This is a genomic window from Streptosporangium sp. NPDC000563 (assembly GCF_040299985.1).
GTDB lineage: Bacteria > Actinomycetota > Actinomycetes > Streptosporangiales > Streptosporangiaceae > Streptosporangium.
In genome coordinates this window covers 1-54,763 of sequence record NZ_JBEPDA010000022.1, presented here as the reverse complement: position 1 = coordinate 54,763, position 54,763 = coordinate 1, and the positions used below count along the sequence as shown (strand labels likewise).

Here is a 54,763-nt window from a genome sequence, read left to right as displayed (position 1 = left end):
CCGCTTTCACGCCTTCCTGCCAGAGAGTAAGCGTGGCAAATTTTGTGATCTTGACACGTGCTGGTCACCCGTGTTGCCACTGGACAGCCAGGAATAACAGCGCCTAACCTCGCCACACCCGCAACGGTTCCGGTGCCATGGCAAACCTGTTGCCCGGCACCTGGAGAACCCTGTGACAGCCCGAGAAACCGACCTGGAGAGCGACAAGACCCTCGTAGGGCGCAAACTCGTCGGCGCCCGGCTGAGAGAAATGCGCCTCGCCCAGAACCTCACCCAAGGCGAAGCCGCGAAAGCCATCCGCGCCACAGGGTCGAAGATCAGCCGCATGGAAGAAGGGCTCCGCGGCCTCCGCCCCAACGACCTGAGCGACCTCCTCACCCTCTACGGCGTCACCGACCGCCACCAGCAGGCGATGCTCATCTCGGTCGCGACCGGCGAACGCAACGCCGACTGGTGGGACCAGCGGTCACTACCCCTAGAAGAAGCGGTTCGCTGGCACCGCGAGGGCACCGCCACCCTGATCCGCAGCTACAACCCCACCGCCGTCCCGGACCTGCTACAGACCCCGGAATGCGCAGCGGCTCTCTTCCGCACCAGCCGACACCCGCAACCCTCACAAGATCTCGTCGACCACGCCGTCAAGTACCTCCAACAGCGTCAGCACGCGCTGGACACCGACGACGGCCCCCGGTTCTGGGCCGTGATCGAGGAACCCGCCCTGTGGCGACCAATCGGCGGCATCACCGCACACCTGAAGCAGCTCGACGCGCTGATCGAGCGGATCCAGAACCCGCGCATCCGTATCTGGGTGAACCCCATGGACACGACCTTCATGCCCCGCTGCGCCCCGTTCTCCATTTTCCGCTTCCCCATCGAATCGCAGAAAACCGTGATTCATGACCTCGGCGCGGAGCACGTCTCCGACTGGAGAGGCGACGAGGAGCGGGTGATGACGTTCGACCGGCTCGTGATCGCCGCACGCGCCCACACCGCGACGGCCGGAATCCTCACCAAGATCCGCAACCGTATCCACGCTGAATCCCTCCTGGAAGGCTCCTCATGACCGGTCTCGCTGTCGGAGACGTCGCGGTGCCCAACGGCGCCCGCATGTACGCGCAGATGATCCTCTTCGCGCTCCGCAAGAACGCCGCCCAAACAGGCCGGCCCATCCCCCCGTCCCTGAAAGACGCCGCTTTCACCGCCGACGTCGAGGCCGTAAAGCTCCTGATGGAGAGCCACTCCACCATCGCTGTCGCCTGCACCTCCAACCGCGGGTTCCTCGGCCGATCCGTCCGCTACATGTCGAGCGTGGCCGGCATCGACCAGTTCCTCGACATCGGCTGCGGCCTCCCCGTCGAACCAAACGTGCATGACATCGCCCGCGAGTACCACCCCGACGCGAGGGTCGTCTACGTCGACAGCGACCCCGGCGTGGTCGCGAACTGCTCAGGTCTCCTCGACGGGGAGGGCGTCACGACGATCATGGGGGACCTGAACCACCCCAAGACGATCCTCGACCACCCCCAGGTGCGCGACACCCTGGACTTCACCAAGCCGATCGGTCTCATCGTGGTGGGCGTCATGACGTTCATCCCCACCAACGTCCCGCAGATCATGACGGAACTTCGGGAAGCCCTGGCCCCCGGCTCGCACCTGGCGCTGTCGCACGCCTGCTCCGACAACATCCCAGACGACGAACTGGAAGCCGCCAGAGCCGTGTACAGGCAGACCAGCAACCCCGTCCATCCCCGCTCCATGGAGGAGATCCGGGACATGTTCGCCGGGTTCCGCCTGGTCGACTCCGGCGCGGACGACCCGATCCCCCTGGCCGCCGACTGGCGGCCCGACCCCGAAAACGACCCGTTCACCGGCTACCGCAGCTTCGAAGTCGTCGGCGGCGTCGGCGAACTGAACCGCTGAACCAGCCCAGCGGGTAGAGCGTGGCGAACCGCACCGCCCTACCCGCTACCACCACGATCCGAACCACCCGCCTTGCTCAGCCTCGGCCCTGCGGAACAGCGCGACCAGGCCACCCCGCCCGGAGACCACATGGACGACAGCGCAACCCCCCACTCCTCCGACTCCGGCCGGCTCGCCCTACTTGAGGTGTTCCTGGCCGGACACCTCCCTGACGGCCCTGACGACTGCATGCTGTTCCTCGGCCGCATCAACAAAGGGCTGAAGCAAACCACAGCCGAGGTCGAACTCCTCACCGCGCTCCGCGACCTCGAGATGCTCCGCCTCGCCGACAACAAAATCGCCGTCGTGGAACGCATCGGCGCCCGCTGCGGCATGTCGAAAGGCTGGGTGTCGCAGCGCAACACCGCCACCCGCACCGGCGCAGCCCGCGAGACCATCAGGAGCGTCCTCGCTGAGCAGGCAAAAGCCGTTCAGGCGTACGCCGACGACTCCCGGCTGCTCCTCATCAGCATGTTCCTCACCGGGCACTTCCCCGACCACCCCACCGACCCGATGGCGTTCCTCGGCCTCATCAACGAGACCCTGCGCCAAACCACCGCCGAGGTCGAACTCCTCACCGCGCTCCGCGACCTGGAGATGCTCCGCCTCGCGGACAACAAAATCGCCGTCGTGGAACGCATCGGCGCCCGCTGCGACATGTCGAAAGGGCGGGTGTCGCAGCGCAACGCGGTCTCCCGTACCGGCGTCCCCCGCGCTGTGATCGGACGCATCCTCACCGAGCAGGCCGCACGCGCCCGAAAGTACGCCGACAACCCCCGCACCCCCGAGGTGGCCCGCACGATCGCACTCACCCGTGCGGCCACCTTCAGCGCGGCCTCCGACCGCTGGATGGAACGTTACGGAGTCCGCTCCGGCGTCGCCGCCTTCATCCCGGTCATGTTCTTCCCCGGCATCCGGGAATGGGCCACAGCGAAGATCACCGCCATCACCGGAGCCGGGGCTGGGGGAGGGGCCGCCGCCGGAACCGGCGCCGTCGTCGCCGCCACCCCCGTAGCCGCCACCCACGGAGTCGGCGCCGTCGCCGCGCTCGTCAACGTCGTCGCCACCGCCACCGGCACCACCGCCACCGTCGCCAGCGCCACCGTCGCCGGGGTCGGCCTCGCCCTGACCGCCCCCACGATCGCCCCCGCGATCGCTGACGTCGTCACCCCCGACCCGCCCCCCGTGGTCGCCGAAACTCCCACCCCGGCCACATCGCCGGACCTGTCGCCTTCGCCGACCAACGACGGTCCGACGAAGGCCGGGGTGGGTCCCGCGTTCGCCGCCACCTCACCCACCCCCACCGCGGCAGGCACCACAACCGCGCCCCTCCCCAAACCGGCCCCGGCCACCTCGGCGTCGACCACCTCCACCTCGGCGCCGAGGTGGTCGCGAAGCCCACGAACTCGCCACACCAGCACGCCCACCCCCACCTCCAGCGAAGCCGCACCCCCCACTCCCACAGAAAGCACCACCCCGGCCACACCGCCCGCACCGCAACCCGCCCTCACAGCCCCACCGGCACCCGCAACGTCTCCCACCTGCACCCCACCGGCCGGCGGCATGCCGATCCCCGCCCCCGAACCCACCACCAACGACACCTCGCCGCCGCCGGAGCCAACCACCGCCCCGCCCGCCCCGGAACCTCAGGGAGAGGAGCAGAGGCAGACCGCACCAGAACCGACGACCTGCCCGCCCCCCGTAGAGGCGCCCGCTGAGGAGGCGCCGCTCCCCACCACCCCAGCAACACCGCCGCCCGCCGCCGAGGAAACCAGCGGCGCTGCCGTGGAAGGCGCCGCCGACGACATGTTCCGCATCACCACCTGGCAGCCGCCCCGCCGAGCCGCCAAGAAACACATCCGGCCGCGCCGCGAAGCGACCGTCCCCTACGCCTGGGGGTATCGGCCCGCTGACGTACGCAAACTCCTGTACGCGGCGAACTGACCTGGGATCAGGTGCGGCCCCGGGAAGACGATGGTGGCCCCTCCTTCGTAGGGGGAAGGAGGGGCCACCACCGGCAAGCACCGGTCAGGACGGCTCAACCTCTGCCGCCAGGCGGGCATCCCGCTCCTGCTGCATCGCGTCCCGGACCTGATGCCAGGTTCGGGCTCTCACCGCGGCTTCGACACCGGCCCGCGTCCGGAACGTGGCCGACAAGCTCCGCTTCTTGAGGCTGGCCTCGTCCCCGTCCGGGCCGCTCAGGGTCAGCGTCCACTCCCCGGCGCGCAACGCATAGATCCCAGGGAGGGCGTTGCCGAGCGCCGCGCCCCAGGAGAGCCCAGTTCCCCGCGCGACGAGCTGGCTGTGTCCGAGACGAACCTCAGCGATCCACGGGTAGTCGGCGTCACCGTGCACGAGGAGGTCTCCGCGGCTCCGGGCGACCTCGTGGTCCCGGGCGACCTTGGCGAGGGCGAGCAGGAGCGATTCACCGTACGTCGGCGCCCCCTGCGGCCCGTCGAGCTGGGTGAGGGAATCGACATGCTCGCGGCTGCTCGCGAGGACGGCTTCGGGGTCGATGCCGAGCGCGTCGGCGAGATACCGGGCCGCGCGGTCGAAGGACGGGTCTTTGTCGCTCATCAGGGGGTGTCCTCTCCGGATTCGTCAGTGATGGGGTGCGCCTGCTTCGTCTCCATCCACAGGCTGCTGAAGTAGGGGACTCCGTTCGAGTCGACGCCGACCCCCATGGAGATGTTCTCAGCCGTGCTCGCCAGATGCCGGTCCTCGGGCGAGAGCGACCGGAGGTAGGCGTCTCGCTCGTCGTTGCTCATCTCGGGAGTGCTCATCGCGTGGACCCCTATATATAGGTGTGGTTTTTGCGTCTCTGACTCTACCAAGAATAGCTAACGAGAATCTCAATTCTAGAAAGCTATCTACGGTATGCTGTCCCCAGCACCCCGGAAAGGAGCATCCCCCAGATGAGCAGCGACGAGACGATCAAGCTGAACGTCAGCTTGGGCATCGGCATCAGCAACGCTGAACAAACCGCCACCCTCAACACTGGCATTACCCGCACGGACTGGGAATCCATGTCCAGCGACGAGCAGGAGAAAACTGCCAGCGAAGCGATCAACGACTGGATATGGGAGCACATCGACACAGGCTGGCAAGTCGCCGACTCCTGACCCTCCCCGGTTCTCTCCTCCGGTGCTTCTGGCCGGACAGCCTCAGACGCAGGAGAGAGCACTCAGACCCCTCCCCTCCCCTCCCCGGAAAGGAGCACCCCCCAGATGAGCATGCGTACCCAAGTCAGGGCCAACCTGATCGAGCGGCTGAAGGCTACGCTGGCCGGTCAGGTCTGCGACGCCTTCGGCGGCCCAGCCGCGGAGTGCAGGCACTGCTGGAAAGCGCGCGACAACCGGCCGTTCGGGCGGGACGCCACACCGGGAGACCTGTACGGCAGCGGACCGGACATCCAGGAGTGGATGCTGCGGTGCCGCCGCTGTGGCCTGGACTGCACGGTGGAGGGCCACCCGAACGGTTGCCCGCGCACGCCCGGCGACTCTGTGGAACTCGCGACAGCCGCGATGCGGCCGTGCTACTGCGGGCAGGCCATCGTGCTCGCGCCGGACTGGCTCGGCACGTGCTGCCGTGACACGCCGCCGGTGCGCATGCCGGAGCCGTGCCTGCTGTGTGACGACCACCACTGCCGAGTGTGCGACCCGAACGACCAGCCCGAAAACTTCTTTACCTCGGAGAAGTTCGGATGGGCGCACGCCCGCTGCGTCGATCAGCGCCAGCCGGAGTATGCGGAGGTCCGCCGGGCCAAGCGCCACACGCCGCTCGGCGCGACCAGATAAGGAGCACCCCCCACCATGAAGGCCAAGGACATCAAGCCCGGCGAGGTCTACGCCTACCGGGACCGCTTCGGCCCGGTACGGCCGATCGTGTTCCTCGCCCCAGTAGACCGCGATCACCTCTACCTCAAGACCCGCACCCCCGGCCCGGCATTCAAACGGGCAGGAGACGGCTCCGCGCCGCGCGCCGGAACCGTCTACAACGGGGGCACCATCGGCTACCCCGCCGCCCTGGGCAACGAGCAGAGCAACCCCGAAGACCTCCGCGCGGTCACCCTGACCCGATTCGAGCGCGTGACCAGCACGCTGGGGCGCCGCTGCGAGTACACGCTCGTCACGGCACTGGCGCGCGTGATCGGCCCGTGGGAGAGCACCACCCCCACCTCCCCGGAAAGGACCACCACGTGATGACCGCCGACCAGTCCCTCCCCGAGGAAGCCGGATGCGGATGGGAATGGGACCACACCGCCCGACCAGGCGACCCCGAATGCCGCGAATGCGGCGCCGAACTCGACACCGGCGAAGACGAGGACTGACCGTGAACCCCGTGACCAAGCACATCAAGGACACCATCGCGGCCCTAGGAGTTCCGCGACGCTCGATCGTCGCCAGAACTGACCTCGGCATCACGTCCGCCGCGATCCACGACCCCGCGCACCGGCGGCTCGTTGCGGACCGCGCCGAGGAGCTTGTTCGGCCGGGGAGGTACGGCGTCTACATCACTCGGTACTCGTGCGGGTGCATCCCCACCGTGCGGGTGAACAACGACCCGCGTCACGCCGGGCAGGTGACCACGATCCCTGGGGAGCACTTCGGCCACGTCTGCCCGGCGACAGCAGACCCGCCTCGCCCGGCCACGGCCGACGCCGTCCAGGCCCCGGACTCCTAAAGCTACGCCCAGCCGCAAAGTAGTGACCAGGCAGACAAAACAGAGATGGAGGCGTAATGGGATGGTCCAACGAGGACGGCGAGCACGAGGGGTGGGACGCCGCCCAATTCCCGGACGGCGGGCTCTCGGTTGGCTCCGGAGGTGGCGGCGCGCTGGCGCGCCAGTTCGCCCCCGGCCCGCTGCACGGGCAGCACAGGGGCGAGCCGGAGACGGTCGATGGTCGCACCGCGATCGGGTGGCGGGGCCTGTGCGAGTGCGGCTGGCGCGGTCAACTGTGGGAGCGGGTGGCCACCCCGGGCGAGCACGACCCGGACCGGCGCCGCATCTACGACATCGACCCCAGCCCTTACGGCGACGCCCCCGGTGAGGTCGGGGACGCTATTCACGTCGAGTGGAAGGGCCACCTGGAGCCGGAGAGCCTGAGCGCCGACCAGCCGTCGATCGAGCGGCCCACGCCGAAACGCCCCCAGGGCACTGCCTGCCCGACATGGTGTGTCGCTGGCCACGAGCACGACGACTACTTCCGCATTCACCGGAGCGAGAGCGTGGCGATCGGGCAGTCGTCCCTTCGCCCCAGCGTTCTCATCAACGTGGGTCGCGTGGACGAGCCAGCGAGGATCGGCAAACCCGTCGTCCAAGTGGGGCTCCTCACGAGCGCCGAGAGCGCTCGCCTCTCGCCGCAGGAGGCGGTCATCATGGCTGACGTACTCGACGCCCTGGAGCCCGACTGCCCCAGTCCCACCGACGTCCTCTCCGTCAGGCTGCGCGAGGCCGCTGCCCTCGCCACCCCCGAAGACGAGGACTGACCGATGACACCCCACCGACTCGACGGCGGGAAGGGCGGCTCCGCCGACTACGTCCGCCGCTATTACCAGGTGCCCGCCTACCGGGGGGACCGAGTCATCGTAGACGGGAAGCCCGGCCGGATCGTCGGCTTCCGAGGTGCGGGCCTGCGGGTCCGGGTCGACGAGCCGCCGCACCTGGTGCTCTCCTACCACCCGACGTGGCGGGTGGAATACGTGGACGGCGTGACGCGAACGGCCCGCCCGGCCGGGGTCGAGTGGGCCGACACCGAACTCACCGACGCCAAGGCAGGTACCCCTCTCCTGCGAGGTGGACAACTGCTCGCCGGATACCGGGACGCCACGTTCCTCTCGTGTCCGGACGCCCGAACTATCAAGCAGCGGCACATCGTGGTCGTCTCCCACACCTACGCCGTCGCAGGTGGCTCAACCGAGGCCACCGCCGCGTGCGACCCCCGCCGAATCAAGATGGGCGGCATGGTCGAAGTCCCCGCGTACGAAGTCCCCTTGAGCAGCCGGTGCCGCCGCCCGGCATGCGCAGCACTGTTCGCCCAAGCCGACGCCGCCCACGAAACCAGGAAGGCCAGCGCTTCATGAATCCTGACGAGCACCGCCCCGTAGACCCGGAACTCGACACCCTGCGGGAAGCTGCGGACACGGCCTACCGGAAGTTCGCCGAGCACGCGACTGTCACTTCGGCAGAGAACGCCGTCGCGAACGCCCGAGCGACAATGCTCAGGGACGAAAGCACGAAGGCGTTCCGGCGTATCTCCTCGATGCGCGGCCAGGTGACCCGCGCCCAGAAGGACGGCGACGCCGTGAAGATCGCCGCGGCGCACGAGAAGCTGAAACAGGCCGAAGCGGATTTCGACCGGATCTCGAATGCGTGCCTCGAAGAGGGGTGGCAGATCGTCGAGGCCGAGACGGATCGCACCGCAACGACATTGGCCCTGATGAGAGAGTCATGGGATGCGGGCGACGCGGTGATCGAAGCGCTCCGCCGTCCGAACGAGAGGCCGATGTGATGATCGCGCTCGACCTCCCCGAGGGTCTCTACGTCATCCCGGGCCTGCGCGCCCCAGACACCATCAGGAAGGTCACCATCTCATGACCATGCCCCCGTACCAGCCGTCAGCCGACACCACCCTCCTCAACCCCATCGACCCCTACGGCAAACCCGAACTGGGCGCCCTCGTCACCGCGCTGTCCGCGCACCTCGACAACCCCACCTACAGGATCGAACTCGGCGGCCCGCTGGAAGTGCAGGGCACCGCGTGGGCCACTGACGACGAGTCCGCGCCCGCCACGGCCGCCGTACGACGCGACCTGTACGACGTCGCCGAGGACGCGATCGCCGCCGTCGAAGCCCAAGGATGGACCCACGCCGAACCACCCCGCATCACCATCACGGCCACGGAGCGGCGCACACCGCTTGGGGATCCGCCTCCGCGCGTCGGCGCGCACGTGCTCCTCACCCTCCACTGGCCCCGCCCCGCCGACACCGGAGAGGATCGCACCCGATGAACCTCGACGACTTCGAGGCAGGCTGCGCAGCGATCCGTGAAGCCGCTGGGCAGCGCGCCCAGGACGTCACCCAGGACGACGTGTACCGGGCGGGCTGGCTCCTCACGGACGCTGCTCGTAGCCTCATCCAGCTCGCCGGAGACCTCCGCACCAAGGTCGGCGCCTACCCCGGCCGGTACGTTCTCCGCGACGACGAAGGCACCGACCCCGCCGTCCGGATCACCCAGGCTGTCACCGAGTTGGACGCGCTCACCCGCGCTTTCGCCGCAGCCGAGCAGCACGCCGCCGCTTTCCACTCGGCGTTCAGCCACATCGCAGTCGACGTCGACCCCGACGCGGAACAGGCCACGCAGTGACCGCAGAGCACCGCCTCCCGGCCGTGGCCGATGACCCGGTACGGCTCCCCGCCGTACCGGCCCCCATCGACCCCGCCAAAGACCCCTACCGCGTGTACCTCGACTCCCTCGACGCCGAAACCTCAAAAGCGGACATGGGCGCATGCCTCGACCGGATCGCCCACATGCTCAACCCCGACGTCACCTCAGGCGCAGGCCAACCATGGCACCTACTCCGCTACGAGCACACCACCCACATCCGCAAACTGCTGATCGAGCGGAAGGTCGAACTCAAAGACGGCAAGACCAGACCCTGGTCACCGGCCTACGTCAACAAACACCTCGTCGCCCTCCGCCGCGTCCTGAGAGAAGCCTGGCGACTCGGCCTGATGAGCGCCGAAGACAGCAAACGCGCCTCCGACATCCCGAACCTGACCGCCACCCGACTCCCCAAGGGCAAGCACGTCGCCTCCGAAGCAGTCGGCGCCGTCTTCGCCGCATGCGACGACGACCCCACCCCCCTCGGAGCCCGCGACAGCGCCCTGTTCGCTGCCCTCTACTCCACCGGCTGCCGCCGCGCCGAACTCGCCAGCCTCACCCTGACCAACTACGACTCCGCCGAACGATCCCTCCGCGTCATCGGCAAGCGCAACAAGGAACGCCTCGTGTTCCTCACCAGCGACGCCGTATCCCGCCTCGAAGCATGGATCGCAGTCCGCGGCGAAACCCCCGGCGCCCTATTCCCCCGCTTCCGCCGAGGAGGCCACGCCGCCCTCAACCAGGACGGCACCCTAACCCACCTCACCCCCCAAGCCATCCGCTACATCCTCGCCAACCGCATCACCCAAGCCGGAGTCGCCTCCCGCACCCCCCACGACTTCCGCCGCACCTTCATCGGCGAACTCCTCGACGCCGGCGTCGACCTCGCCACCGCACAAGCCCTCGTCGGGCACGCCTCCCCGAACACCACCGCCCGCTACGACCGGCGGCCCGATCGCACCCGCCGCGCGGCCGTCGACAAGCTGGCCATGCCGCAGGCCCGGAGGATCCGGCCACCGGCGGCCGGATAAGGCCGTGAGACCCGCACACTAGCTCCCCTACCCTGGATCTCGTGACAACGCCGACCAAACCACCATGGCGACCGCTCTGGGAGCGAGTCGCCGGGAAGACCGGCGAGCGTGAGCTCGTCGAAGACGTGCCCGACTACCTTGAGCCGGTCTTATTCAAATGGGTCCTGACTGCACTGCGTGAGTACCAGGGCCTCGCGACGTCTGTGCAGCTCCGGCTCCGCCGGACCATCTGGGTCCACCCAACCGATCAGCCCCGAGGCACAGCCATACTCGACCTTCAGGGGAAGGACTTACTGGAGGCGATCGACGTCGTGCTGGCCACGAACGTCACCTTGCTGAGGCCTCCTGGCCGCTACATGGAATGGGAAGAGCAGCAGTTCCGCAAGAAGTGGGTCGTCACTGTCAAAGAGCTCCACTTCAGGCTCATCGAGGCTGGTTCCGCCTGGCAACCCAACGCTGAATTCGACGGGCTTGAACGTCGAGTCGACGAGACCGTCGCCGAGGCTGCCAAAGCCACGATCGCTGCCGCACCTACCGACGCCGCCACACACCTGAAAGCAGCCTGGGCGGCAGCGTATGCGTTCCACCCGGACCCGGAGAAGGCGTACAGCCAGGCGATCAAGGCCGCTGAGGCGGTCGTCATCCCGGCGACGATCCCCAACGCGGGTACCCCGACGCTGGGCACGGCGTTGAAGCACCTGGAGGACACCAAGGCGAAGTGGACGACGGTCCTCGACGACAAGAACGGGAACCCCGCCTCCGCCGAGCCCGTCATCGGCCTGATCAGAATGCTCTGGCAAGGCCAGCGCGACCGGCACGCCGGCGGGCCGACGTCGAAGCCGGCCACGCAGGAAGCCGCGGAGGCCGCTGTGCACGCGGCGGTCCTGATCGTGCAGTGGTTCAACAGCAAGGCTGTCGTCAAGAACCCGTGACGAGAAAGGACCGGCTGACCCGCGCTTCCTACGAGCGTTGATCAGCCGGTCCTTCGGGCCGTAGCAAGTCGGCCGTACGCCCCTCATAGACGCCTACAGGTGACGCGCGGTCGCCTTACTGGGTTCACATCACTTCGGGTACGAGCTCCCGCCTGATGGTGGCCTTCCAGCCTCCGCGGCGTAGATGGACCGTCCCGTCCGGGGTAACCCGCGCAGTGGCCCCGTAGATGGGCAGGCTGCCGTGCTGAAGCCAGTACGAGCGCACCTCCTCCAGCACGTCCCACAGGCGGCGCGGGCCGCCCTGGTGGACTGTCGTACGCCCGTCGCCGCAGTCGACGGCCCGAGCCCAAGAACCGTCCGCGTGGAGCATCCACGCCGTCCGAGTTCCGTCCTCTTCCTCGAAGTAGTGCTCGATGTCGGGGGCCGTGAGCTCCACCATGGTCCGTAGCTCCCAGGCGTCGATCACGTTGACGACCGGGTAGGCGCTGACCGTCACCTCGTCGCCGTCCTGGTCGCGGACCTGCTCGAACATGCCGTTCAGGTCGTCGGGGTAGTCCTCGCCGGTGCGGGTGGTCATGAACATCGCCCAGTCGCGGGCGACGTGGCCGACCGCGCCGCCGTCCGGTGTCTTGTCCGCCACGATGATCATTGAGCAGTTCGTGATGGTCGTCACCAGGCGGCCGCCCGGCCGCAGCGCGGCCAACCACCCGGCAGGGATCGGACGCACCGACACCGTGGCGACGATCCGGTCATAGGCTCCCGGGACAGCACCTGTCCCGTCCACCGTGGCGATGCGCGGACGCAACCCGACACCGTCGAGGCGCTCAGCCGCAACCTTCGTCAGGTACGGGTCCACGTCGATGCTGGTGATTCGGTGGTCGCCGAGACGGCGAGCCAGTAGTCCGGCGCCGTATCCGGAACCCGTGCCGACGTCGAGCACATCCGCGTCCAGGGGGATGGTGGCGTGTCCGAACAGGCTCAAGACCAAGCTGGGCAGGGTCGAGGACGACGTCGGGTAGCCGCGCGGCCGATCACCAGGTGCCGCGTGGTCAGCGTGGAGCGGCCCGATCTGCGTGACCAACGTGCGGTCGCTGTAGGCCGCTCGCGCCCACGCGGCCTCGTCAGCCGGACCGTCGTACACTTGACGCCCGCCCGGCCCTGGAGCCCACCAGCGGGGAACGAGCAGATGCCGGGGCGTTTCGGTGACTGCTTCACGCCACCGCGAACGCGGATGGGTGACCTGAGCGGCGAGCGCGGCAGCGTGCGGAATCCAGTCCATGGCTCATTCTCCATCGACTTGCTGAGCCGGAGCGCAGTCTCCGCCGTCGCTGGCCGGGTTGCACTCCGGCGCGCACGCCTTGCCGCCGCTCCTCGGCACCCGGGCCAGGGTCTCCTGCCACGCACGCCCGGTGAGCACGTCGCCCAGTGGTTGTTGGAGCACGTTGCCCGTGACGAGGAACCGGCCCATGACGCACGGCCACACGTCCCCCGCAGGGGAGACCGCGACCCTGCCCTGCCCGCAGTGCCCACACAACTCGTCGACGCTCGCCCCTCCCGGGTTCGGCCGGCCGAGAGCCCGCAGCCGGTCCGTGCGGATCCTCTCCACGCCGAGGCTGCGCAGCAGCGCTTCGGCTTCCGTGATTCGCTGGCCTGCCTTCATGGCGACGAGAGTGACCCGCAGTGGGATCGACCGGGCCAGCGCCTCCATGATGTTGGCCTGCGTCCGAGGCAGCGTGTTGCGGCCGGTGATCCGCATGTGCTCGACCGGGTCATCGGTGTAGAACGACGTCGCGAGCTGCGCCCCCGGCGCGCTGATCGCCTCCCACACCTCATCTGGCAGGTGCACCAGGTTGGAGAACACCTCGGCGTCGACCCCTGCGGCCAGGGTGTGACGGATCAGCTCAGGCAGTCCGCGGTGCTGTGTCGGCTCTCCGCCGATGAACTGCACCTGCCGGGCGCCCAGGGCGACGGCCTCGTCGATGACGCGTTTCCAGTCCGCGACGGTCATGGTGCCGTCCGTTCCGGACGGCCCTGATTCGGCGTAGCAGTGCGTGCATTCGAGCTGGCAGCGGCCCGTGATCTCAGCCGCGAGGTACCGCAAATCCATGGAGGGTACGGCGAGGTGGGGTTCGTGCTGCGTTGCGGTCAACTCTCTTTCCCCTTTTTTTCCGGTGTGAAGCGGACCGGGGTGTTCAACCGTGACGATCCGCCGGTGCGGGGTGCTGGTCAACGCCTACGGTGGCGCCGACGGTGAGAGACCGCGACCCCGGAAGACGCTCCGTCTCCCTGAAGTGCCCCTCCCGAGAACGGTGTCGTTCCGGGGCCGCGGAGTGGTGCCTGGCAGACCCTGGTGACCGGCCACGTTGGGTGTGAGCGCGGCAGGCACGGGGTGAGGCAGGGTCTGCCAGAGTCCAAGTTCAATCTCGACGCACTGCATGAGGCGCCGTAGCTCGCTGGTCGTGGGGGCCTCGACGATACGAGTCTGGTCGGGGTCGCGGCACTCGAACGCGGTGAAACACTGCCGCCAGGTGCGCCACATGACCAGCCATCCGGGCGCGGACTCCTGCACCTGCTCAGCTTCGGCGACTTTCAGCGCCCGCTCGGCCTCGGCCTGCTCACGGTCACATCGGCGCATGGCCGCCCTCTGGCATCAGCAGGTCCGACAGCAGCGGGCCGCGTAGCAGGTCGGCTGCGAGTTTGCCGCGCTGGATCATGTAGTGCTCCGCGAGCCGGGCGGCGGCCGTGGCGGGGGTGGTGGCGTACGTCAGCAGTGGGCCGCCGCGCTGGCTGAGGGTGGGGGTGGTCCACCAGAAGACGGCGCCGTCAGTGCGGGCGATGAGCCCGTAGTAGACGGAGACCGCGACCTCTCCCCCGGACAGGGGGTGAGCGTCAGCGGGAATGTTGTACCGCGCCAGCAGGGCGACGAGGGTTTGGCTAGCCCTCTCAGCCTGTTGAGCTGGGGTGACGCAGGGCGCTTGGTCGGCGAACATCCCCTCACGCTAAACAGCGGAACGAGACGGAGGGGACACAGTCTGTGTCCCCTCGTTACGGTCAGACCAGAAGCCCAATTCGATCGGCCAACTCTCTGGCCTGAGGGCGAAGCCCCGCCGGACCATCGACGAGATCCAACGTCATCCGCCGCGCGTACCCGTTGTAGCGGATCGTCTCCGGCGCGGCGTGCTGCGCCAACTCCAGAGTTCCCAGCACCGCCGCATGGTCACGCTGCAAATGATGCGCGCGAGCCACCTCGATCAGATGTCGGCCGCGGCGCGGCCTTGATGGGATCGGCGCGGACACGGCGTTGTCGGCCTGCCGGGCGGACTCGCCTCCCTGGTGAAGTTCCACCGCCACGGTGACCGCGTGCGCCCCCATGATGACTCGGGAGAACGACGTCCACGGCTGGTAGTAGTCCGCGGGCAAGCTCTCGGCGACCCGGGACGCTTCCTCCCACTGCCGCCACGCCTCGCCCGCGTCGCCGCACCGGGCCGCGGTGTAGGCCAGCTCGTACGACAAGGCCCCCCACATCGCGCGCAGTCCTACCCCGGCGCCGTCCAGGAACGGTTGAATCGCGGCCAGCCCCTGCTCGTTGACGTCGCGGGCCGCGTCGTAGTCTCCGCAGTCGCGGTGAGCGTTCGCCAGGAACCACACCGCGCACGACAACGCCAGCGGGTCTTCGGACTCCTGAGCGGCCAGCAGCGCCCGATCGGTGACCCGCCACAGCAGATCCTGCGCAGGCTGGAACGCCAGGAACATCTGGGTGAGGCCGTACGTTTCGGCGAGCAGCGCCTGCGCGCGCCGCCGATCCTCGTCCCGGTACAAGGCCGTGGCGAGCTGCATGTCACGCAGCAGGTCCGGCAGCAACCTTCCCAGCGCGGTCCGATGATCCGGGGAGGAATGCCGGACCCGCCACGCCGCATCCAGTCGGGCGCGCAGCGTCGTGAGGGGCTGCACCGCCCCGGCCGGCAGTAGCGTCGTGGAGTTGAGCGCCGCCCGCACGTCGTCGAGCGCCGGATGCCCCGGCCCTGAGAACATGCGGACCGGGATGGACTGCTCCCCCGTCAGCTCCACCAGGTCCTTCACCCGCAGCGCCTCGGCGAGCTGCACGAGGATCGGCAGCCGCGGGTTCTGCTGGAGGCGCCCGCTCTCCACGTCCTTCAACCAGGACACGGACTTGCCGACCAGGCCGGCGAGGACTTCCTGCGTCATCCCGCGCCGCTTGCGGATCATGCGGATTCTCTGGCCGATGGTGAGTACCGGACCCGCAGGTTCGTTGGTAGCGTCGTACATAAGGCCCTGCCCTTCCCTGGTGACGTCGCACTCTCAGGCTAGGTGGCAGGGCCTTCACAATGCGAGAGATCCGCCGCACGCTTCGCTGTTGGATCGTCGTGAGACCACGCGTCATTTCGGAGTACCAGGACCATCTTGCCCTTCAGCAACGAAAGAGGACCCGTGTCCAAGATTGAATACCAGTGCCTGACCGGCGGCGACGCCGCCGAGGTACTCAGCGACGAGTACGTCAACCTGTACCTGGCGAACTACGACGAGCGACCCTACTTGTCCGGGCCGCTCTACAGCCGCGAACGGTTCCTCGACCGCACGGGCGAGCAGATGAAGAACCCCAGTTTCGTCCTGGTGTCGGCCCGAGACGACTACGAAAACGAACTCCTCGGGTTCGCCTTCGGCCTCATGTTCGAGGCGGGCCAGTGGTGGGGCGAGGAAGCCGCCCCCGCCGCCCCTGACATGCTCGCCGCACAGAAGTTCGCCGTGGCCGAACTGAACGTCCGATGGGGCCAACGGCGGCACGGCCTCGGCAAGACGCTCCTCGCGACGCTCCTCGCCCAGCAGGAAGCGCCGTACGCCACGCTGCTGGCTTCCCCCGACGCCCCAGCCCACGCCATGCTCCAGCGCTGGGGATGGCAGGTGGTAGGCCCTGCCCACGACGACAGAACCAGCGACATCCTGGTGCTGGCGCTCGACGCCGGATCGTAGCGAGACGTAAGCATCGGCCGCCGTCTACCTTGCGGACTCCCACCACCCACCTGGGAGAACGCGTATGTTCCCGAACCTCTCCGCCCCGCCCCAGACGACGGTGCTGTGGCCGATCGGCACCCGCCAATACTCGCCGAAATCCCGCCGAGCTCTGCGCCGCACCGTGCTGCTGGCCCAAGCGGCCGGCCTCACCGTCGCTCACACCCACGACCACGGACGCCTGCACCGCATGCACCTGCTCACCCTGACCGGCCCCTCCTGGGCCATACGGGACTACTGGAAGCGCATGCTCCGCATCCTGCCCACCCTCGACCGCAGCGGGAACTACCGGTGAGCGGCCCGGTCGATCCGCCCGCCGTGACCACACCCGACGATGAGACGTCCGCGCTCGGCGTCCTGTTCTGGGCTCCGCTCGGCACCGACCCTGACGACTCGGACGCATGGCAGGAGATCGGGACCGTCGATGACGTCGCGTTCGAACTGCCCGACGAGGAACCGGCCCTCGCGGAATGGTCCGCGCCGCTCCTACCTCGCACCTTCACCATGCCGATCCAAGGCGGCGGCCTTACCTGGTGGGGCCACCTCGTGCTCTTCCACCGCTCTCACCCGGCCGCGCGCCGCGCCAAGACCGAGTACCACCGGAGACGCCGATGATCCGCAACCTGAAGAAGCTTCAGCCGCGCCGGTACCTCTACCTCGCCCGCAAGTACTGGCGGATGAACCCCTGGCGGCACTGGTGGCTGCTCCACGTGTGGGACGCCATCCGCGCCGACCTACGAGAGGAAGGCCAACCATGGACATCCTCAGAAGACGCCGTGCCCGCACCCCTCACCAGGGTCATACAGACCTGCTCCGCGTGTCCCTCCCAGTGGGACGCCTGGACCACCACAGGCCAGTACCTCTACCTCCGCTACCGGTCCGGCCGAGGCACCGTCGACACCTACGACAACCCCGACTCCGACACCTGGACCGAAGTTCCAGACGGCTGCGTCGCATACTTCGAGCAGGGCGACGGCTGGGACGGGGAAATCACCCTGGAGGACTTCCTCTCTGCTGCTGGCCTGGAGTTGGCGCCGGATGCGGAGGTGTCATGACCCCCGCCGAGGCTGCGGCCCGCGCCGCCCGAAAGAACGGCGTCTTCCTCTACGACGAGGTGGCGGCCGAGATCGCTCGCGCGGTGCTCGAAGCGCACGACACCGTGTACCAGGTCCGGGAGGCGGTCCCGAAAGAAGTCTGGGCAGCCCCCGACGCCCAGACTCACATCCGGAGGGGCCTGCGGAAGAGCCTCATGGCGGAACTCGCCGACAAGGAACTGCTGCCTGTCGCATTGCCCACGGAGTCTCTGCGCTACCTCGCGTATGGCTACTGGATGACCAAGACCAGTGCGTACGCGCCGCCGGGTGTCGCCATGCGCGCGTGGGCGGATTCGTACGTCGGGGACGAGGTACCCGCCAACCTAGCTGAGACCGACACCGTGGCGTGGGAGACCGTGGAGGTCACGCTGACGGTCCCCGTCAGGGAGGCGACAGCGTGAACCGCCCCCGCTTCTCGTGGCTGTCGCCCCGGCTGGAGTCTCGCCGTCGTGATGACGGCGGCTGGATCGTCTACAAGGGGCCAGCCCGGCTGGAACACGAAGACCCGGCGCGGTGGCGGCACGTGCAGGTCGAGATCGTCATACCCGCCGAAGACGAGCGTGAGCTCGCGCTCCGCGTCGCGTCCCTCGACTCCTTCCCCCGATTCAACCCGCCACAGCCGTCGCCGATCGTGGAGGTCGGTCCTGCCGACCCAGGGCTCCGGCCAGACGGAGAGCGGGTGGATCGCAGCATCCCGTTCCTGATCCCGTCTGCCACGGCGCCCCGCCTGGCCGGGGAATGGAGTGTGGTCCTTCCCCGTTCAGCCACCCCCGGGGCGGTTGTGCGGTTGCGCACCAGCCTGCTCTCAGCGCGGCACCTACTCGCCGTTCCCTACGGCCCGTTGGAATGGGAGGCCATCCTTGAAGTCGACGAATGGATGGAGACCCCACACGTTCAGGCGTCCCCTGGTGGTGAGGACTCCCAGCAGGCCGGGCAGTAGCCGTACCGCAGCTTCCCTGCGGTCGTCTCAGCGGAGCAGCCCTTGCATTTCCTCGGCTGCTCCGCTGCCGGGATGTTGGACTTCACCACGCCCCGCTCCCACGCATACTGCTTCCGCTTCCCCGGCTTCCGGCCGGTGCGCCGGCCGCCGTGCGTCATGTCCCTGGCCATTAGGGCAACGTAGCGCGGGGGTGTAAGGAAATCACTGCGGCGGGGCCGGGTGGACCTCCAGCCACTCGCGCGGGTGCCCGCCGACCTGCCGCATCAGCACCGTGGTGAGGAACGGGACCGAGAACCACCAATGGATCGACTCGATCTCCATGTAGCCGTTGTGGTTCCGGCGCTCCCGCCGCGATTCAAGCCAATGTTCGGCCAGGCGCAGGCAGCGGCTGCCGTACTCGATACGGGTTATGTCCCACACGGGAGGCTCGTCCTCTGGCGCGGTGTTCACCTTCGTTGCCCAGGCGTGGAGGAGCGGGCGGATCTTCGCGTGCCAATCCTCGGCGGGAACGTCGAGCAGACGCACGGCGGCGAAGTCCAGGGGCATCATGAGCGCATCGACGGCCGTCAGGTCGTCGGCTTCGACGGCCGCGCGCAGCTGGTGCGGGTTGGGCGCCGTGTCCGGCTGCTCGTCCAGGAGCAGCGCGTACGTCAGAGCCAGCACCCACGTGTAGTCCAGGTGATAGCCGTGGGATGGCTTCTCCCGGAAGCGGTCTGTGAGGGACTGGGCGCGGCCGAGGGGGAGGTTCGCGGCCTGGCAGGTGGCCCAGCCGGTGCGGGGCTTTCCGTTCCGGTCGACCGGGTGCCAGGTCTCGCACACGTAGCCCGGGTGCGGGCTGCCGTCGCATCCGTGCGTGCAGGGCGTCGTCACGATCGGGTACAGGCGTGGCGGCTCGCTCAGCAGCTCGGTGGTCTCCCGGTCCAGCGCGCGGGCGGCAGCGTTGTACGCCTCGCCGGTCGCGGCCATGCGACGCCGGATGTCGTTCTTCCTCGCGGAGTTCTTCGTCATGGTCAGAGCCCTTCAGGCCAGGGTGCCCACGCCACCCCGCCAGGGATCGTCAAACCATGCGGCGAAGCGGAAGTTCATCTCTCACGCGATCCGGGGGACCTTGTCCTCGTCGCCTCCCGGCGCGTGGGGCCGGAGGCTCGGAAGCGGGCGGGCGTGGCCGCCGCTGGCACTACCGTACGCTAGCGACCCACCCCTGTGGAGGTTCACTCGAACGATGCGCCGCTCGGCGAGCCCAGACGGTAGCGGCCCCGGCCCGGCACTCTGTGCGGCATGGCTGCGGGCATCTTCGACTTGGACATCGAGCAGGGATCTGACTGCACGTGGGTCCTGACGCTCACCAGCAAGCCCCCCGACCCGCAACCCATCGTGTTAACCGGGTACACGGCTCGCGCTCAGATCCGCCCCAGCCGTGGCCGCGACACCGCAGTCCTGCACGAACTCACCACCGCCAACGGGCGGCTGGTCATCGACGGCCCTGCCGGAACCATCACCATCCACATCCCCGGAGACGAGTCCACCCCGTGGGTGTGGACCGAAGGCGTCTACGACCTGGAGCTCGTCTCCCCGTCCGGGGCGCCGACTCGTCTCCTCATGGGCGCGGTCCGTGTGGACCCGGAGGTGACCCGTTGACCGGCATCGACGTCACTGTGCAGCCAAGCGGCGGCGTCGACGTCACGGTGCAGCAGGCCAGCACCGTGGACGTCACCGTCGCCCTCCCCGGCATCCAAGGCGCCACCGGCCCACCCGGGGAGCCGGGACCTCCCGGCGCTCAAGGCCCACCGGGAGCACCGGGCGAGCCCGGTCCGCCCGGAGAAGACGGGGAACCTGGTCCGCCTGGCCCCGAGGGCGGCGCTGTCCAAGTCGACCACACGATCGCGAACCCGGCCACCGTGTGGGAGGTCACCCACACCATGGTCCGGCAGCCGACCGTCACGACCACCACCGCCGATGGGGAACTCGTCGAGGGCGACGTGTCCTACCCCACCGCCTCCACCGTCCGCGTCACCTGGGCCGTGCCCATGGCCGGTCTGCTTCGCCTCACCTGATCACGCAACTCACACCTCGGGGGACCTCGTCATGCCGAACTGGTATTCGCAGCACAAGTTCAACAAGATCCCCGTCCTCGGACTGGTTCCGGAGTCCGGCGGCACCGAGCCGGACAGCCCCGCCGTGGGCCAGCTTTGGGTCGACACCACGGCGGGGAAGGTGAAGTGGCGTACCCCCGGCTCCGCGTGGATGGCCGTCGACGACGTCGCCGATGGCGCGGTCACGGACGCGAAGGTCGCCGCCGGGGCGAACATCGCCCTCAGCAAGCTGGCCACCAACCCGTTGGCCCGCGCCAACCACACCGGCACCCAGGCCGCCAGCACCATTTCCGACCTGGCCACCACGGTCAAGGCGTACCGGCTGGATGAGTTCGCCACCCCGACCGCTGATATCCCCATGGGAGGGATGAAGCTCACCGGGCTGGCCGCACCCACCAACCCCAACGACTCCGCCCGCCTGGCGGACGTTCAGGCCGCGCAGGCGGGCATCGACATCAAGCCGTCCGTCCGGGTGGCGACCACGGCGAACATCGCCCTGTCGGGGCTGTTGACGATCGACGGCGTCACTCTGGTCGCCTCCGACCGGGTGTTGGTGAAGAACCAGACCGACGCCACCCAGAACGGCTTGTACGTCGCCGCGTCCGGCGCGTGGGCGCGCAGCAGCGACACCCTCACCGCGAACACGTTCGTGTTCGTCGAAGAGGGCTCGGCCATGGGCGATTCCGCGTGGATGATCACCACGGACGGGGTCATCACCCCCGGCAGCACGTCGATCGCGTGGGCGCAGTTCGGCGCGGGCGGCGGCATCTCCGCAGGCGCTGGTCTGACCCTCACCGGGTCTGTCCTCGACGTCGTCGCCGCAGACGGCAGCATCGTGGTGGACACCGACTCCATCGCGGTCGGCCTCGTCAGCATCGCCCAGGGTGGCACCGGAGCCACCACCGCCGCCGGGGCACGGTCCGCGCTCGGAGCGAAGGGCTCCTACTCCGAGAACCTGCCCGCGCTCACCGCCGGCGTCTGGGCCGACGTCGTCCACGAGCTCGGCACCGAGGACATCGCTGAGCCGTCGTTCCGGGACCTGTCCACCGGCGAGTTCGTCCGCCTCGACGCGAAGGTGGTGGACGCCGACACCGTCGCGGTGCGCGCGGACCTCCCCGTGTCGGCGGACACGATCCGGATCACGGTGATCGGCTGATGGGCCTGCACCTGGCGGCGATCCGCCTCGCCCAGCTCTCCACGCCGCCCGCCGCGCCCCCGCCCGGGGAAGTCGTCTTCTACGCCGGCGCGGACGGTCGCCTGTACCGGCGCCCCGCCAGCGGAGCCGCTGTCGTCGTCTCACCGAACGCCTCCGCGGTGCTGCCCGCCGACACGGTGGTCACCGAGGACACACGGGCCGATGTGCCCGGCCTGGGAATCGGCGTGACGCCCGGCAGCTACCAACTCAGCGGGACCATCTGGGCAACCATCGACCCAGGGATGTGGGGGACGGCGTGGGTCGGCGCCCCGGCCGGTACCCGGCTCACGGCAACCTACGACCTCGCCACCACAGGCGACTTCGGCGACGGCAGCGACTTCGGTCAGCTGACCGGAACCGACTCCAGCTTCGCCTTCGCCTACCCGCACGCGAGGACGGCCGCCGTGGTGCTCTCCGGAGGGATCGTGGTCACCGAGCCGGGCACGGTCCGCCTCCAGGCGGCGCACTCCCGCAACGCGTTGGCCCGCGCCTTCGACGAGGAGTTCGGCAACCTCAACGAGGAGGCCGGCTGTGTCTACGAGTGGGTTGACGACATCGGCCACACCGCGCCGGGCGCGGTCCGGGTGACTCCCGACGACAGTGGCGACGACGTGATCGCCGGGCTCAGCACCCAGGGCGGGGACATCGAGGCGGGGGCCTACCAGGCGTCGGCGTGGCTGTACTCCCCCATGGGGTGGGGGCAGGCGGGTATCACCATCACCTGGTGGTCGAACTTCGACGAGGAGCTGGGCTCCGAGTCCGAGGTGACCGCGATCGCCGCGGGCACGTGGACGGAGTACGTCATCAACGCCGCCGCCCCCGAGGGCGCGTATAGGGCGACGCTGAGAGTCGTCATGCTGGGCGCACCCACCGGTGAGGACGTGCTGTACTTCGACGACGTCGCGATCGACAGCGTCGGCTCCCAGCTCACCCTGGCACAGGGGTCGTTCTTCTGCCTCACCCGCATTTGACATCCTCCCCTCCCTAAAAGGGAGGGGATTCCTGGCTCAGGCAGCCTCCTGGAGCGGCGCTCCAGGAGGTCTTACGCCCTCGACACCAGCCGGGTTGAGACCAGCCCGGTTGAGCATTACGCGGGCGGAGTTCTTGTCCCTGGGGGAGGAGACTCCGCATGCGGTGCAGGTGTAGGTGCGTTCTGACAGCGGCAGTGCGTGCTTGGTTCTCGCTCCGCACTGCGCGCAGTCCATAGTGGTGTGGGCGGGGTCGACCAGGTGGACGGCCCTGCCGTGTTTGCGAGCCATCTCGACCAGGGCGGTCTTGGTGGCGCCGATCGCGCCGTCGGCGGCTTTGCGAGCCATGGTGGACTTGGCCAGGAACTTCGGCTTGAAGTCCTCCACCGCCAGCACGTCGTGGTCGCGCACCACGGCCTTGGCCCATTTGCGGGCCGTGTCCTGGCGTTGCCGGGTCACCTTACGGTGGGCTTTGGCGGCCTGGCGCTTGGCCGTGCGGTAACCCTTCGAGGCGTCCTGCCCGCGCTCCGGCTTTCGGCGGGCCATCATCTTCTGATACCTGGCCAGTTTCGCCGCCGCGTTCCGGCCATGCTGGGGGTGGGGCAGGTCGTGGGTGTCGCTGGTGGTCGTGGCGATCTCTTTGACGCCCCAGTCGATGCCGATCGCCCGGCCGGTGGCGGGTAGTGTCTCGGTCGGGGCTGGCACGACGAAGGAGGCGTACCAGTGGCCCAGGGGGTCGCGGTAGACGCGCACACTGGACGGCTCGGCGGGCAGTACGCGCGACCACACCACGGTCAGGGCGATACCTCCGGCCAGGTGCAGGCGCCCGTCCTTGAGCCGGAAACCTCGTCGGGTGTAGTTCAGCGTCAGCGCCGCCAGGTCCTTCTTCTTGAAGCGCGGCATGCCCGCCCGCCGACGCATCGGCAATCGGTCCTTGATGTCTTTGAGCGCCTTGGCGCGCGACTTGCCAAAGTCGCGGATGATCTGCTGCTGGGGCACTGATCCGCCCTCGCGCAGCCACTCGTGCTCGCCGCGCCAGCCGGTCAGCATCTTGTCCAGGGCGGCCGGGCCGCACTTCTGCCCGGTTTTGTGTGCGGCGCGGGAGGTGACGACGCACTCGTTCCACACCCACCGGCACCGGTCCCACTCGGCCGTCAGGGCGGCGAGCGCGGAGGACGACACGCGCAGCCGGTAGGTGTACCGGGCGTGCCCGGCCTCCGGCTCAGTCGGCGTCGTCATGGTGTCATCATACCTCATTGAGGTCGCTACCATGGTGTCATGGAATCCGAGAAGCGCATCACCCTGAGGATCCCCGACGACCTGCATACCCGCCTGGTCGCCCGCGCCGGGCGCCAGCGGCGCTCCCTGAACTCCGAAATCCTCTGCCTGCTGGAAGACGGCCTTGCCGCCGATCACGACGGATCGACGGCTCCTGCCCCGCCACGCGGGAGGCCGGATTCCTCCCCGGCCTGAAGGCCGGAGCGTCCTCCGGTTTTCTCGGTGAGTCGTGTTCGCCGAACCGGGGTCGTCGCCCACCGCCCCTCCAAGGTGGGGGTGACGACCCCGGTTCGGCTTCCGCTGTGCAGGCCCTGCACAGCGGAACCGTATATCTAATTCGGTCGGCGAAATCGTTTCCACAGGTTAAGCCCTATGACCATAGGGTCACAAGTCCCTAGCGCATAGTAGTGCTGTGACCATAAGTGGTTGTGAAGATCGACTTCGGCGCCGACCGGCCGCACCACCGCCAGCTCGCCGACATCCTGCGCGCCGACATCACCGCAGGCCGCCTCAAGCCCGCCCAGCAACTCCCATCGCAGAACAGGCTGATGCAGCAGTACGGGCTCGGCTCCGTCGCCGTACGACAGGCACTAGCCATCCTGCGCCACGAGGGTCTCATCACCACGACCCGAGGCGAAGGATCAGCCGTCATGGTGTATGACCGCAAGCCCTACCACGTCGCCCCCGGCGCCGACGTCGAATTCCGCATGCCCTCCCCCACCGAGCGGCGCGAACTCCGCGACGAAGCCGCAGACGAGACCGCGATGCCCGAAGGGGTGCCGATCGCCGTCATCACGCCAGGCCCGCGCAAGCACCGGGTGATGCTGCGCGGCGACCGGTGGCGTCTGGTGTTCGGCGACGAAGGCGAGACCGGCAGGCCCGGAGCCTAGTCGTCGGTCTCGTCGGCTTCGCTTTCCTGCGGCGGGTAGAGCTGGTCGAAGGCGTTACCGACCTGCGTTGCGCATGCTTTCGCGATGTTCCAGACCCCGGCGCCTGCGGCCATGGAGACCACCTCGGCCGTGTCCCAATACTCCAACGCGAGCTGGAAGACCACCAGGAACGTGACCGCGTAAACGTAGGAGACGACGATCAGCCGCATCTGCTTACGCGTGAAGGACGGGACGGCGTTCTCGTCAGGCAGCCACGGTGAGCCGAGCGCCCCCTCCGGCAGCGTGGACGGATCCTCGTCCTCGTCCTCGTCCTCGTCCTCGTCTTCGTCGTGGGGAGCCTCCCCCGGGGTGGGCAGGTATTTCATCGGGGAGGGCGCGTCCCGGGTGGCGTCAGCGAACGCTTCAGCCACCGTGGAGGTCGCCGCCAGCTTCGCCAGCAGATCGTTCACCTGCTGGCCGTAAACGCCACCTCGTAGAGGCGAAGCCCCTTGCAGCCCCGCCGTCTTCGCCAGACGCTGCGCCGCCTCCACAAGCGGTGCCGTCGCCGAAGCCGCCATCGAGGCGTGCATCTGGTCAATGCCGGCCGAAGTCCTCATCGAGGCGTGAAGCCGCTCGATGCTCGAGGTCATCCCCGACGCGCGCATGAGGTTCTGGCCTAGCTGCCGGTTCAACTGCTGCTGTCGTGTGATGAGCTGCGCCAGGGGCGAGTCAACGACGCGGGAAAAGGGGTCCTGGGGCACGCACGCACTGTATCCGGGACCCGGCGCTGCCACGCGTCACCTTCGGAGGATCACAGCCGGTTTCAGATTGCTCACGCGACACACCCTGAAAACCTGTCACGCGTGGTTCTGATTCAGATATGGTCAGCCGCTATGAGTGGACTGAACCGTGGGCGAGCTACCGATGCCCGTCGCGGCGCGAAGCCGGGCCGCGTCCCTAAGGGGGGCCACCGCCAGAGCGTCCGTTTCACGCACGACGACATCTACCAGCGCGCCCAGAGCACGTGGAAGATCCTGGGGTTCGACAGCTTCTCGTCGCTGATGGACTTCACCGTCGCGATCGCGCTCGGCAAGTGGAAGTCGTTCGGGTTCGAGTCCGAGCAGGAGAGCCGCGACTACCTCGCCGCGCTCGGCCGGGGGGAACTGATCGCGCCGCCGCACCTGCGCGACGACCAGGCGATGCTGCCACTCACCCAAGACTGCGCCGCGTAACCACGACGGCCGCACCCCGCCACATCCCCGAGGGAGATCCATACCAGCAGCGTGATCTACGGATGACTCCGTAGAAAACAAGAAGGCCCCCGCGCGTTTCGCCGACCAAAGCTACTGCGCGGAGACCTTCTTTCAAGCGACACCCGGCCCGGCTCGTCGAGGCTGGCGCTTCTGCGTGCCTGGCCGGAGTCCTGACGTCAGGAGCCACGATAGACGATGGCACCCTGGCTCTGCCAGTCATGCCCGAATTCGGCGTGTCGGATTCGGGTGATATTCGCCGAGCCACGCCAGAAAACTCCATACCGGCCCAGGAGCCTGGGCACGACACGCTGACCGCCGCCATGACGTGGGCGCTGTTTGCGCCGCGCCTCGGCGCGGGCGACCGCGTCCGCCTGTCCAAGACCGTCGCCGCTGGGAAACATCAGTACCCCGGCCGTGATGAGGTCGCGCTGACCGCCCGGCTCCCCGCATACGTCGCCGCGGTGTACGTCTACCGGCACGGCCTGACGAAGGTCCTGTTCGGCGACTTCGACGTGAAGAAAGCGATCGTCGCAGGCTCGGTCGACCCGGTGGCGCTGGTCGGCTGGGAGTCCGCCGACTTCGCCCGCCTCATCACCAAGTGCGGCGGCCACAGCTTCGGCGACCAGGCCCCGGGCGGCGGCCGTCACCGGTATGTGCCGTGGGCGGCGAACATCGGTTTCGGCGACATGCGGCGCGTCGCCCAGGCCCTCGCCCGCCGCTACGTCACGTTCGACCCCGCGCCGATGCTGAACATCCGTGAAGGGCTGATCACCCCGCCCGGGGCGTGGCACCGCAGCGGCGGCTTCCGGGCGCTGACCGACCCCGTCTCCCACGCTCAGCGTGTGCTGGACGAGCCCAACGGCCCTGACGTGTGGTCGCGACTTCTGGACGCGCTCCAGCCGGAGTTGGAAGCCCTGGAAACCGCCCTCCTGGCTGAGGCATCCCCAGACGCCGCCACCGTCGACGTCGTCCTCGAGGAAGTCGCGGCCGGAATACGGCAGAAACGGGCCGCGCCCAGTGATCAGGCTGCGTGGGCTGTCGACGAGGACGGCGTCGACTGGCTTCCCCGCCCGGACGGTCCCCTGCCGCGCCTGTCTCCCCTGCGGGAGCAGATCGCCAAGACCGGAGAGTTCGACGCCAGCGTCTACGGCTCCCCCTCCGAAGCCCGCCAGGCCGTCCTGTCCAGCGCTGTCTCCTGCGGGTGGAGGCTGGCCGACGTCGCTGCCCGGATGCGCGCCGGCGACTGGCCCGGCCTTGTCGGCTTCTACGCCCGCTACCGCGACGACCGGCAGAGAGTCCAGGCGTTGCAGGCGGATTGGAAAAAAGCGGTCCACTGGATCGCGGAGCGGGAGTTTGGCCGCGAGATCCACACAGGGGGGAGTACTCACAGGGGGGGTTCCGGGGAGGGGGTTCGGGCCGAGGTGAGACCTCCGACGTCTGGGACGGATCCTATCTCGGAGCTTCGGAAATCCCGGCGATGGTATTCGGCGTACGTCGCTGCGGTGCGGAACCAGCGGTGGGCGGGGCGAAAGCTCATTACGGTTCGCAGGGTGCTGCTGGCGATGCTCAAGGCCGCGCAGCTTCGCCACAGCATGGTCGTAGGCTTCGGAGTGCGGGAGCTTGCGCTGCTGGCCTGCCTGGACTACTCCACGGTGGCCAAGACCTTGAAGGATCTGAGAGAGGAACCCGATCCGTTTCTCGACTTGGTGGAGGAACACCACGGGGACCGGCCGGACGTCTACCACCTGATCGTGCCACACACCTACGCCGAAGCCGCCGCGTGGCGGCGCCTGCGGCCCGGCCGACTCGGTGGTATTCACCAGGTGTTCCGGGAGCTGGGCGGGCCGGCCGCGTTCGTGTACGAGCAACTGGGCGACGTGCCGATCCGAACCTGTGACGTTCCGGGGCTGGCGGTGCTGTCGGTGACCGCCACGAACGACGCCCTACACATCCTCGCTGAGCACGACCTGGCGAGACGTACACGCTGGGGGTGGGTGCGCGGGTCGGCCGACCCGGACAAGGTAGCCGAGCATCTCGGCGTGCCGGAGGTCGTCGCCGGGATCGTGAAGAAGTACCGGCGGCAGCGCGCCGAGTGGCGGGCGTTCCTCGCGATCGTGGACGCCTTCGGCCCAACCGACACAGAGACAGAAGAGGATCCGATCCCGTTGGAGGACATCATGGCCGCGGGTCCTCCCCCATGGATGGAAGACGAACCGCATGGCCCGCCGGTAGCGTCCGGGACCGGAATATCACCCGATCTGTTCGGAGCCGTTCGAAGTTGTTCAGCCCGGTAGCCGATGGCGTCAGCAGCGGAAATACTGACGTTGCCACCTTTCTTATCGAGTTCTGACCAGGCCGATCCAGAGGGCAAAAAATAAGGCGCTCCGGTGTTGCCGCACCGGCCGCCCGAGGGACCCAGAGGCATGCTGGGTCCCTCTCAGCCTGCACCGGTCCCGGTTCCCGAACAGGCCAACTCGCGGTTGTGTGAATCCTCTAGATCGTCGGCGGGTGATCGCCGTACCGTTGTGTCATGTCGTCCGAGGCTGACGTGCCCGCCCTGTTCGACGTCGCCGACCCTACCGACGCCGACCAGGCCGCGCGGCTGCTCACCGACCGGTACGCGTTCGGCGACGACCGGTGGGCGTGGCAGGAGCACGGCGTCACCCTCTCCCCCGACGCTGCGGCGCTCGCCGTGCTGGCCGACCCGTCCCCCAGCGCGGACGCTCTCGTCGCGCTGCTGGCACTCACCCCGTCTGGGCGAGCGGTGTGGGACCTGCACGAACAGCTCGTCATGACACTCGCCCGCACCCTCCCGCAGCCGGTGCCGTGGGAGACCCTCGGCCGGGCGCTGGGCACGTCCAAGCAGGGCGCCCAGCAGCGTTTCGAGCGGCGCCAACGAGACGCCCCCCGCCTGGAGGCATACCGGCCCACCCTGGACCGGCCCCGCCCCACAGGTGGGCGGGCGTGGCTGGACGAACACGCGAGCGAGCTCCGCCACCGGGTGGCGATGGTGCTGGAGTTCCACCGCCCCGAACTGCTCGACATCGACTCGGCGACTGCGTTCGCCGCCCACGACCTCGGCCGCATCCACTACATGCTCGGTGACGCCGACGTACTGGCCGGCGCCCGCCGTCTGGTGGACGTGATCGAGCGTGCGGTGGCGGGGCGGGCGCATCTGCCGGTGTGGGATCAGGTGCGGCTGTCGTCGCAGGCCCGTGCGGCTGTTGACCGGCTCACGGCTTTGGTGCGTTCGGCCCGGTAGGGCTGACTCTTCGCGCATGTGAGCCCGCGTGCTTCCACCGTGGGCTGTTTCGGTGTTTCCGCAGGTCACTACGTGTAGACGTTAACTCCTTCGCTGCGTAACTTTCCGCCTCGCCATGAACGCGCGCCCTTCTCATGCAACACCCATAGACGCTTATTAGAAAGTAAGCTATTTTATGAGGTGTTAAATGGGTGGCCGTGTGGAGCTGCCCGAACACCGGAAGGAACACGCATGCCGACGAAAACCGGCCCGGCCCGGAGGTACCGCAGACGCGACCGACGTCTCACCCTCACCGAGCACGACACCCTGGCCGCGGTCTACGTCGGCGGCCCCCCCTGCTCGCGTACCCGGCCCCGCGTCACCACCGTGACCCGCCTGCCCGGCGGAGTGTGGCTGTCGATCAACGTGACCCAGGGAGCCGCGCTCCTCACCCGTATCGACCTCGCGGCCCCCGGCCTGCCCTGGCCGCCCCCGCCTCGCCGCCTTCGCCGCATCCTGCGCGCCTGCCCGTGACCGAGGAGACGACCATGACGCAGCCCGCTGCCCGCCCCGCACCGGAAACGCTCGCCGGAGTGTGCGTCCCCGCCGGAACGTACAACCCGAACATCGAGGACCCGCGCCGCCCCAGCATCGCCCGACAGCGCAAGCACGCCACCGACCTGGTGTACCGGGTCTTCCAGGCGTACGGACTCGACTTCGACGCCTGGGAGATGGGAACCCCGCTGCCGCCGGGTCTCGCCGAGGACCTCCGGCGCGGTGTGGACATGTACGACGAGCTGATCGTCGACTACATCGCCAGCCTGACGATCGACCCCTCCGAGGAGCCTATGGAGGAGGAGCCGTGCCACGCCGAGCCGACCGCGACCGCCGCGTGACCCCGCAGCCCGCGATGCGTGAACTGATGGCGCTCGTCGCCGCGATGCGCCCCGACTGGGACCCCGAGCAGATCATCGCCGAGTTGGCCGGATGCCCCTGGTCACTGCGCCTGGCCGTCGAAGCGGTCCGCGCGACCGCCACCGACGACGACCGGCTCCGCGTGGCCAACGCCTTCGTCTTCACCCCTTCCCACCGCGTCTCGGCGACCGCCGAGCAGCTCGCCGCCTACACCGACTACATCCGGCGGCACCTGCCGTCCGGGAGAACGGGCCACACCGATGACTGACCTTCCGCCCGTCTCCGACCTCTACACCGACGAGGAGCGGAACCTGATCGCCTCCCGGCTCCTCCCGATCGCCGCGCACCTCGTCTGCGCGATCCGAGACGAAGGCCCCGACGCGACAGCCGACATCATCAGGGACCTGTCCCCCTCCGACTGGGTGGCCTTGACCGGCCTCCTCGCCGCGCTCGTGCCAACCGACAAGTCCCTGCCGGAACTGCTGGCGTGGACCGACGACGTCTGGCCCCTGGGAGCGGAGAACCTCCCCGCGTGGCTCATCCCGTTCGCCGCCGACCGGGAGCCTCACCGCAACCCGTGCGGCACCCACGCCGGATTCAACCGCCACAAGGCCAACAACGAGGACATCTGCGCCCGCTGCGCCGCCGCCGAGCGCGCCTACCAGCGAGCGCACAAGCGCCACCAGACTGCCCAGCGGCACGCGGCGAACGCCCGCCGTCTGGCCGTCGCATGACCGCGCCCGCTGAGCCCGCGTGGCTCGCCGCCGACCCCTATCCGGCCCCGCCCGGCGGTGGTCCCCACTGGGAGGACTGCGAGCGCGTCCACCCTGGGTGCGCCTACCGCCTCGGCCGCCAGTCCGTCCCCCATCCGCAGGAGACCCCGGTGCCCTCCCCCACGCCCAAGGCGACGTTCCCGCCGAACATGCAGCGCTACGTCGCCGAAGCGGTCATCCGCGTCGCCCTGGACCGGCACCCGCACCTGCCCATGGTTGCAGCCCTCACCGGTAACCCCCCGCACGCCCACGGCAACCAGGGATACCGCCGCAGGACCGACTGCGGGGCACGCGGCGTCATCCACCTCTATGCCACCCTCACCGGCATCAAAGTCAGCGGCACCGGCTGGCCCACCCACCCCGGCGGGAGTGAGCGGAGGGTGTGCAACCCGCCGATCCTCATCCCCTACCCGCCCGGCCCCGCCGCCGAAATCCTGTCGGCCACCTACCGGGCAGCCGTCGACCAGGTCATCGACACCGTCGCCAACCTGATCCGCCGCACCCGAGACGAGCACGACACCGCCGCCGCTGGCGACGAGGCCGCGGAGCGGGCGGCGCTCGCCGGCGCGTGCGCCGACGAAGCCGCCTACCTGTGACCTACGGGCAGGCATCCGCCTCCCGCCCCTTCTCCACCCCCACCAAGGAGAGATCACCGTGTACGAGACCCGCGCCTACGACAACGAGCACGGACAGCCTGTCGTCGTGCTCGTCGCCACAGGCACCCACGACGTGTCCCGTCTGGCGCACCTGCTGAACGGCGGCACCTGCGAGCAGATCAGCCTCGCCCGGCAGGTCACCCGCCAGGTGAAGCGTCACAACGGCGGCAGGGCCGCGCTCCGGCTGCTCGCCGACCACGGAGGTCCTGACCTCCTCACCCGCGTCGGCGAGACGCCGCCCCTGTTCGACGTGACCACCGACACGCCGGACCTGCCCATCGACGCCGACGCACCCCCCGCGTTGCGGATGCTCAAGATGTATGCCGCCCGCACCCTGCACGCCTACGCGCTCGCCCACAAGACCTACCCCTCCCTCGACCGCACCCCGGCGCGGGAGGAGATGAACCGCTGGAGGCTCCGCTACTCCTTCGCCTCCTACGCGTACGGCGTCGTCCACCTGCTGCGCGAGCTGATCGAGCACGCCCCCGACAAGGCCGACGAGATCGCACAAACCCTCTGGAACGCCTGGCGCGACGCCGAGACCGACGAATCCGTACGGGACTGGCTCACCGAGTGGGGCATCGACCCCGAGAAGATCGTGCAGGAGGCGTTCGAGGACGCCAAGACCGCCGACGCGGACCTCGGCGTCGGCACCACCGTTGTCGTCCTGGCCACCGCCTACCTGAGGGTGCTCCGCTTCGGCCCGAACGACGCCACCTGCCTGGTCGCGGGAGAGCAGGTGAGCAATACCCTGTGCGGGATCGACCTGTTCGCGCCCGACACGCCCACCTGGGCCATCGGCGGCCAGCACACCAACCCCGAATGGACGTACACGCCGTGCCCCGGCTGCGTCGAGGCCGCCCGCACCTCCTACCCCGGCCAGCCCATCGTCGGCGTGCTGCCCGTCTCAGAGCCGGTCGCCGCCGAACTCGGCGTGCAGGCGCTCAACGACGAGACCCTCCTGCCGCTGGTCGCAGCGAAGGAGGTCAAGGCCGATGCCTGAGCTGAAGCAGCGCGCCGGGGACCAGCCGCTCCCCACGGTCAACGACTACCCCGACATCCAGTCCCTCGTCATCCAGGACATCAGCGATCGCCGCGAGGTCGGCATCGGCCGGTACGGCACCGCCCTCCAGCCATGGAACGGGCGAGACGAACTTCTGGATGCCTACGAGGAGGCCATGGATCTGACCTGCTACCTCCGGCAGGCCATGGCCGAGCGGGACTCGGCGCCGCGCGACACCGCCCCCTGCGACTGGTGCGGGGAGGCGTCCGCGAGCGACGCCGTCACCATGACGTACTCGGCGGGCAACCAGACGCACTTCCTGCTCTGCCCGCCCTGCACCAACCAGGCCACCACCCAAGGCGCCGCCTACGCCGCCGTACGGCGCCTCCCCCTCGCCGCGGCTACCACGGCCACCACCGCCCCGGCCGCAATCCCGTTCGACCCGCCCACCCCGGGCGGGCACCACGGGGAGCTGACGCAGCCCGACGAGCTGCACGCCGCAGCAGAGCGGATGCGCGCGGTCGCGCGAGCCGCCCGCGAGGAGATGCGCCGCGACCCCCAGTGGCACCACACCTACGGGCAGGAGATCAGCGCCTCCCTCGGCGGACCATGTGGAGATCTCGCCGAACTCTGGGACCCCGACCAGACCGAAGACGTCGCCGACCTCCTCGACGAGTTGGCCGACGACATCATCGTGCAGGCACCCGCCTGGGAGAACGACCCGAAGGTGCGGGTACCGGTCGCCGTCCTCGTTGAGCAGCGGTACGCGCGCCCGCTGGCCATCGCCCGCCGCATCAACGTTCGCGGAGACGCCAGGAGGGCTGTCTGATGGCCGTCACGAACTCCAGTATCGAGTGGACCGACTCGACATGGTCACCCGTCACCGGTTGCACCAAGGTCAGCCCCGGCTGTGACAACTGCTACGCCGAGGGGATCGCGCGCCGCTTCTCCGGCACGAAGGCGTTCCCGAACGGCTTCGAGGTGACGCTCCGCCCCGAGCGTCTCGACCAGCCGCTCCGCTGGAAGAAGCCCCGCCGGATCTTCGTCAACTCCATGTCCGACCTGTTCCACGACGCCGTGCCGGACGAGTACATCGCCCGCGTCTTCGCGGTCATGGCGGCCACGCCGGACCACACGTTCCAGCTGCTCACGAAGCGGCACGGCAGGATGCGGTCCCTGCTGTCGTCTACAGCCTTCGTGGAGGCCGTACAGGTCGCGTTCGATGCCCTCGCTGACGAGCACGAGATCGACCTCATCCCCGGACCGTGGCCCTTGTCGAACGTCCATCTCGGTGTCTCGGTCGAGGACCAGAAGTGGGCCGACCGCCGTATCCCCGCCCTGCTGGACACCCCGGCCTCCGTCCGCTGGATTAGCGCTGAACCACTGCTCGGGCCGGTCGACCTATGCGGCCCGATTGTCAACGGGCATCGGCCGAGGCTGACGTACTGGCTCACTGGCCGCCCCGGCTGGGGCAACGAGTACACCACCGATACTGGGATAACGATGACCAGCCCCGTGACCGGACCGCGTCTCGACTGGGTGGTCTGCGGTGGAGAGTCCGGCCACGGCGCCCGGCCGATGCACCCCGACTGGGCGCGCTCCCTACGCGACCAGTGCGTGGCCGCTGGGGTCGCCTTCCACTTCAAGCAGTACGGCGACTGGGTTGCTGAGTCGATGTGGCTGCACCGCGACACAGCCCCGGCCGCGTTCCTGTCGACGGACGGCACCACCCGGCCGCTGGTCAACGGGAAGCCGACCGCCGCGCCGATGAGCCGTGGCAAGGACATCACGATCCGCCGCGTCGGCAAGAAGGCCGCCGGGCGTGAGCTGGACGGCCGAACCTGGGATGAGATGCCCGCCGAGGTGGCCCGGTGATCGGCCGCACCTACCTGGAAGCCGGGCAGCCCGTCGTCGTCCAGGTGGCGCCGTACGAGAAGCGTGCCGGCCGCCCCACCCCGAGGTTCCCGCTCGTGCGCGTCGGTGACTACGCGCCGCGCAACGTGCTGATCCGCCGCGCGGGCGGCGAGCTCGTTGTCCGCCCGTTCCGAGGGCTTCGCCGCCTCACCCCCTGAAATTCCGTTCTGGGGCGGTTCCGAGGACCTGCTCCGCCGCCCCGGAACGGCACCAACACCTCTGGAGGAGAACCAGCGTGGTCACAAAGCGCGTCTCCCGGCCGGTCACACCGGTAGGCCTGTCGCAGGAGGAGTACCGGCGGCAGGTAGCGGCCGACATGAAGGAGAAGGTCCTCCAGGCCAACGTGCGTCGTCTCGCCGCCGCGATGGGGTGGATGGTGTGGTGCTGGTGGAACAGCCAGCACTCCCCGCCCGGATTCCCTGACCTTGTGCTCGTCCACCCTGGCCAGGGCCGGATCCTGTTCCGGGAGTTGAAGCGCTCTGGGTCGAAGGGCCGCATCACCACGGCGCAGAAGGCGTGCATGGCGGCTCTGACGGCGGCCGGGATGGACGTCGCCGTGTGGCGGCCGGAGGACTGGCTGAACGGCACCGTCGAGGCCGAACTCGCGGCCCCCTTGAACGAACGCCGGTGTGTGGCCCCCGGCGTCGACCCCACCGTGTAGGAAGGACTCCTCTCATCATGGATCACACATCAACGACCACCACGCCCAGCCGCAACAGCGTCCCGGCCGTGGGTGAGCAGGCAGTCATGGACGCGCTGCATGCCGCCGCGGCCGGGGCTCGCGCGGAGCTGGCGCGGGCCGCCGAGGGGAAGGCGGGGCTGCTGCTGTCGTGGGCAGGAGGCGCGTTCGCCGTCGTGGCCACCCTCGCTGTCACCGGCCCGGCTCGGCTGGTGGGGGTGGCGCTGGCCGGGGTATGGGCGGCGGTGCTGCTGATCGCGGGCGCGGTGCTGCTGCTCCTGCTGACAGTTCTCCCCACCCTGCCCAAGCGGGGCGGCACCGGTTTCGTCGCCTACGCCGAACTGCCCAACCCGGCCGCGCTGCTCGCCCAGGTCCGCAAAGAGATAGAGATCGATAAGCACGGGCTGGTGGTCGCGGCCGACGCGCACCGCCTGTCTCAGCTCGCGGTGGCGAAGTACCGGAGAGTGCGGTGGGCGGTGCGTCTCCTCGTCGCCGCCGTCGTGGTTCTCCTCGTCACACTCCCGGCGGGCCTGCTGCTGTAGCCCACACCACCCTCTGACGGCCCCGCATCCCGGCTTCGGCCTGGGCGGGGCCGTTTGTCGTTTCCAGGGATCATGACAGGGGCTCCTCATTGGAACCCCCGCAACATCATGTAACATTCGCCGCGACAGGTGATCCCCACCCGTTGTGTCACCCAGATCGTGCCCCTCGATCGAGCAGTAAGGAGGGCACCCACCTGTAAGGACGCCCACCCGATGAACATCCCCGACGACATCGCCGCCCTCCAGAACATCCCGGCCGGCCCCGGGTGGGAGCGCGCCGCGCAGAAACTCCTCGCGAAGCTACGGGCCATGCCCGCCGGCATCGACCGGATCCGCGCCGCGCACGCGATCGTCACCTCGGCGACCGAAGCCGCGGAGAGGCACCGTGCGGAGATCGACGAGTTCGTCGCGGTTCTCCTCTACCGGTACGGCTGGAAGAAGGCTCGGCTGGCGCGAGCTTCCGGTATCGCGGTCGTGGTGCTGTTCCGCGCCCGTGTCGTGCTGCCCGAGCCTCCGGCCGACCTGGTGATGGCTGAGGCGGAGGCTGAGGAGAACCTCACGACGGCCGCCGCCGCCTACCGCAGCCAGCAGGGCCTGGCGAAGGACGCCCGGGAGGTGCGCCGCGACGACATCCAGGCCATGTACCTGGGCCACCTCGACGGCAAGCTGTGGGAGACGGGCGAGGTCGGCCGGAAGGTGAGCACGGAGGGGGTGGCGCTCAGCGACAGCCTCGTCAAGGCCGACCTCACCGCCCGGGACATCGAGCGGCGCCCAGCCTCCGGGCATCGGGTCGCGACCCCCGATGGTCCGGCCGCGCCGCTGGCGGACATCGCGCGGATGATGCACGTCGCCCCGAACCGGCTGAAAGACGCCGTGCAGGCGGCCAAACGCGGCAATCGGTTCCCCACCGCTGCGATGGAGGGTGACCTGTACGTGCCCCGCGCCGTGGCGCAGTGGTGGCCGACGACGGAACGCGCATCGAAACGAGCGTACGGGCCGAAAGGCGAGCAGCTCGCGACGCTCGCCCGCCGGTACGGCCTGAACTACCAGGCGGCCAAGACCGCGGTCCGGTACGCGGAAGAACGCGCCGGAACACCCGAAGGGCTCCCCGCTGGGGTGCATCACGATGACGGCACGTTCGACGAGGAGAAGTTCCTCACCTGGTGGCGGGCACGCGCCGAGATGCTGGAGGCGGGGACGACGTTGAAGGCCATCGCCGAGGACCTCCGCGTCGACTACGGGTGGCTACGGGATCGGATCAAGGCGTACAAGGCCAAGCACGGCGGCGCGCTGCCGGACGGGGTGCAGCTCCCCTACCGGCGGTGGGACAAGGACAAGTTCGTCGCCGAGGTGTGGCCCACCATCACCGGTTCGTAGCCGCTGGTCAGCGGGGGTTGTCGCGGTAGTAGTCCGCGAGGATGACGACAGCGAAGAGCAGAGAGCAGGATCCCGCCATGATGGCGAGGTCCTGCTCTCCTTGTTTCCACGAGAGGCAGGCGTAGAAGAACGACATCACGAAGCACGCCCAGATCATCCTGGTGGTGGAGCGTTTCTCCGCCGCCCTCTTGTCCTCTGGGCTCGTCTCGTGTCGCGGGTTCCCCCACATCACCATGGCCACCCCTTTTTCGTCGTGCCTTGAAGTGTGAACGACAGTCACGTTTTGTGTCCACTAAATAGCTGAAAGTCCTCATTGTTCGGGAGATGGCAGGGAAACCAGACGTAAACGACCCCAGGTCGGCATCCTCCCGGCCGTGGACGAGCAGCAGACACGCGCCGGGCAGGCCCCGTGACCGCGCTCGCTCTGCCCGCACCCTCTAAGCGCCGCAGCGGGTCGAAGGTGGGCGCCGCCTCCAGAGTGCTCGCCGATTTGAAGGCGCTTCCGCCAGCGGTGCGGCGTCCGTTGCTGGCCCAGATGAAGCCGGGAGAGCTCGTACAGCTCTTGTCGGTGTCCGCCGACCAGGACGGCACCCCGTATTCGTTGTGGCGGGATGATCCGGTCGGGTTCACCGAGCAGGTACTCGGTGAGGCGTTGTGGTCGAAGCAGCGGGAGATTCTTGAGGCGCTGACCAGGTTCAAAACGGTCGCGGTCCCGGCTGGCTTCGGCCTCGGTAAGACCCACCTCTCGGCGCGGGCGGTGTGCTGGTGGTGTTGCACGCACCCGGTGGGTACCGCGCTGGCGGTCACTACGGCGACCCGGATGCGGCAGGTGCACCGGCAGATGTGGCCGCACATCCGGCACGCGGTCGCTCACGGGAACCTGCCCGGGTCCGCGGACATGGTGCAGTGGAAGGTGCGCGACGTCGAGAACGTCGAAGTTGTCGTCGCCTACGGCTTCACGGCGACCGAGCACGACGAGTCCGCGATGCAGGGCATCCACGAAAGCAACTTGCTGCTGATCGTGGACGAGGCGGGCGGTATCGGCCCGATCATTGGCCGGTCCACCCGTAACCTCCTCACCGGCAGCAACGCCCGCATGCTCGCGATCGGGAACCCGCCCACCGATGTCGAACGGAGCTGGTTCGAGGGGCTCTGCAAAGACGGCGAGGACCCTGACCGGCCGCATGTGACGACGATCCCGCTCGCCGCGACGGACTCCCCCGCAGTGACTGGTGAGGTGACCGACGACCGGGTGTGTCACTGCCCGGCAGGGCAGGAGGGACACCTCGTCTCCTCTCACCTGGTGGACCAGGAATGGATCGACGAAGCGATCCGCGATCACGGCCCGGACGCGCCGTACGTGATCGCGAAGGTCCACGCGAAGTTCCCGAAGGGCGGCGCGAACCAGACCATCCCGTCCAGCTACGTCGACGCTGGCCTGGAGCAGGAAGACCCCGAAGGCGCGGGGTGCGTCCGGTTGAACACGCTCGGGTTGGAAGAGACCAGCGACCATGTCGTGCGGATGGGGGCTGGTACGTGGGTGCGGATCGGTGTGGACCCTGCTGCGGACGGTGGCGACGAGCTGGCCATCGCCCGGTGCGTTGGTGATCTCGTCACGGTGGAGCACACGTCTTCGGGAGCTGCGAACCAAGATTTCGTCACGGTGGCCGGGGTCGTGCTGGAGCACGTCAAGAAGGCGGAAGCACTCGCGCGGCGCCTCGGGTCAACAGCCCAGGTGCACGTGAAGATCGACGTGAACGGCGTGGGGTGGGGTGTGCATGGACTGCTGACCAAGTGGGGGCAGGAGGGTAGGCACGGCGCGAAGATTATCCGGGTGATGGTGTCGGAGAGCACCGACCGCGAACCTGACATGGCGACGATGCGGCCTTGGAAGAAACGCGACGAGATGTGGCTGGCGGGCCGGATCTTGCTGCGTCCCCGCGATGATGGGCGGACCGCGCTTCGGCTGCGTGTCGACAAGAAGACCGCGGCTCAACTGTCGGCGCCGCGTAAGACCACGAACAGTGGTGGATTTACGGTCGTGGAGTCGAAGAAGAGCCTGAGAGAGCGGAAGGTCCCCAGTCCTGATCGCGCTGAGGCTTGCCTGATGGCGGTGTATGAGCCTGCGGAGAAGCCAGCCAAGCAGGTTGTCCAGCTCATTGTCTAAAAAGTCAGGTGACGCGGGTCAATGCCGGATGGTTGACGTCTTGTCGGGGATAGTTCCGTTGCTGAGGTTTAGGGCTGTAAACAACCCGTTACGGAACATGCGTGTTTCTTGCTGTACTCCCGGTGATGTGCGGTTTAACGTTCAAGCGCGCGGCCTGCTCGGCGAGTTGGTTCGCGCGTGACGTGGACACATGACTGCCTGGCCTGCCGTGCCCTTCCCCGGCTGGGTGGTTGTCGCACCGCCCTGGGGCGGGGAGGGGAGCACACATAGATGACTGACACGGTGGCGCTGACGAAGGAGCAGGTGGAGGCGCCCACGGGAGGGCATAACGACGACGCGCCGGTTACGGAGGCGTCAGCGGGGGGACATGAGTGGGTGGCCGGGACGGATGTGCCGGTCAGCCCCGAGCAGGCCAGGCAGATCACAGTCCGCGACACCTTCATGATCCACGAAAAGACGTGGGCGAGAGCGCGGCGGGTCTACTGCAACTGGTGTAACCAGGACTACTCGCGGGCCGTGGACCGGCCGTGCCCGGGGCCGCAGGCCGAGCACCTGCACGGAGGCACGCCAGGGGAACGTGCCAAACGGACCCAGGTTCCGGCGGAGTTGCGTGCCGATAACGTCGCGGCGGCGGCGTTCATGCAGCGCAGCCGCATCGACTTCATCCGCTAAACCCGCGTCCCCGACCCGGAGGAGTATCCGGGCGGGGACGCAAACACGTCTTCACCCCTAGCCTGCGCGCCGTACCTGAGCAGCACACCCTAGGGAGACGGCGCGTGGACCAGCAAACCCCGGATGCGGCGTCCCCAGACCGCCGCCTGCTTGACCTCGTCGCCCTGGTGCTGATCATCGTCGGCTGGGGTGGACTCGGTACGGCGTTGTTCCTGACGCATCCGCTGCTGGCGGTCGCGTACGGCTCCTTGACCGTCATCGCGGCCGGTGTCGCCCTCGGCATGAGCCGGTAAGGGGGTGCGGCGTTGAAGTTCCTCGCATCTCTTCGCACCCGCTCTCCCGGCCCGGCCCGGGAAACCAAGGCGTGGGACATCTCCGGGTGGAACCTGAGCAACCGGATGACCCTACGGGGGCACCGCAGCAACTGGACCGTCGAGCGCGCCGTGCAGGAGGGTTACGAACGCGTCGTCTGGGTGTTCAAGGCCGTCGACACGATCGCGTCCCAGCAGGCGAAACTCCCGTTCCGGTTCGAGCAGGTTCACGACGACGGCACCCGGGAACCAGTCCTCGACGACCCGCTCGTCAGACTGTTGAACCGGGCGAAGGTCAACGACCTGGAAACCGGCTACCAGTTCCGGCACCGCCTGTCCGGGCAGATCCTCCTGTCCCCCATGGGCGCGTTCGTCGAGATCGAACGGAACAACGCCGGCGACCCCATCGAGTTGCATCTGCTGCCGCCTGGCCGGACCCGCCCGGTGGCCGGGTACGACCCGGTGACGGGGAAGCCGAAGCTCCTGTCGCACTACGAGACGATTGACGCGGCCGGTGCCCGTCATGCGATCGACCCGGAGAACGTGCGGTGGTTCCGCAAACCGCACCCTGCGGACCCGTATCGGGCGATCACTCCGCTCGAAGCCGCGGGCCTGGCCGTTGACTTGGAGTTCCTGGCGCTGCTGTACAACGCCACCTTTTTGAGGAATGACGGCCGCCCGGGTGGGGTGATCGGTATCAAGGGGACCGAGGTCGCGCCCGGGGAGATGAACCGGATTCGTGACAACTTCGCGCCGGGCGCCCACCACGCGGGCAAGGTGTCGGTGCTCAGCGGTGAGCTGTCGTACATCGACCTGTCGGCCAAACCTCGGGACATGGCGTACGCGGAACTGTCGAAGATCACGAAGGATCAAATTCTCGCCGCGTTCGGCGTCCCCGAGTCGGTGATGGGGAACGCGAGCCAGCGTACGTACGAGAACGCTGCTCAAGAAGACGACACGTTTTGGCTGATCACCATGGACGACCATCTACGGCTGGTGTCGTCAGGGTGGGATGAAGACGCCGACGACGACATCGAAGCCGGGTTCGACACCTCCGCTGTTCCGGCGTTGCAGCGCGCGGAGGCGGCCAAGCGGACCGAGGCGCGTGAGGAGTTCGCGGCGGGGCTGATCAGCATCGACGAGTACCGGGTGCGGGCCGGCCTGGAGCCGTTCGACACGGTGCATTCGCGGTCGATTTTCGTGGCGCAAGGCAAGACGCCGCTCCCCACCTCGGAGGAGGATGCGGTCGCGCTCGGGATCGCACCCCCCGAGCAAGGAGGGGACACGGGCGGGGAGTCCACGGTCGAGGTCGAGCAGATCACCGACGAGGAAGGCGCCCTCGGGGAGGAGCAGGCGGCGCTACCGCCAGGCGAGAGCGCCCCGACCGGACAGGCCGGCGTCGGTGAGGAAGCTGTAGGGGGCGCCCAGGACGCCAGCGTCGACGCCGACGATGGTGGGGAAGGGGTGGATCTCGCGCAGGACGACGGCGCCGCTGAGGCTATGGCGCGGTTGCAGGAGCTTCTCGACTCCGACACCTCCGACGACGAGGAGGAGGAGGACGAGGAGGAGGACGAGGAGGAGGGGCGGGAGGCGAAGCGGCTCCCCTACGGCGCTGATGGGCCTGCTGTGCCCGCTACGGCGCGGGTGCGGGACCAGCTTGACGATGCCCTCCGGTCGGGGCTGGGGCAGCTTGTGGAGCGGCTCGCGGAGCGCACCGCTGCCCGGGTCCTGTCGCCCAAGCACCGCAAGGGCACCCGGCATTTCGTCGCGGAGTACGAGGTGGACACCCGCGTCGGGGACGCGCCGTTGGACGTCGACAAGCTGATCCCCGACTACACGGGTGAGGCTGAGCAGGTGCTTCAGCCGCTCGTCGCGGACGCGGCGGCACAGGTTGCGGCGCACCTCGGCGTCAAGTCCGGCCACGTCGACACGGTGAGCGGCGCGGTGGATGAGACCACGGCGTGGCTGGTGTCTCAGGTCGAGGCGACGGCCACCGACGTGCGGACCATGGTGGCCGAGCTCGATGCGCGGGGCGAGACGGCTGAGGAGATCGCCGCATCGGTGCGGGGCACCGTCAAGGGCTGGTCGTGGTGGCTGCCCGGCGGGGCGGCGCGGGCAGCGACCGCGTTGGTGAGCGGCGCGGGGCAGGCGGCGGCGGGCAGCTTGGCCGGTGGTGAGGCGATGGTGTTGTGGCGTGCCCGGCATGCCGAGCACAAGGCGCTGGACGGGCAGGCGCAGCTTGGTGGGGAGCCGTGGCGGGTGAATGGTGCGGTGCTGCGGTATCCGGGGGATCTGGCGGGGTCGGTGTGGGAGACGACGGGCTGCACGTGCTTCATGGTGCATGTTCTCCCGGAGTCCACTACGGCAACCCCCTAGACGCTTTTTAAAAAGCAAACTAATCTTTGAGGTGTTGTCAGGGTGATTGCTTGTCTCGCGAATCGAAGCGAGACGTAAGCGCCACCCATGCGGTTCCCTCGCAGTCCGAGCGGCGGACCAGCGCAGGAGCCCGCTTCCACCGGAAAGGACCACCCGCCATGTGGCACACCATCACCGGCCGAACCGAAGAGCGCACCCCCTACGACGGCACCGGCATCACCGCGCCGTGCGCGGACGGCCGCCACAGCGGCTGCCAGGACCCGAACTGCGCCTGCCCCGCCGGAACCTGCACCCACGCCCGCGCCACCCGCAAGAGCACGTCATGAGCGTCACCTTCCCGCCCTGCGTGTTCTGCGCCATCATCGCCGGGTCCGCCCCGGCCACGATAGTCCGTGCCTGGCCGGACACCATCGCGATCAGCCCCCGCCGCCCGGTCACCCCCGGCCACACCCTGGTCATCCCCCGCGTCCACGTCGCCGACGTCGGCCAGGACGTCGGCGTATCGGCGGCCACCATGATGCGCGCCGCCGAACTGGCCGCCAACCACCCCGACGCGAACGTCATCACCTCCCGGGGGGCGGCGGCCACCCAGACGGTTTTCCACCTGCACCTGCACGTCGTGCCCCGCACGCTGGGGGACGGCCTGCCGCTGCCGTGGACGCCGCAGCACGCCGCCCGCGCCGCCGAGAGGAGCCAGGCATGACCATCACGGTGGTGTGGGCGCGCGAACCCATCCCGGCAGGCCCCTCGGTGTTCCTCGCCGGACCCACTCCCCGGGCGGGCACCGTCCCGTCCTGGCGGCCCGACGCGATCGACGCGCTCACGGCAGCCTGGACCGGGCCGCAGCCGTTGACCGTGCTCACCCCCGAATCCCGGGGCGGCATCCGGGCGAAGCACTACGACGACCAGTTCGAGTGGGAGACCAGCGCACGGGACGCGGCCACCGCGATCCTGTTCTGGATCCCGCGCGACCTGGTCACCCTGCCCGGGTTCACGACGAACGTGGAGTTCGGCCACGATGTGCGCACCGGCCGGGCGGTGCTGGGGTGCCCGCCGGACTGCCCGAACCCTGAGCGCAACCGGTACCTGATCCATCTGGCTCGCCGCTACGCCGTCCCGGTGTGCGACACCCTCCCCGACGCCGTCACGGCGGCCATCGCGATCGTCCGAACCTCATGCTCGCCCTGATCCTGCGCGCCCGGGAGCTGCTGCACACCCGTGTATGCGGCTCCTGCGGGTCGCCCAACTGGTCCACCGCCACCCGCTGCCGCTCCTGCGGTAGCTGAACCCCTAACTCTCCGAAAGACGAGACCTGATGAGCTACCTCAAGCCTGGCGAATCGCTAGAGCGGTATGGCCGCAACAAGGGCGGCCGGTACGCCCACATCATCCGGGGCGGCAAGTTCGTCGAGGGTGCGGAGAACTTCGGCCTGTGCTGGGCCGATATCACCAAACCCGCCACCGAGAAGGACCGCCGTCGCGGTTGCGAAATCTGCTGGAAATGCGAGGACCGAGAGAAGACCGCCGAGCCGAACCTCTCGGAACCCCATGAGGGCGGCGCACTTCGCGACGCGGTCGTCGTCATCGAGGGTGATGAGGCGCCGATCGTCTTGAAGCGGCCCGAGGAACTCGGCATCCCTGAGGAACTGCGCGCCACCGCCACTCAGCTTCGGTGCGAGCACTCGTTCCCCGTTCAGCCGCCCCACGGGTCGCTCTTCGCGCCTGGCCCATGCAGCCGATGCGGGGTGGCATGGGCCGCCTGTGCCAGGGACATCCCCGACCGGCTCCGCGAACCGCTCGCTGCCCTGCTGGACGAGGCGGCCAACGAGGTCGAGACCGTCCTCGCCGAGGAGGTCACCCTCGGCCCGGACGACACCTACGACAAGGCGGTGCTCGACCATCAGGGTGAGATCCGTGCCGATCTCACCCACGCCCTGGCCGTCGCTCGCGCCGTGACCGGGGGCGACCGTGGGTGACGTATGGCTGCCGGTCCGGGATGCCGCCCGAGACGACATGTTGGCCAGCTTCGTCGCGATGCCCGCCGAGGCCCGGATGAGGCTGCTCGACGAGCAGCCGGACGTGTACTGGCGGGCGCTGGACCTGTACGTGGAGCACCTCACCGGCCAGCTCACCGAGTGCGCCAAGGCGCATCGTGCGGATCGGCGGTCGCAGCGGTTGGGTGCTGGTCTGTCTCGTCTGGGTGGGGTGTTCACCCGGACCCGCTGACCACACCACCCCGGAGGGGGCGGGAGCCTGCACGGCTCCCGCCCCCTTCTTGTCGTAGTCGGACGTAAACGCCTGCGATCGGGTTGCCTGCCCCCTGCCGAGTTGGGACGCCCCGGGGGGTTACGTTGACGGTTACGCAGGATGGTGCGCTCACCTGGACAATCGGGGGCGTCACCTACGAGGTGAAAGCCCGGCGAGGCAACAACTTCGACCCCAACCAGTTGCGCGACCGTAAAGGCCGGTGGATCGAAACCGGCGCCTCCGTGAGCATCTGGGGCGGCGGCAAAGGCACCGTGGAGCGCAACCTCGGTGGCGGCTACCTCGAAGTTCGTACCCCAGAGAAGCGGAAGCTCCGTGTTCACCGCAACTATCTGACGGTTGAGGCCCGCGCGGATGGGTCCAAACCGACTGACACCAGTTCGGCGTCGAAGCCTGCCCCGTTAAAGGTTGAGAAGCCGTCCGCAGGGGTGGAGGACTTCACCCCCGCTGGTGATGGCCGGGTGCGGGTCGCGGAGTTGAAGCCCGGCCAGCCGGTCCTGGTGTACGGCACCGACCAGTCCGGTGAGGCGACCAGCGCGGTCGGCTGGGTGCGGGCCGTCGACGCCGACGCTGGCGGGCACACCGTCACTCTCGATGTCGGGGGCGGCGCTACCCGGCAGGTGGGAACCGACCCCGATGCGGTCGCCCGCCCGATCCCTGAAGAGCCGCTCGCCCGCCTGGTGCAAGCTGAACGGGACGGGGATCCGAACGCCGCGAGTATCGCGGCGGGAGTGGTCGCTGCGATCCGCGACGCCGACGACGCCGAGGCGAACACCCCAGCGGCTGGTGTTGGTGGGCGTGGCGACCAGCAGCCCAACGCCGCCCCTGGTTCTCCGATTACCGCGAAGACGAGCAGACCACGGCACGAAAACCGGTGGGGCATGTTCGCGGACGCGAAAGCCCCGGTCAGCTACCACGACGACGGGGAGATCGGGCAAGCAGTCAAAAGCCTCGGCGAGGACGCGCAACTAGACGTCGATGGGGAATCCCTCATCAACACCCTCGAAGTGCTGGCCACCGACGCGGTCATGGGCCGCCGCAGCAGCCAGGAAGTGCTCGACCAGATCAAGACCCTCCGCGACCGGCTCCCCGAGGGGACACGAGCTCGCCGCGCCCTGGACAGCGCAGTCGCCGCCCTGGACGCGCCGGACACCCCGCCGCCGACACTGCCGGACGGCACCCCGGAACCTCTCCGGCAGCTCGCCGCGGACCTGCACGCGGTCCCCCTGATCCGCCGCGACCCGGACCAGGAGATGGCCGGCCTGCTGTCCATCGTCGACGCGTGGGAGCAGGGCAACACGACGCCGCGCCGCATCGCGACGGACGTCGCCAAGCTGGGCAACCGCCGGCACGAAAGCTTGGAAGGTAAAGCCGAGATTGACCGGGCTGTTGCTCGTGCCGGGAAGGCGTTGGAGGAGCTACGCACCCGCGACCGCCGGGCGTTCGACCCGCCGAGCAGTAAGCCCGCCGCTGAGCATGAGGCGCCTGAGGTGGATGCACCTGCACCGCAGGCGCGTCCCTCCACAGCGGATGCCCCTCGATCTCGTCAACCGGACGTTGACGCCCCCGAGGAGACCCCCACACCCCCTCCCCCGCCTCCGGCCCCGGTGCCTGCGGCGCCGCAGGCACCGGCCAGCAGGGGCACGCTGACAGCGGGAGATGTCCGCTCCGGCGACCGGATCACGTTCGACGTGTCGGTGACCGCGCAGAACGTGGAGCGGTTCTCCGGCGGTACGAACCCTCCTGACGTCGGAGACCGGGTGACCGTGCGCGGTGTGCTCGCCGCGGACCCTGAAGAGGACATGTTCGGCGGACACACGGTGCGACTTGCCGCCGAGGGTGCCCGGTGGGAGACCGGCCGAGGTATCGGCCCTCTCGGCGGCGGCCGGGAATTCATGCTCGACGACGGTCACGTGGTCACGAAGGTCGGCGCCGGGCAGGAACGCAAACCCGCCCCCACCCCAGGGCCGCAGGCGCGGCAGGACGGCCTGTTTCTGGAGCCCGACAGGGCCGGTACGGCGGAGATGTTCGACCCCTACGCGGACGACTTCGAAACGGTCGGCGCTGAGGCGCCCCGCCAGCCCGACAGGCCGGTATCGGCCCCGGAGAGGTCTCCTCGTGAGGAGGCTCCAGCCGGGGGTGGAACACCGGAGGCGGTCACCCCTGAGGTTGTGCAGGCGCGGGTCCGAGACGCCTACCAGGCGTTGGCCAAGGAGCCCGGCGACTGGGTGAGCCTGACCCAGCTGCGTGACCGGCTCGGCGCTGACCTGCCGCGAGAGCAGGTCGATGCCGCACTGCGGCGAATGAACCGCATGCCGGATGTGAACCTGGTGCCCGACGATAACCAGAAGATGCTCACACGGGAGGACCGGGCCGCCGCGCTGCACATCGGTGAGCAGGACAAACACCTCATCTCGATCACCTCGGAGCCTGCCTCTGCCGCCAAGGTGGACCGGACGCAGACGCCCCCCGATTCGGCGCCGGAATCGTCTCCCCGCCCGACGCCGCAGAACCTGTCCGACACCGAACTGGACGCGCAGGTCGCCCAAGGTCAACGCCGTATTGACGGTGCCCGCGCGGCCGGGGCACGCAACCGCGACGACGGCGACTCCGCGCTTGCGGAAGCTTTGGCGGAGCCAGCGGTAACAGAGCGGGACCGCCGCACTCAGAGGCGGGCATCTTCGGCGGCTGCGGCCAAGCCTGAAGACGAAGGGGGGCCAGTCACCCCGGAGGTAGTGCAGACGCGAGTCCGCGACGCCTACACCGAGCTGGCGAAAAAGCCGGGCGACTGGGTGAACCTCCGCCTGCTGCGTGACCGGCTCGGCGATGGGATGTCGCGAGAGCAGGTCGATGAGGCGCTGCGGCGGATGATGCGCCTGCCGGACGTGAACCTTGTTGGGGAGGGCAACCAGAAGATCCTCAAACCAGAGGACCGGGCCGCCGCAGTACACATTGGTGAGCAGGACAGGCATCTCATTTCGATCCTTCCGGCGGCCGACGCAGTCGCTGAGGTGGACCTGCCGGATTCGTCCACGGCGACGGCGCAGCAACTCGGCGACGCGTTCCGCGGCCTCGGTATGCCGCGCACCGCAGACGCCGCTGTCCGTGCTCGCACGCTCCTGGACGGGGATCGGCGCGAGTGGACTGCGGAGCAGCGCGCCGAAGCGGTCACCGCGATGCGGGAGTTGCACGCGGCGAAGTTCGCTGAGGACGCGCGCATCACCGACCGTGCCCAGGCGCGGTGGGCGCGTGACGTCGTGGATACGCAGTTACCCGAGCGGGCGCACGCCGTGGGGGCGGGCCGTCTCGATGAGCGGACGGTCTCGGTGATCGACTCGTATGCGGGCCTGGAGGATGAGGACCTGCTGGGCGAGATCCGCTACGCCTCGCCGGGATCAGCGTCCTACGACCACTTCGTGGACGAGTTGGGGCGGCGAGGGTTCGACGCGCAGGGCCAGCCCCTTACGGGGGACGGTCGCGGCGAGGAGTCGGAGACTCCCCCGAGGGTGGTGCCTGACGCTGCCCCGGTGCCGGACTCGCCTGCCGACCCGTCACCGCAGGACTTGTCAGACACTGAGCTGGACGCGCAGATCGCCCAGGGTCAACGCAGCGTTGACGCTGCCCGCGCCGCTGGGGGGCGCAACCGCGACGACGGCGACAGCGAGTTGGCCAGGGCGCTGCTGGAGCCGCTGGTCGCGGAATGGCAAGCCCGGCAGCAGCGCGTCGCGCAACTCGACCAGGAGGCGGCCAGCGCGGAGCGGTCTGGCGGGCTCGTGGACGCTGAGGACCTCACCCCGGGTGACCGTATCCGGGTGGTGCGCCGCTCCGACGACGTGCGGCGGGTGCGGGGGCGGTTCGGCCGAACCATGATGGCCCAGGACGAAGGCGAGTCGTGGGTCGGAACCGTCCCCGAGGGCTACCAGCCTGGTCAGCCGGTGCGGTTGGACGACGTTGTGATCGAGCAGGCGGGGACGGTGCAGCCCCGCACCATGGCCGACCCGCCCGCTGTCCGGTTGGATGACCAGGTTGAGCGGTTGGACGCCGACACGGCTGCGGTGTCTGTGCGTGAGGCTGCGGAGTTGCGGGGGCAGGAGCAGCAGCGGCGCGCGGATAACGCCGCGCAGTGGGATGCCGCGCAGCGGGAGCTTCTGGAGGGGGCGGGTGGCGCCGCGTTGGTGGACGCTGTTGCCGGGTTCGACGCGGCGGCCGGGGGCGGTAGTACCCGGGAGGTGGAGGCGGCGTGGTTGGCCGCTGACCGGGCGCTGGCCGAAGCGATCGCATCCGCGCCGGCGTCCGGGTTTGATCGGCAGCGGCTGAGCACGTTGCAGGCGGGGTTGGCGACGCGGCTGGTCAACGCTGGCGGCAGCATCGGGAGTGCCCGCCGGGCTGGGAGACTGCAGGGGCCTGATGCTCCCCCGGTGCGTGGCGGGGATCTGGTGGAGGGTGACCGGCTGCCGTCTACGCCGGACATGCCGGGCGGGGTCGTGCAGGAGGCGGTCCCGGCAGGGGATGTCAACCTGCTCACGTTGCGCACCGATGAGGACGCCCGGCAGGTCCGGGCGGTGCCTGCTGATCAGCCGGTGACGCTCGATGAGACGCCGGTCGACGAGCTCGCCCCAGCAGCAGCGCCGGAGGGTGCGCCGGAGCCGGGGGTGCTGGCCGAAGTGGTGCCGTTGCCGGACGGGGTCGCGGCGGGCCGGGTGCGGCTGCGGACCGATCAGCGGAAGCGGCTGCTGGACCTTCACCTCGACGCCGAGGGCAGCGGCGTTGATGAGGAGGTGCGGCAGGCGGCGGCGCGTCTTCGTGCCCGGCAGGATCTGTCGTCGACGCAGATGCGTGCCCTGTCGGATCACCTGCGGGGCATGGCTGCCGACGACTCCCAGCCGGGGGCTCGGCGCCGGTCGCTGGCGCGGACCGCGTCATGGGTGGACGCTGCTGAGGCTCGTTTGGAGGGGTTTCCGCCGCCTCCGCATAACCCGCACCGGGACGCCCCGGAGAAGGCGTACGCCCGCAACCTGACGATGGGCGACACGATCGCTCTGCCGGGCGGCGACGGTGAGGTGTCGTACGGCACGGTGACGGTGGTGCGCCCCATCCGAGGGTTCGGGCTCGTCGCGGTGCATGTGCGGCGTGACGACGGGGCGGTGGAGCAGCGGGTCCTACCGGATGGGGTGGATCTGTGGGTGATGCCGGACCTGCCCGAGGATTGGCCCGCGCCGCCTCGCCCGGACGTGCGTGAGCACATCCGGGCCGACCGGCTCAACGTCGGCGACGACATCGTCATCGGTAGCCGCCGCTTCGGTACCCCCGTCACGGGGACGGTCGTGTCGGTGGAGCGCACGAACCGGGAGCTGTCGGCCACTGAGTGGTACGAGGTGACCGTACGGGGTGAGGACGGCTCCGAAACGACCGTTCCCCTCGGTGACCGGGGGTGGGCGGCGGTGGTGCGCACCAAACGTGGACCGCACTCCGAAGGCCAGGCGTTCGCACAAGCGATGCCGGATGAGACCCCGGAACCGGTGGGGCACGGTGACTTGCGGGCCGGGGACCGGGCGCAGGTCGAAGGGGTCACTGGCGTCGTCACCACCATGAGCCACCGCCCGGGCGGCGCCACCGTCACCCTGCTGGGCGACGACGGCCAGCAGCACACCATCCCCGTCTTCGACGACGCCGACAGCCCGCCGGAGATCACCCGGCTCATCGCGGCGGACGACAACGCGGGCGCCCGCATCACCCAGCAGCTCCGCTACCGGGAGCAGGTCACCCGGGAGCGGGAGTTCACCGACTTCCTCGCCGGGGTGGAGACCCGCACCAGCCGCGCAGCAACCTCTGAGGTGACGCGCAGCATGCAGGACCTGCCCTCCGACACGTCCCGAGACGCTGCCCTCGACGCCGCTGAAACAGCGCTGAGCGGGTTGGTGCGCGGCGACGACGCTGGGGCTGCGGCGGCGCTCGCGCGGCGTCTCGGCGCCCAAGATGACCTTCAACAAGCCGAACTGGAGCGCCTCACCCAGGGCATCACCGGCGCAGTCGCCGGGCGAGCAACCAGCCGTCTCCACACCGCGTTGCAGCACGTGGACCGGCTACCAGGCGAGTCATGGCCAGACGCGGTCACCCGCCTGGCCGCGTACTACCGGGACCATCCGCCGACCGACCGTCTCGCCCTGGCGGGCCAGTCGCTGGCGGCGCTCCGTACCCGGCTGGGAGACGCCGACACCAGCAGGGAGCAGCCGCCTGCTGGGCTGCCGGACGGCGCGGACCTACCCGCCCGCCTGGCCGCGTACCGGGCCGCACTCCCCGAAGACCTGGCCAACCTCGGACGGCAGCCCGTCACCCGGGCGACGTTCGCCCCGACCACGCTCGCCGAGCTGGAGACCGCGCGAGTTCCCGAGGTGCACACCGCCACCCTGTGGGCCGACGACGTCGCCGACGACGACGGCCCCGGCGAACAGGCCATGGCGCACCTGGGAGCGGTGCGGGCGGCCGGCCGGGATGTCGACACCCGGTTCCAGCATCACCTCGGCGGCCGGGAGACCGCGATCAACGCGGAGTTGGACGGGGTGACCCGGAGGCGAGGGCGGGCGTACACCGACCTCGACGGCATCGACCGGGACGTCGTACAGCAACGCACCACCGGCCGCGACCAAGCGGCCCGGGATGCCGGGTACGACGACTTCGGCGCGTACTCGGCTGCCGCCCCCGAGGAAGCAGCAGCAGCGGCGGCCCAGGTGGAGCAGGCCATCCCCGCTGAGCTGATTCGCCGCCGGGAGGCCGCGGTGGCGCAGTGGCAGCAGCACGCCGCCCGCGAAGCGGAACTACGCGGGATGCTGGCCACGGCCCGCCGTGACGCCCTGGTGGCGACCCTGGCGGAGATTCGCCCGGTGGGTGGGGACGGCATCACCTACACCGACCGGTCCGGGAAACCCATGACCGGCCGGGCTGGAAGCAACGCCGCCGCGTTGAAGTACGTGGAGCAGGTGCTGCCTTCGGACTGGTTGGCTGCCGCCCGACAGTTGGGGCCGGTGGAGGTGGTGACCGGCCGTGGCCAGCACCGCCACGACCCGGACAATGGGCGGTCCCGTATCAGCCTGCCCGCCGATGATGACTCGGCGATGGCGTTGCGTGACGGCGAACCGGTGCGGGTGCCGGTGCCGTCGTCGCAGCCGGGCGGGGTACCGAAAGCAGGGGTCGCTGCTCACGAGCTGGGCCACCGCATGGAGGCGACCATCCCTGGCCTGGTCGAGGCGGAAAGGCTGCTGCACTTCGACCGCACCAGTTCCGGACCGGCCGGGCAGCGTGAGCGGGGTGAGCCGATCACGGGAGCTGACGGGTTCGAGGCGTACCCGGGTGACTTCCCCAACGCCTACACCGGCCGCGTCTACCGGGACGGTGAGGCGTACGAGGTGTTCCCGGCGGTGCTGGAGTCCCTCGCCGGTGGCCGGGACAGCGCGGATGATGACCTGCGGCAGTGGGGGCTCGGGGTGCTCGCCCTGCTCGGCACCGACCCGGGCGGCCCATCCGGAGGCAAGACCAGCCCAGACAAGCCCAGCGACCCGCTGGACGGCATCGACGTCGCCTCCCTGTCCGACACCCGGCTGAGGGAGCTGCTGGCCACGGTCAGCGACCCGGACGCGCGGGCGCGACTCCGCGCCGAACTCGACAGCCGCAACACCCCGCAGACCAACGACGACGAGGACCTGTCCTCCCTCAGCGAGTCGGAGCTGTTCGACCGGGTGGAAAAGGGGTGGGCAGGCTACGGCGAAGACCCCGCCGTGACCGCAGCACAGAATCGGCTGCTCGCCGAACTCGAAGGCCGGGAACGGGACCAGAAGCGCAGCCTCGGTGATCTCACCGAATCCGACCTCGCGACGATGGACACCGACGACCTGGCCGGGCTCCTCACCGGCAACTGGCACCGCTACGACAACGAGCAGAGCGTCGCGGCGATGCTGGATCAGATCATGGCCGAACTCGACGGCCGCGACCGGGCACGCCACGCCGACCAGGGCGACCCGTACGCGGGCATCGACCTGGGGGCCAAGTCCGATGACGAGTTGGAGGAGCTACGCGCCCAGCACGAGGCGTCCTACAACTCCGACCCGAACTCCGCCCGGTTGACGAAGCGGATCTTCGCGGAGATGGACGACCGCGACGTGGCCCGCGCGTCCGCTGGGGAGGATCAGCGCAGCGACACCGACCGGCGCATCGACGACCTCATCGCCCAGGGGTGGACGCCCCGGGACGCCTACGCCGAAGCGCACGGCCTCAACCCCGACGAGGTCGAGCGGCAGGAACGCCTCGCCCTCATCGACGCCGAGCGTGCCCCCGGCGAACGCCGGGAGGACACACTTCGGCGGATGCACCGCCAATGGGTCCACGAACAGTGGCTGGCCGCTGAGGAGGCGACCCGCGGCTACCTCCTCAACCGGGCCGGGGTCGCCGCGAACATAGACCCCAAGAGCCTGTGGGGTGGAAACTCGTCCCGCGCCGGAAAGTACGCCAGCGAGGAGTTGAAGCGGTGGTGGGCTGAACAGCCGAACGGCGGCCGGATGACCTACGCCGAGTGGCGGGCGCAGTGGATCGGCGACCAGGCAGACCGGCGAAACACCCGGGAACGCCGTCAAAGCAGCAGCAACGGAAGGGACTTCGGCGTATGAGCGAGTCGAGCAGCGGGCCGACCGAGGAGGAGCTGGTGAACGCGCGCCGCTCCGGCCGGCTCGCCGCGGACAACGGGTTTCCGCCGGGGGTGTGCCGGTATCCGGCGGGCACCCCTCTGGCGCAGGTGTGGATGCAGGCGTACACCGACGCCCTGCCAGATGAGCCGGGGGACGCGCTGTGATCATCGAGGGGTACATCGACGGCATCTACTACGCCGTCACGGCCGGCACCCCCCGCCCGGAAGCGGCAGCCACCATCGGGGTGGTGTCGGGGTCCCGGCACGCGGTGCTGCTGCTGGAGATGCACAACGGCCGCGAAACCCCCGCCGGGGAGATCCTCGACGTGGAGGACGCGGAGTCGGTGCGGGCCGCGTTGGAGGCGCTCACCGACAACGTGCGGGTCCGTCCCAGCGAAGGCTGACGTAACCAGCGCGAGACGGCATGGTGCCGTTCCGTGCGGGGGAGATGGTGGCGGCTCGGGTTCGCGATCGGCGTGTTCGGGGGGACGACGCTGCTCGCGGTGATCTCTGACCAGGTCAGAGACCCCGGGCCGCCCACCATCACATTCATCCAGGGCACCCCGCCGCCCGCGCTTCAAGGGGGACTCCCATGACTCTGCACAAGCAGGACGGCACCCGGCTGTCCAAGAGCGCCGCGACCGCGCTGTTCGAAGCCGTGACGGACACCGATCCGCTGATCAAGGCGACCGTCACCATCAGCGAGCGCTTCGACCACGAGAACGCCGATCCGGCGTTCCCTACGGATGGCCAGCGCATCAAGTTCCGCAAGGGGCAGATCATCCGCACCAGCGAGCTGAACGCCATGTACCCGGCGGCGACGATCGGCACGATCACCCCGGCGACCGGCGACGCTGCTGGCGGCACCGCGATCGTCATCGCGGGCACGAACTTCTCGCCGGGCTCGACGGTGACGGTGGGTGGTACCGCCGCGACGTCCATCGTGGTGGTCTCCCCCACGAAGATCACCGCCGTGACGCCGGCCAAGACCGCCGGGGCGCACAACGTGGTCGTGACCACCGACGCGGGCGCGGTCACCAAGACGGGTGGGTTCACCACCACGAGCTGAACCCAGCAGACTCGGGCGGTCCACGGTGCGCGAGCCGTGGACCGCCCGCCTGCTTTGCGGGCGCGGCGCGCTACGCCGCGACCATGTCGTGCCACAACAAATTACG

At 69.2% G+C, this 54,763-nt stretch carries 65 protein-coding genes; 55 read left to right on the top strand and 10 right to left on the bottom strand.

All coding sequences use genetic code 11. The annotated features are described in order from the left end of the window. Positions 1–172 precede the first annotated feature (172 nt). The 3 genes from ABT352_RS33045 (at position 173) to ABT352_RS33035 (ending at position 3,903) form a co-directional block, all read left to right on the top strand. Complete coding sequence (locus ABT352_RS33045) at positions 173–1,063, top strand: helix-turn-helix domain-containing protein (protein ID WP_350948930.1); 891 nt, start codon at positions 173–175, stop codon at positions 1,061–1,063. Then, positions 1,060–1,920 carry an SAM-dependent methyltransferase gene (locus ABT352_RS33040; RefSeq protein WP_350948929.1) on the top strand — a complete coding sequence of 287 codons (861 nt, stop codon included), beginning with the start codon at positions 1,060–1,062 and terminating at the stop codon, positions 1,918–1,920. Before ABT352_RS33045 ends, ABT352_RS33040 begins: the two co-directional genes overlap by 4 nt. Positions 1,921–2,049: 129 nt before the next feature. Then, on the top strand, positions 2,050–3,903 hold the full coding sequence (locus ABT352_RS33035) for a hypothetical protein (protein WP_350948928.1): 1,854 nt from the start codon (positions 2,050–2,052) through the stop codon (positions 3,901–3,903). An 84-nt stretch (positions 3,904–3,987) separates the two neighbouring features. On the opposite strand, the gene ABT352_RS33030 is transcribed toward ABT352_RS33035, so the two are convergent. Continuing rightward, positions 3,988–4,536 (bottom strand): hypothetical protein, encoded by a 549-nt coding sequence (locus tag ABT352_RS33030; protein WP_350948927.1) that lies wholly within the window; start codon positions 4,534–4,536, stop codon positions 3,988–3,990. Next, positions 4,536–4,742: a hypothetical protein gene (locus ABT352_RS33025; protein WP_350948926.1), complete on the bottom strand. Its 207-nt coding sequence runs from the start codon at positions 4,740–4,742 to the stop codon at positions 4,536–4,538. Before ABT352_RS33025 ends, ABT352_RS33030 begins: the two co-directional genes overlap by 1 nt. 132 nt (positions 4,743–4,874) lie before the next feature. Here ABT352_RS33025 and ABT352_RS33020 point away from each other — a divergent pair, with 132 nt between their 5' ends. From ABT352_RS33020 to ABT352_RS32965, 12 genes are all read left to right on the top strand, one after another. Next, on the top strand, positions 4,875–5,081 hold the full coding sequence (locus tag ABT352_RS33020; protein WP_350948925.1) for a DUF7167 family protein: 207 nt from the start codon (positions 4,875–4,877) through the stop codon (positions 5,079–5,081). Positions 5,082–5,186: 105 nt separating this feature from the next. Continuing rightward, positions 5,187–5,756 (top strand): hypothetical protein, encoded by a 570-nt coding sequence (locus tag ABT352_RS33015; protein WP_350948924.1) that lies wholly within the window; start codon positions 5,187–5,189, stop codon positions 5,754–5,756. A 15-nt stretch (positions 5,757–5,771) separates the two neighbouring features. Further along, positions 5,772–6,161 carry a hypothetical protein gene (locus ABT352_RS33010; protein WP_350948923.1) on the top strand — a complete coding sequence of 130 codons (390 nt, stop codon included), beginning with the start codon at positions 5,772–5,774 and terminating at the stop codon, positions 6,159–6,161. Further along, positions 6,161–6,289: a hypothetical protein gene (locus ABT352_RS33005; protein ID WP_350948922.1), complete on the top strand. Its 129-nt coding sequence runs from the start codon at positions 6,161–6,163 to the stop codon at positions 6,287–6,289. The genes ABT352_RS33010 and ABT352_RS33005 overlap by 1 nt, the downstream gene beginning before the upstream one ends. Positions 6,290–6,300: 11 nt before the next feature. Beyond that, positions 6,301–6,642, top strand: a complete 342-nt coding sequence (locus ABT352_RS33000; RefSeq protein WP_350948921.1) for a hypothetical protein — start codon at positions 6,301–6,303, stop codon at positions 6,640–6,642. 56 nt (positions 6,643–6,698) lie between these two features. Beyond that, positions 6,699–7,448, top strand: a complete 750-nt coding sequence (locus tag ABT352_RS32995) for a DUF6907 domain-containing protein (RefSeq protein ID WP_350948920.1) — start codon at positions 6,699–6,701, stop codon at positions 7,446–7,448. 3 nt (positions 7,449–7,451) lie between these two features. Then, positions 7,452–8,042 (top strand): hypothetical protein, encoded by a 591-nt coding sequence (locus tag ABT352_RS32990; protein ID WP_350948919.1) that lies wholly within the window; start codon positions 7,452–7,454, stop codon positions 8,040–8,042. Continuing rightward, positions 8,039–8,470 (top strand): hypothetical protein, encoded by a 432-nt coding sequence (locus tag ABT352_RS32985; protein WP_350948918.1) that lies wholly within the window; start codon positions 8,039–8,041, stop codon positions 8,468–8,470. The genes ABT352_RS32990 and ABT352_RS32985 overlap by 4 nt, the downstream gene beginning before the upstream one ends. Positions 8,471–8,552: 82 nt before the next feature. Then, a complete protein-coding gene (locus tag ABT352_RS32980) occupies positions 8,553–8,969 on the top strand; it encodes a hypothetical protein (RefSeq protein ID WP_350948917.1) in 417 nt (138 codons plus the stop codon). After that, on the top strand, positions 8,966–9,325 hold the full coding sequence (locus ABT352_RS32975) for a hypothetical protein (protein ID WP_350948916.1): 360 nt from the start codon (positions 8,966–8,968) through the stop codon (positions 9,323–9,325). Before ABT352_RS32980 ends, ABT352_RS32975 begins: the two co-directional genes overlap by 4 nt. Then, the gene (locus ABT352_RS32970) at positions 9,322–10,374 is read left to right on the top strand and encodes a tyrosine-type recombinase/integrase (protein WP_350948915.1); all 1,053 of its coding nucleotides are present in this window, start codon (positions 9,322–9,324) and stop codon (positions 10,372–10,374) included. Before ABT352_RS32975 ends, ABT352_RS32970 begins: the two co-directional genes overlap by 4 nt. 41 nt (positions 10,375–10,415) lie before the next feature. Further along, complete coding sequence (locus ABT352_RS32965) at positions 10,416–11,306, top strand: hypothetical protein (RefSeq protein ID WP_350948914.1); 891 nt, start codon at positions 10,416–10,418, stop codon at positions 11,304–11,306. 124 nt (positions 11,307–11,430) lie between these two features. Here the strand turns inward: ABT352_RS32965 and ABT352_RS32960 are convergent, their stop codons facing one another. The 4 genes from ABT352_RS32960 to ABT352_RS32945 form a co-directional block, all read right to left on the bottom strand. Next, positions 11,431–12,294, bottom strand: coding sequence for a methyltransferase domain-containing protein (locus ABT352_RS32960; protein WP_350948913.1), 864 nt, complete (start codon positions 12,292–12,294; stop codon positions 11,431–11,433). Positions 12,295–12,588: 294 nt separating this feature from the next. Continuing rightward, positions 12,589–13,413: a radical SAM/SPASM domain-containing protein gene (locus tag ABT352_RS32955; RefSeq protein WP_350948912.1), complete on the bottom strand. Its 825-nt coding sequence runs from the start codon at positions 13,411–13,413 to the stop codon at positions 12,589–12,591. A 514-nt stretch (positions 13,414–13,927) separates the two neighbouring features. After that, complete coding sequence (locus ABT352_RS32950; protein ID WP_350948911.1) at positions 13,928–14,296, bottom strand: hypothetical protein; 369 nt, start codon at positions 14,294–14,296, stop codon at positions 13,928–13,930. Positions 14,297–14,357: 61 nt separating this feature from the next. Beyond that, positions 14,358–15,593: a helix-turn-helix domain-containing protein gene (locus ABT352_RS32945; protein ID WP_350948910.1), complete on the bottom strand. Its 1,236-nt coding sequence runs from the start codon at positions 15,591–15,593 to the stop codon at positions 14,358–14,360. A 162-nt stretch (positions 15,594–15,755) separates the two neighbouring features. Between ABT352_RS32945 and ABT352_RS32940 the strand changes: the two genes are divergently transcribed. The 6 genes from ABT352_RS32940 to ABT352_RS32915 all read left to right on the top strand — a co-directional run bounded on the left by ABT352_RS32940 (position 15,756) and on the right by ABT352_RS32915 (position 18,368). Continuing rightward, positions 15,756–16,295, top strand: a complete 540-nt coding sequence (locus ABT352_RS32940; RefSeq protein ID WP_350948909.1) for a GNAT family N-acetyltransferase — start codon at positions 15,756–15,758, stop codon at positions 16,293–16,295. Between the two features lie 64 nt (positions 16,296–16,359). Next, entirely contained in the window at positions 16,360–16,629 is a 270-nt protein-coding gene (locus tag ABT352_RS32935; protein ID WP_350948908.1) for a hypothetical protein, read from the top strand. Then, positions 16,626–16,949, top strand: a complete 324-nt coding sequence (locus ABT352_RS32930) for a hypothetical protein (RefSeq protein WP_350948907.1) — start codon at positions 16,626–16,628, stop codon at positions 16,947–16,949. The genes ABT352_RS32935 and ABT352_RS32930 overlap by 4 nt, the downstream gene beginning before the upstream one ends. Beyond that, the gene (locus ABT352_RS32925; RefSeq protein ID WP_350948906.1) at positions 16,946–17,389 is read left to right on the top strand and encodes a hypothetical protein; all 444 of its coding nucleotides are present in this window, start codon (positions 16,946–16,948) and stop codon (positions 17,387–17,389) included. The genes ABT352_RS32930 and ABT352_RS32925 overlap by 4 nt, the downstream gene beginning before the upstream one ends. After that, on the top strand, positions 17,386–17,829 hold the full coding sequence (locus ABT352_RS32920; RefSeq protein WP_350948905.1) for a hypothetical protein: 444 nt from the start codon (positions 17,386–17,388) through the stop codon (positions 17,827–17,829). Before ABT352_RS32925 ends, ABT352_RS32920 begins: the two co-directional genes overlap by 4 nt. Continuing rightward, positions 17,826–18,368 carry a hypothetical protein gene (locus ABT352_RS32915; RefSeq protein ID WP_350948904.1) on the top strand — a complete coding sequence of 181 codons (543 nt, stop codon included), beginning with the start codon at positions 17,826–17,828 and terminating at the stop codon, positions 18,366–18,368. Before ABT352_RS32920 ends, ABT352_RS32915 begins: the two co-directional genes overlap by 4 nt. Positions 18,369–18,569: 201 nt before the next feature. Here ABT352_RS32915 and ABT352_RS32910 read toward each other — a convergent pair whose 3' ends face one another. Continuing rightward, the gene (locus ABT352_RS32910) at positions 18,570–19,376 is read right to left on the bottom strand and encodes a hypothetical protein (RefSeq protein WP_350948903.1); all 807 of its coding nucleotides are present in this window, start codon (positions 19,374–19,376) and stop codon (positions 18,570–18,572) included. Between the two features lie 270 nt (positions 19,377–19,646). Here ABT352_RS32910 and ABT352_RS32905 point away from each other — a divergent pair, with 270 nt between their 5' ends. Genes ABT352_RS32905 through ABT352_RS32890 form a run of 4 tightly spaced genes read left to right on the top strand, consistent with a single transcriptional unit; the run spans position 19,647 to position 22,627 of the window. Beyond that, on the top strand, positions 19,647–20,006 hold the full coding sequence (locus ABT352_RS32905; RefSeq protein WP_350948902.1) for a hypothetical protein: 360 nt from the start codon (positions 19,647–19,649) through the stop codon (positions 20,004–20,006). Beyond that, positions 20,003–20,422 (top strand): hypothetical protein, encoded by a 420-nt coding sequence (locus tag ABT352_RS32900; RefSeq protein ID WP_350948901.1) that lies wholly within the window; start codon positions 20,003–20,005, stop codon positions 20,420–20,422. The genes ABT352_RS32905 and ABT352_RS32900 overlap by 4 nt, the downstream gene beginning before the upstream one ends. Before the next feature lie 31 nt (positions 20,423–20,453). Further along, positions 20,454–21,617 (top strand): hypothetical protein, encoded by a 1,164-nt coding sequence (locus ABT352_RS32895; RefSeq protein ID WP_350948900.1) that lies wholly within the window; start codon positions 20,454–20,456, stop codon positions 21,615–21,617. Then, entirely contained in the window at positions 21,617–22,627 is a 1,011-nt protein-coding gene (locus tag ABT352_RS32890; protein ID WP_350948899.1) for a hypothetical protein, read from the top strand. The genes ABT352_RS32895 and ABT352_RS32890 overlap by 1 nt, the downstream gene beginning before the upstream one ends. A gap of 36 nt (positions 22,628–22,663) precedes the next feature. On the opposite strand, the gene ABT352_RS32885 is transcribed toward ABT352_RS32890, so the two are convergent. Continuing rightward, positions 22,664–23,863, bottom strand: coding sequence for an RNA-guided endonuclease InsQ/TnpB family protein (locus tag ABT352_RS32885; protein ID WP_350948898.1), 1,200 nt, complete (start codon positions 23,861–23,863; stop codon positions 22,664–22,666). Between the two features lie 39 nt (positions 23,864–23,902). On the opposite strand from ABT352_RS32885, the gene ABT352_RS32880 reads away from it, so the two are divergent. Both ABT352_RS32880 and ABT352_RS32875 read left to right on the top strand, forming a co-directional pair. Next, positions 23,903–24,097, top strand: coding sequence for a FitA-like ribbon-helix-helix domain-containing protein (locus ABT352_RS32880; RefSeq protein WP_350948897.1), 195 nt, complete (start codon positions 23,903–23,905; stop codon positions 24,095–24,097). Between the two features lie 233 nt (positions 24,098–24,330). Continuing rightward, positions 24,331–24,792: a GntR family transcriptional regulator gene (locus ABT352_RS32875; RefSeq protein WP_350948896.1), complete on the top strand. Its 462-nt coding sequence runs from the start codon at positions 24,331–24,333 to the stop codon at positions 24,790–24,792. Here ABT352_RS32875 and ABT352_RS32870 read toward each other — a convergent pair. Beyond that, positions 24,789–25,532, bottom strand: coding sequence for a hypothetical protein (locus tag ABT352_RS32870; protein ID WP_350948895.1), 744 nt, complete (start codon positions 25,530–25,532; stop codon positions 24,789–24,791). The genes ABT352_RS32875 and ABT352_RS32870 overlap by 4 nt on opposite strands. Before the next feature lie 132 nt (positions 25,533–25,664). Between ABT352_RS32870 and ABT352_RS32865 the strand changes: the two genes are divergently transcribed. The 15 genes from ABT352_RS32865 (at position 25,665) to ABT352_RS32795 (ending at position 37,124) form a co-directional block, all read left to right on the top strand. Continuing rightward, a complete protein-coding gene (locus tag ABT352_RS32865; protein ID WP_350948893.1) occupies positions 25,665–26,003 on the top strand; it encodes a hypothetical protein in 339 nt (112 codons plus the stop codon). 341 nt (positions 26,004–26,344) lie between these two features. Further along, a complete protein-coding gene (locus ABT352_RS32860; protein WP_350948892.1) occupies positions 26,345–28,318 on the top strand; it encodes a hypothetical protein in 1,974 nt (657 codons plus the stop codon). 236 nt (positions 28,319–28,554) lie between these two features. Further along, complete coding sequence (locus tag ABT352_RS32855) at positions 28,555–29,286, top strand: hypothetical protein (RefSeq protein ID WP_350948891.1); 732 nt, start codon at positions 28,555–28,557, stop codon at positions 29,284–29,286. A 231-nt stretch (positions 29,287–29,517) separates the two neighbouring features. Beyond that, positions 29,518–29,799 (top strand): hypothetical protein, encoded by a 282-nt coding sequence (locus tag ABT352_RS32850; protein ID WP_350948890.1) that lies wholly within the window; start codon positions 29,518–29,520, stop codon positions 29,797–29,799. 14 nt (positions 29,800–29,813) lie between these two features. Then, positions 29,814–30,161, top strand: a complete 348-nt coding sequence (locus tag ABT352_RS32845; protein ID WP_350948889.1) for a hypothetical protein — start codon at positions 29,814–29,816, stop codon at positions 30,159–30,161. Beyond that, positions 30,128–30,448, top strand: coding sequence for a hypothetical protein (locus tag ABT352_RS32840; protein WP_350948888.1), 321 nt, complete (start codon positions 30,128–30,130; stop codon positions 30,446–30,448). Before ABT352_RS32845 ends, ABT352_RS32840 begins: the two co-directional genes overlap by 34 nt. Next, entirely contained in the window at positions 30,441–30,914 is a 474-nt protein-coding gene (locus tag ABT352_RS32835) for a hypothetical protein (RefSeq protein WP_350948887.1), read from the top strand. Before ABT352_RS32840 ends, ABT352_RS32835 begins: the two co-directional genes overlap by 8 nt. Then, a complete protein-coding gene (locus ABT352_RS32830) occupies positions 30,911–31,549 on the top strand; it encodes a hypothetical protein (RefSeq protein WP_350948886.1) in 639 nt (212 codons plus the stop codon). Before ABT352_RS32835 ends, ABT352_RS32830 begins: the two co-directional genes overlap by 4 nt. 58 nt (positions 31,550–31,607) lie before the next feature. Then, positions 31,608–32,612 (top strand): hypothetical protein, encoded by a 1,005-nt coding sequence (locus ABT352_RS32825; RefSeq protein WP_350948885.1) that lies wholly within the window; start codon positions 31,608–31,610, stop codon positions 32,610–32,612. After that, complete coding sequence (locus ABT352_RS32820; protein ID WP_350948884.1) at positions 32,605–33,441, top strand: hypothetical protein; 837 nt, start codon at positions 32,605–32,607, stop codon at positions 33,439–33,441. The genes ABT352_RS32825 and ABT352_RS32820 overlap by 8 nt, the downstream gene beginning before the upstream one ends. Next, positions 33,441–34,487, top strand: coding sequence for a DUF5131 family protein (locus ABT352_RS32815; RefSeq protein ID WP_350948883.1), 1,047 nt, complete (start codon positions 33,441–33,443; stop codon positions 34,485–34,487). Before ABT352_RS32820 ends, ABT352_RS32815 begins: the two co-directional genes overlap by 1 nt. Further along, positions 34,484–34,684, top strand: coding sequence for a hypothetical protein (locus ABT352_RS32810; RefSeq protein ID WP_350948882.1), 201 nt, complete (start codon positions 34,484–34,486; stop codon positions 34,682–34,684). The genes ABT352_RS32815 and ABT352_RS32810 overlap by 4 nt, the downstream gene beginning before the upstream one ends. Before the next feature lie 77 nt (positions 34,685–34,761). Continuing rightward, positions 34,762–35,187, top strand: coding sequence for a VRR-NUC domain-containing protein (locus ABT352_RS32805; protein WP_350948881.1), 426 nt, complete (start codon positions 34,762–34,764; stop codon positions 35,185–35,187). A gap of 17 nt (positions 35,188–35,204) precedes the next feature. Further along, the gene (locus tag ABT352_RS32800; protein ID WP_350948880.1) at positions 35,205–35,747 is read left to right on the top strand and encodes a Pycsar system effector family protein; all 543 of its coding nucleotides are present in this window, start codon (positions 35,205–35,207) and stop codon (positions 35,745–35,747) included. Positions 35,748–35,960: 213 nt separating this feature from the next. Further along, on the top strand, positions 35,961–37,124 hold the full coding sequence (locus tag ABT352_RS32795) for a hypothetical protein (protein WP_350948879.1): 1,164 nt from the start codon (positions 35,961–35,963) through the stop codon (positions 37,122–37,124). Positions 37,125–37,131: 7 nt separating this feature from the next. On the opposite strand, the gene ABT352_RS32790 is transcribed toward ABT352_RS32795, so the two are convergent. Beyond that, positions 37,132–37,359, bottom strand: coding sequence for a hypothetical protein (locus ABT352_RS32790; RefSeq protein ID WP_350948878.1), 228 nt, complete (start codon positions 37,357–37,359; stop codon positions 37,132–37,134). 174 nt (positions 37,360–37,533) lie between these two features. Between ABT352_RS32790 and ABT352_RS32785 the strand changes: the two genes are divergently transcribed. The 13 genes from ABT352_RS32785 to ABT352_RS32725 all read left to right on the top strand — a co-directional run bounded on the left by ABT352_RS32785 (position 37,534) and on the right by ABT352_RS32725 (position 54,657). Further along, entirely contained in the window at positions 37,534–39,291 is a 1,758-nt protein-coding gene (locus ABT352_RS32785; protein ID WP_350948877.1) for a hypothetical protein, read from the top strand. A 270-nt stretch (positions 39,292–39,561) separates the two neighbouring features. Then, positions 39,562–39,963 (top strand): hypothetical protein, encoded by a 402-nt coding sequence (locus tag ABT352_RS32780; protein ID WP_350948876.1) that lies wholly within the window; start codon positions 39,562–39,564, stop codon positions 39,961–39,963. A gap of 104 nt (positions 39,964–40,067) precedes the next feature. Then, positions 40,068–40,256, top strand: coding sequence for a hypothetical protein (locus ABT352_RS32775; RefSeq protein WP_350948875.1), 189 nt, complete (start codon positions 40,068–40,070; stop codon positions 40,254–40,256). A gap of 12 nt (positions 40,257–40,268) precedes the next feature. Then, positions 40,269–42,650, top strand: coding sequence for a phage portal protein (locus tag ABT352_RS32770; protein WP_350948874.1), 2,382 nt, complete (start codon positions 40,269–40,271; stop codon positions 42,648–42,650). 158 nt (positions 42,651–42,808) lie between these two features. After that, complete coding sequence (locus ABT352_RS32765; protein WP_350948873.1) at positions 42,809–42,976, top strand: hypothetical protein; 168 nt, start codon at positions 42,809–42,811, stop codon at positions 42,974–42,976. After that, positions 42,973–43,353: an HIT family protein gene (locus tag ABT352_RS32760; protein ID WP_350948872.1), complete on the top strand. Its 381-nt coding sequence runs from the start codon at positions 42,973–42,975 to the stop codon at positions 43,351–43,353. Before ABT352_RS32765 ends, ABT352_RS32760 begins: the two co-directional genes overlap by 4 nt. Then, positions 43,350–43,838: a nucleoside 2-deoxyribosyltransferase domain-containing protein gene (locus tag ABT352_RS32755; protein ID WP_350948871.1), complete on the top strand. Its 489-nt coding sequence runs from the start codon at positions 43,350–43,352 to the stop codon at positions 43,836–43,838. Before ABT352_RS32760 ends, ABT352_RS32755 begins: the two co-directional genes overlap by 4 nt. A gap of 127 nt (positions 43,839–43,965) precedes the next feature. Then, positions 43,966–44,625 (top strand): hypothetical protein, encoded by a 660-nt coding sequence (locus ABT352_RS32750; RefSeq protein ID WP_350948870.1) that lies wholly within the window; start codon positions 43,966–43,968, stop codon positions 44,623–44,625. Beyond that, positions 44,618–44,875 (top strand): hypothetical protein, encoded by a 258-nt coding sequence (locus ABT352_RS32745; RefSeq protein ID WP_350948869.1) that lies wholly within the window; start codon positions 44,618–44,620, stop codon positions 44,873–44,875. The genes ABT352_RS32750 and ABT352_RS32745 overlap by 8 nt, the downstream gene beginning before the upstream one ends. 125 nt (positions 44,876–45,000) lie before the next feature. Continuing rightward, positions 45,001–53,571, top strand: a complete 8,571-nt coding sequence (locus ABT352_RS32740; protein ID WP_350948868.1) for a hypothetical protein — start codon at positions 45,001–45,003, stop codon at positions 53,569–53,571. Continuing rightward, complete coding sequence (locus ABT352_RS32735; protein ID WP_350948867.1) at positions 53,568–53,753, top strand: hypothetical protein; 186 nt, start codon at positions 53,568–53,570, stop codon at positions 53,751–53,753. Before ABT352_RS32740 ends, ABT352_RS32735 begins: the two co-directional genes overlap by 4 nt. Continuing rightward, complete coding sequence (locus tag ABT352_RS32730) at positions 53,750–53,992, top strand: hypothetical protein (RefSeq protein ID WP_350948866.1); 243 nt, start codon at positions 53,750–53,752, stop codon at positions 53,990–53,992. The genes ABT352_RS32735 and ABT352_RS32730 overlap by 4 nt, the downstream gene beginning before the upstream one ends. Positions 53,993–54,180: 188 nt before the next feature. Then, a complete protein-coding gene (locus tag ABT352_RS32725) occupies positions 54,181–54,657 on the top strand; it encodes an IPT/TIG domain-containing protein (protein ID WP_350948865.1) in 477 nt (158 codons plus the stop codon). The last annotated feature ends 106 nt before the right edge of the window (positions 54,658–54,763 follow it).

What these genes read in the sequence shown, in the direction of transcription:
- ABT352_RS32880 (WP_350948897.1), top strand. Translation starts at nt 23,903, where the DNA reads ATGGAATCCGAGAAGCGCATCACCCTGAGGATCCCCGACGACCTGCAT.
- ABT352_RS33040 (WP_350948929.1), top strand. Translation starts at nt 1,060, where the DNA reads ATGACCGGTCTCGCTGTCGGAGACGTCGCGGTGCCCAACGGCGCCCGC.
- ABT352_RS32755 (WP_350948871.1), top strand. Translation starts at nt 43,350, where the DNA reads ATGACCATCACGGTGGTGTGGGCGCGCGAACCCATCCCGGCAGGCCCC.
- ABT352_RS33030 (WP_350948927.1), bottom strand. Translation starts at nt 4,536, where the DNA reads ATGAGCGACAAAGACCCGTCCTTCGACCGCGCGGCCCGGTATCTCGCC.
- ABT352_RS32800 (WP_350948880.1), top strand. Translation starts at nt 35,205, where the DNA reads ATGGATCACACATCAACGACCACCACGCCCAGCCGCAACAGCGTCCCG.
- ABT352_RS32830 (WP_350948886.1), top strand. Translation starts at nt 30,911, where the DNA reads ATGACCGCGCCCGCTGAGCCCGCGTGGCTCGCCGCCGACCCCTATCCG.
- ABT352_RS33035 (WP_350948928.1), top strand. Translation starts at nt 2,050, where the DNA reads ATGGACGACAGCGCAACCCCCCACTCCTCCGACTCCGGCCGGCTCGCC.
- ABT352_RS32980 (WP_350948917.1), top strand. Translation starts at nt 8,553, where the DNA reads ATGACCATGCCCCCGTACCAGCCGTCAGCCGACACCACCCTCCTCAAC.
- ABT352_RS32725 (WP_350948865.1), top strand. Translation starts at nt 54,181, where the DNA reads ATGACTCTGCACAAGCAGGACGGCACCCGGCTGTCCAAGAGCGCCGCG.
- ABT352_RS32910 (WP_350948903.1), bottom strand. Translation starts at nt 19,376, where the DNA reads ATGACGAAGAACTCCGCGAGGAAGAACGACATCCGGCGTCGCATGGCC.
- ABT352_RS32835 (WP_350948887.1), top strand. Translation starts at nt 30,441, where the DNA reads ATGACTGACCTTCCGCCCGTCTCCGACCTCTACACCGACGAGGAGCGG.
- ABT352_RS32750 (WP_350948870.1), top strand. Translation starts at nt 43,966, where the DNA reads ATGAGCTACCTCAAGCCTGGCGAATCGCTAGAGCGGTATGGCCGCAAC.
- ABT352_RS32920 (WP_350948905.1), top strand. Translation starts at nt 17,386, where the DNA reads ATGACCCCCGCCGAGGCTGCGGCCCGCGCCGCCCGAAAGAACGGCGTC.
- ABT352_RS32865 (WP_350948893.1), top strand. Translation starts at nt 25,665, where the DNA reads ATGAGTGGACTGAACCGTGGGCGAGCTACCGATGCCCGTCGCGGCGCG.
- ABT352_RS32780 (WP_350948876.1), top strand. Translation starts at nt 39,562, where the DNA reads ATGACTGACACGGTGGCGCTGACGAAGGAGCAGGTGGAGGCGCCCACG.
- ABT352_RS33015 (WP_350948924.1), top strand. Translation starts at nt 5,187, where the DNA reads ATGAGCATGCGTACCCAAGTCAGGGCCAACCTGATCGAGCGGCTGAAG.
- ABT352_RS32995 (WP_350948920.1), top strand. Translation starts at nt 6,699, where the DNA reads ATGGGATGGTCCAACGAGGACGGCGAGCACGAGGGGTGGGACGCCGCC.
- ABT352_RS32735 (WP_350948867.1), top strand. Translation starts at nt 53,568, where the DNA reads ATGAGCGAGTCGAGCAGCGGGCCGACCGAGGAGGAGCTGGTGAACGCG.
- ABT352_RS32990 (WP_350948919.1), top strand. Translation starts at nt 7,452, where the DNA reads ATGACACCCCACCGACTCGACGGCGGGAAGGGCGGCTCCGCCGACTAC.
- ABT352_RS32760 (WP_350948872.1), top strand. Translation starts at nt 42,973, where the DNA reads ATGAGCGTCACCTTCCCGCCCTGCGTGTTCTGCGCCATCATCGCCGGG.
- ABT352_RS32885 (WP_350948898.1), bottom strand. Translation starts at nt 23,863, where the DNA reads ATGACGACGCCGACTGAGCCGGAGGCCGGGCACGCCCGGTACACCTAC.
- ABT352_RS32905 (WP_350948902.1), top strand. Translation starts at nt 19,647, where the DNA reads ATGGCTGCGGGCATCTTCGACTTGGACATCGAGCAGGGATCTGACTGC.
- ABT352_RS32890 (WP_350948899.1), top strand. Translation starts at nt 21,617, where the DNA reads ATGGGCCTGCACCTGGCGGCGATCCGCCTCGCCCAGCTCTCCACGCCG.
- ABT352_RS32955 (WP_350948912.1), bottom strand. Translation starts at nt 13,413, where the DNA reads ATGGATTTGCGGTACCTCGCGGCTGAGATCACGGGCCGCTGCCAGCTC.
- ABT352_RS32925 (WP_350948906.1), top strand. Translation starts at nt 16,946, where the DNA reads ATGATCCGCAACCTGAAGAAGCTTCAGCCGCGCCGGTACCTCTACCTC.
- ABT352_RS32945 (WP_350948910.1), bottom strand. Translation starts at nt 15,593, where the DNA reads ATGTACGACGCTACCAACGAACCTGCGGGTCCGGTACTCACCATCGGC.
- ABT352_RS32935 (WP_350948908.1), top strand. Translation starts at nt 16,360, where the DNA reads ATGTTCCCGAACCTCTCCGCCCCGCCCCAGACGACGGTGCTGTGGCCG.
- ABT352_RS32985 (WP_350948918.1), top strand. Translation starts at nt 8,039, where the DNA reads ATGAATCCTGACGAGCACCGCCCCGTAGACCCGGAACTCGACACCCTG.
- ABT352_RS33010 (WP_350948923.1), top strand. Translation starts at nt 5,772, where the DNA reads ATGAAGGCCAAGGACATCAAGCCCGGCGAGGTCTACGCCTACCGGGAC.
- ABT352_RS32855 (WP_350948891.1), top strand. Translation starts at nt 28,555, where the DNA reads ATGTCGTCCGAGGCTGACGTGCCCGCCCTGTTCGACGTCGCCGACCCT.
- ABT352_RS32975 (WP_350948916.1), top strand. Translation starts at nt 8,966, where the DNA reads ATGAACCTCGACGACTTCGAGGCAGGCTGCGCAGCGATCCGTGAAGCC.
- ABT352_RS33020 (WP_350948925.1), top strand. Translation starts at nt 4,875, where the DNA reads ATGAGCAGCGACGAGACGATCAAGCTGAACGTCAGCTTGGGCATCGGC.
- ABT352_RS33005 (WP_350948922.1), top strand. Translation starts at nt 6,161, where the DNA reads ATGACCGCCGACCAGTCCCTCCCCGAGGAAGCCGGATGCGGATGGGAA.
- ABT352_RS32850 (WP_350948890.1), top strand. Translation starts at nt 29,518, where the DNA reads ATGCCGACGAAAACCGGCCCGGCCCGGAGGTACCGCAGACGCGACCGA.
- ABT352_RS32820 (WP_350948884.1), top strand. Translation starts at nt 32,605, where the DNA reads ATGCCTGAGCTGAAGCAGCGCGCCGGGGACCAGCCGCTCCCCACGGTC.
- ABT352_RS33025 (WP_350948926.1), bottom strand. Translation starts at nt 4,742, where the DNA reads ATGAGCACTCCCGAGATGAGCAACGACGAGCGAGACGCCTACCTCCGG.
- ABT352_RS32860 (WP_350948892.1), top strand. Translation starts at nt 26,345, where the DNA reads ATGACGTGGGCGCTGTTTGCGCCGCGCCTCGGCGCGGGCGACCGCGTC.
- ABT352_RS32845 (WP_350948889.1), top strand. Translation starts at nt 29,814, where the DNA reads ATGACGCAGCCCGCTGCCCGCCCCGCACCGGAAACGCTCGCCGGAGTG.
- ABT352_RS32790 (WP_350948878.1), bottom strand. Translation starts at nt 37,359, where the DNA reads ATGGTGATGTGGGGGAACCCGCGACACGAGACGAGCCCAGAGGACAAG.
- ABT352_RS32795 (WP_350948879.1), top strand. Translation starts at nt 35,961, where the DNA reads ATGAACATCCCCGACGACATCGCCGCCCTCCAGAACATCCCGGCCGGC.
- ABT352_RS32950 (WP_350948911.1), bottom strand. Translation starts at nt 14,296, where the DNA reads ATGTTCGCCGACCAAGCGCCCTGCGTCACCCCAGCTCAACAGGCTGAG.
- ABT352_RS32815 (WP_350948883.1), top strand. Translation starts at nt 33,441, where the DNA reads ATGGCCGTCACGAACTCCAGTATCGAGTGGACCGACTCGACATGGTCA.
- ABT352_RS32765 (WP_350948873.1), top strand. Translation starts at nt 42,809, where the DNA reads ATGTGGCACACCATCACCGGCCGAACCGAAGAGCGCACCCCCTACGAC.
- ABT352_RS32895 (WP_350948900.1), top strand. Translation starts at nt 20,454, where the DNA reads ATGCCGAACTGGTATTCGCAGCACAAGTTCAACAAGATCCCCGTCCTC.